Source organism: Polyangiaceae bacterium, assembly GCA_020633205.1.
GTDB lineage: Bacteria > Myxococcota_A > Polyangia > Polyangiales > Polyangiaceae > JAHBVY01.
The window spans coordinates 1-57411 of sequence record JACKEB010000025.1; the positions used below are offsets into that span (position 1 = coordinate 1).

49 protein-coding genes are annotated in these 57411 nt (G+C 64.1%); 22 read left to right on the forward strand and 27 right to left on the reverse strand.

Annotated elements, in window-relative coordinates:
• Positions 1–304 precede the first annotated feature (304 nt).
• Positions 305–625 (forward strand): four helix bundle protein, encoded by a 321-nt coding sequence (locus H6718_35295; protein ID MCB9590727.1) that lies wholly within the window; start codon positions 305–307, stop codon positions 623–625.
• Positions 626–922: 297 nt separating this feature from the next.
• Here the strand turns inward: H6718_35295 and H6718_35300 are convergent, their stop codons facing one another.
• Positions 923–1582 (reverse strand): TetR family transcriptional regulator, encoded by a 660-nt coding sequence (locus tag H6718_35300; protein MCB9590728.1) that lies wholly within the window; start codon positions 1580–1582, stop codon positions 923–925.
• Between the two features lie 95 nt (positions 1583–1677).
• Here H6718_35300 and H6718_35305 point away from each other — a divergent pair, with 95 nt between their 5' ends.
• Both H6718_35305 and H6718_35310 read left to right on the forward strand, forming a co-directional pair.
• Positions 1678–2724: an aldehyde reductase gene (locus H6718_35305; GenBank protein ID MCB9590729.1), complete on the forward strand. Its 1047-nt coding sequence runs from the start codon at positions 1678–1680 to the stop codon at positions 2722–2724.
• Between the two features lie 204 nt (positions 2725–2928).
• A complete protein-coding gene (locus tag H6718_35310) occupies positions 2929–3168 on the forward strand; it encodes a hypothetical protein (protein MCB9590730.1) in 240 nt (79 codons plus the stop codon).
• A 34-nt stretch (positions 3169–3202) separates the two neighbouring features.
• Here the strand turns inward: H6718_35310 and H6718_35315 are convergent, their stop codons facing one another.
• On the reverse strand, positions 3203–4369 hold the full coding sequence (locus tag H6718_35315) for a serine hydrolase (GenBank protein MCB9590731.1): 1167 nt from the start codon (positions 4367–4369) through the stop codon (positions 3203–3205).
• Between the two features lie 106 nt (positions 4370–4475).
• On the opposite strand from H6718_35315, the gene H6718_35320 reads away from it, so the two are divergent.
• Positions 4476–8615 carry a DEAD/DEAH box helicase gene (locus H6718_35320; protein ID MCB9590732.1) on the forward strand — a complete coding sequence of 1380 codons (4140 nt, stop codon included), beginning with the start codon at positions 4476–4478 and terminating at the stop codon, positions 8613–8615.
• Between the two features lie 18 nt (positions 8616–8633).
• On the opposite strand, the gene H6718_35325 is transcribed toward H6718_35320, so the two are convergent.
• Positions 8634–9239 (reverse strand): cysteine hydrolase, encoded by a 606-nt coding sequence (locus tag H6718_35325; protein ID MCB9590733.1) that lies wholly within the window; start codon positions 9237–9239, stop codon positions 8634–8636.
• A 147-nt stretch (positions 9240–9386) separates the two neighbouring features.
• On the opposite strand from H6718_35325, the gene H6718_35330 reads away from it, so the two are divergent.
• Together H6718_35330 and H6718_35335 are read left to right on the forward strand one after the other, a co-directional pair.
• The gene (locus H6718_35330; protein ID MCB9590734.1) at positions 9387–10145 is read left to right on the forward strand and encodes a FadR family transcriptional regulator; all 759 of its coding nucleotides are present in this window, start codon (positions 9387–9389) and stop codon (positions 10143–10145) included.
• Positions 10142–11500 carry an FAD-binding protein gene (locus H6718_35335; protein MCB9590735.1) on the forward strand — a complete coding sequence of 453 codons (1359 nt, stop codon included), beginning with the start codon at positions 10142–10144 and terminating at the stop codon, positions 11498–11500. The genes H6718_35330 and H6718_35335 overlap by 4 nt, the downstream gene beginning before the upstream one ends.
• On the opposite strand, the gene H6718_35340 is transcribed toward H6718_35335, so the two are convergent.
• Both H6718_35340 and H6718_35345 read right to left on the reverse strand, forming a co-directional pair.
• A complete protein-coding gene (locus H6718_35340) occupies positions 11497–11931 on the reverse strand; it encodes a MarR family transcriptional regulator (protein MCB9590736.1) in 435 nt (144 codons plus the stop codon). The genes H6718_35335 and H6718_35340 overlap by 4 nt on opposite strands.
• A gap of 2 nt (positions 11932–11933) precedes the next feature.
• The gene (locus H6718_35345) at positions 11934–12368 is read right to left on the reverse strand and encodes an organic hydroperoxide resistance protein (GenBank protein MCB9590737.1); all 435 of its coding nucleotides are present in this window, start codon (positions 12366–12368) and stop codon (positions 11934–11936) included.
• A 292-nt stretch (positions 12369–12660) separates the two neighbouring features.
• Between H6718_35345 and H6718_35350 the strand changes: the two genes are divergently transcribed.
• Entirely contained in the window at positions 12661–14463 is a 1803-nt protein-coding gene (locus tag H6718_35350) for an IPT/TIG domain-containing protein (GenBank protein MCB9590738.1), read from the forward strand.
• A 12-nt stretch (positions 14464–14475) separates the two neighbouring features.
• Here H6718_35350 and H6718_35355 read toward each other — a convergent pair whose 3' ends face one another.
• The 6 genes from H6718_35355 to H6718_35380 form a co-directional block, all read right to left on the reverse strand.
• Complete coding sequence (locus H6718_35355; GenBank protein MCB9590739.1) at positions 14476–14865, reverse strand: DUF488 family protein; 390 nt, start codon at positions 14863–14865, stop codon at positions 14476–14478.
• Between the two features lie 53 nt (positions 14866–14918).
• Positions 14919–15320 (reverse strand): VOC family protein, encoded by a 402-nt coding sequence (locus H6718_35360; GenBank protein ID MCB9590740.1) that lies wholly within the window; start codon positions 15318–15320, stop codon positions 14919–14921.
• Positions 15321–15438: 118 nt separating this feature from the next.
• Positions 15439–16386 (reverse strand): sigma-70 family RNA polymerase sigma factor, encoded by a 948-nt coding sequence (locus H6718_35365; GenBank protein ID MCB9590741.1) that lies wholly within the window; start codon positions 16384–16386, stop codon positions 15439–15441.
• A gap of 57 nt (positions 16387–16443) precedes the next feature.
• A complete protein-coding gene (locus tag H6718_35370; GenBank protein MCB9590742.1) occupies positions 16444–17898 on the reverse strand; it encodes an IPT/TIG domain-containing protein in 1455 nt (484 codons plus the stop codon).
• The gene (locus tag H6718_35375; GenBank protein MCB9590743.1) at positions 17895–18293 is read right to left on the reverse strand and encodes a hypothetical protein; all 399 of its coding nucleotides are present in this window, start codon (positions 18291–18293) and stop codon (positions 17895–17897) included. The genes H6718_35370 and H6718_35375 overlap by 4 nt, the downstream gene beginning before the upstream one ends.
• Positions 18290–19222 (reverse strand): hypothetical protein, encoded by a 933-nt coding sequence (locus H6718_35380; GenBank protein MCB9590744.1) that lies wholly within the window; start codon positions 19220–19222, stop codon positions 18290–18292. Before H6718_35380 ends, H6718_35375 begins: the two co-directional genes overlap by 4 nt.
• 620 nt (positions 19223–19842) lie before the next feature.
• On the opposite strand from H6718_35380, the gene H6718_35385 reads away from it, so the two are divergent.
• Complete coding sequence (locus H6718_35385; GenBank protein MCB9590745.1) at positions 19843–21360, forward strand: ABC-F family ATP-binding cassette domain-containing protein; 1518 nt, start codon at positions 19843–19845, stop codon at positions 21358–21360.
• 1 nt (position 21361) lies between these two features.
• Here the strand turns inward: H6718_35385 and H6718_35390 are convergent, their stop codons facing one another.
• A complete protein-coding gene (locus H6718_35390) occupies positions 21362–22207 on the reverse strand; it encodes an NmrA family transcriptional regulator (protein ID MCB9590746.1) in 846 nt (281 codons plus the stop codon).
• A gap of 93 nt (positions 22208–22300) precedes the next feature.
• Between H6718_35390 and H6718_35395 the strand changes: the two genes are divergently transcribed.
• From H6718_35395 to H6718_35405, 3 genes are all read left to right on the forward strand, one after another.
• Complete coding sequence (locus H6718_35395; protein ID MCB9590747.1) at positions 22301–23260, forward strand: LysR family transcriptional regulator; 960 nt, start codon at positions 22301–22303, stop codon at positions 23258–23260.
• Between the two features lie 120 nt (positions 23261–23380).
• Positions 23381–24613, forward strand: coding sequence for a Na+/H+ antiporter NhaA (nhaA, locus tag H6718_35400; protein ID MCB9590748.1), 1233 nt, complete (start codon positions 23381–23383; stop codon positions 24611–24613).
• Positions 24614–24779: 166 nt separating this feature from the next.
• Positions 24780–26357, forward strand: coding sequence for a response regulator (locus H6718_35405; protein MCB9590749.1), 1578 nt, complete (start codon positions 24780–24782; stop codon positions 26355–26357).
• Here H6718_35405 and H6718_35410 read toward each other — a convergent pair.
• The 3 genes from H6718_35410 to H6718_35420 are packed head-to-tail and all read right to left on the reverse strand — an operon-like array spanning position 26343 to position 31851.
• Positions 26343–29429, reverse strand: a complete 3087-nt coding sequence (locus H6718_35410) for an efflux RND transporter permease subunit (protein MCB9590750.1) — start codon at positions 29427–29429, stop codon at positions 26343–26345. The genes H6718_35405 and H6718_35410 overlap by 15 nt on opposite strands.
• Before the next feature lie 2 nt (positions 29430–29431).
• Entirely contained in the window at positions 29432–30556 is a 1125-nt protein-coding gene (locus H6718_35415) for an efflux RND transporter periplasmic adaptor subunit (GenBank protein MCB9590751.1), read from the reverse strand.
• Complete coding sequence (locus H6718_35420; protein MCB9590752.1) at positions 30553–31851, reverse strand: TolC family protein; 1299 nt, start codon at positions 31849–31851, stop codon at positions 30553–30555. Before H6718_35420 ends, H6718_35415 begins: the two co-directional genes overlap by 4 nt.
• Positions 31852–32014: 163 nt before the next feature.
• Between H6718_35420 and H6718_35425 the strand changes: the two genes are divergently transcribed.
• Both H6718_35425 and H6718_35430 read left to right on the forward strand, forming a co-directional pair.
• A complete protein-coding gene (locus tag H6718_35425) occupies positions 32015–32980 on the forward strand; it encodes a HAMP domain-containing histidine kinase (GenBank protein ID MCB9590753.1) in 966 nt (321 codons plus the stop codon).
• A complete protein-coding gene (locus tag H6718_35430) occupies positions 32977–33570 on the forward strand; it encodes a response regulator transcription factor (protein MCB9590754.1) in 594 nt (197 codons plus the stop codon). Before H6718_35425 ends, H6718_35430 begins: the two co-directional genes overlap by 4 nt.
• Positions 33571–33596: 26 nt before the next feature.
• On the opposite strand, the gene H6718_35435 is transcribed toward H6718_35430, so the two are convergent.
• The 3 genes from H6718_35435 to H6718_35445 are packed head-to-tail and all read right to left on the reverse strand — an operon-like array spanning position 33597 to position 37967.
• A complete protein-coding gene (locus tag H6718_35435) occupies positions 33597–34619 on the reverse strand; it encodes an endonuclease/exonuclease/phosphatase family protein (protein ID MCB9590755.1) in 1023 nt (340 codons plus the stop codon).
• Positions 34616–35398: an AAC(3) family N-acetyltransferase gene (locus H6718_35440; protein MCB9590756.1), complete on the reverse strand. Its 783-nt coding sequence runs from the start codon at positions 35396–35398 to the stop codon at positions 34616–34618. The genes H6718_35435 and H6718_35440 overlap by 4 nt, the downstream gene beginning before the upstream one ends.
• Before the next feature lie 25 nt (positions 35399–35423).
• Complete coding sequence (locus tag H6718_35445; protein ID MCB9590757.1) at positions 35424–37967, reverse strand: cation:proton antiporter; 2544 nt, start codon at positions 37965–37967, stop codon at positions 35424–35426.
• Positions 37968–38121: 154 nt separating this feature from the next.
• Here H6718_35445 and H6718_35450 point away from each other — a divergent pair, with 154 nt between their 5' ends.
• Positions 38122–38868, forward strand: a complete 747-nt coding sequence (locus H6718_35450) for a DJ-1/PfpI family protein (GenBank protein MCB9590758.1) — start codon at positions 38122–38124, stop codon at positions 38866–38868.
• A gap of 5 nt (positions 38869–38873) precedes the next feature.
• Here the strand turns inward: H6718_35450 and H6718_35455 are convergent, their stop codons facing one another.
• The 4 genes from H6718_35455 to H6718_35470 form a co-directional block, all read right to left on the reverse strand.
• Entirely contained in the window at positions 38874–39776 is a 903-nt protein-coding gene (locus tag H6718_35455) for a hypothetical protein (protein ID MCB9590759.1), read from the reverse strand.
• 86 nt (positions 39777–39862) lie between these two features.
• The gene (locus tag H6718_35460) at positions 39863–40711 is read right to left on the reverse strand and encodes a hypothetical protein (GenBank protein MCB9590760.1); all 849 of its coding nucleotides are present in this window, start codon (positions 40709–40711) and stop codon (positions 39863–39865) included.
• A 136-nt stretch (positions 40712–40847) separates the two neighbouring features.
• Positions 40848–41462: a pyridoxamine 5'-phosphate oxidase family protein gene (locus H6718_35465; GenBank protein MCB9590761.1), complete on the reverse strand. Its 615-nt coding sequence runs from the start codon at positions 41460–41462 to the stop codon at positions 40848–40850.
• Between the two features lie 183 nt (positions 41463–41645).
• Positions 41646–42191 (reverse strand): peroxidase-related enzyme, encoded by a 546-nt coding sequence (locus H6718_35470; protein MCB9590762.1) that lies wholly within the window; start codon positions 42189–42191, stop codon positions 41646–41648.
• Positions 42192–42320: 129 nt separating this feature from the next.
• Between H6718_35470 and H6718_35475 the strand changes: the two genes are divergently transcribed.
• The 3 genes from H6718_35475 (at position 42321) to H6718_35485 (ending at position 44418) form a co-directional block, all read left to right on the forward strand.
• Positions 42321–43268 carry a LysR family transcriptional regulator gene (locus tag H6718_35475; protein MCB9590763.1) on the forward strand — a complete coding sequence of 316 codons (948 nt, stop codon included), beginning with the start codon at positions 42321–42323 and terminating at the stop codon, positions 43266–43268.
• Positions 43269–43305: 37 nt separating this feature from the next.
• A complete protein-coding gene (locus H6718_35480) occupies positions 43306–43491 on the forward strand; it encodes an SPOR domain-containing protein (protein ID MCB9590764.1) in 186 nt (61 codons plus the stop codon).
• Positions 43492–43578: 87 nt separating this feature from the next.
• The gene (locus tag H6718_35485; GenBank protein MCB9590765.1) at positions 43579–44418 is read left to right on the forward strand and encodes an aldo/keto reductase; all 840 of its coding nucleotides are present in this window, start codon (positions 43579–43581) and stop codon (positions 44416–44418) included.
• Positions 44419–44459: 41 nt separating this feature from the next.
• On the opposite strand, the gene H6718_35490 is transcribed toward H6718_35485, so the two are convergent.
• A complete protein-coding gene (locus H6718_35490) occupies positions 44460–45494 on the reverse strand; it encodes a hypothetical protein (GenBank protein MCB9590766.1) in 1035 nt (344 codons plus the stop codon).
• 306 nt (positions 45495–45800) lie between these two features.
• Here H6718_35490 and H6718_35495 point away from each other — a divergent pair, with 306 nt between their 5' ends.
• The gene (locus tag H6718_35495) at positions 45801–47249 is read left to right on the forward strand and encodes an RtcB family protein (protein MCB9590767.1); all 1449 of its coding nucleotides are present in this window, start codon (positions 45801–45803) and stop codon (positions 47247–47249) included.
• Between the two features lie 136 nt (positions 47250–47385).
• Positions 47386–49095, forward strand: a complete 1710-nt coding sequence (locus tag H6718_35500) for an IgGFc-binding protein (protein MCB9590768.1) — start codon at positions 47386–47388, stop codon at positions 49093–49095.
• Positions 49096–49101: 6 nt separating this feature from the next.
• Here the strand turns inward: H6718_35500 and H6718_35505 are convergent, their stop codons facing one another.
• Positions 49102–49725 carry a hypothetical protein gene (locus H6718_35505; GenBank protein MCB9590769.1) on the reverse strand — a complete coding sequence of 208 codons (624 nt, stop codon included), beginning with the start codon at positions 49723–49725 and terminating at the stop codon, positions 49102–49104.
• A gap of 54 nt (positions 49726–49779) precedes the next feature.
• Positions 49780–52080: a membrane dipeptidase gene (locus tag H6718_35510; protein ID MCB9590770.1), complete on the reverse strand. Its 2301-nt coding sequence runs from the start codon at positions 52078–52080 to the stop codon at positions 49780–49782.
• 237 nt (positions 52081–52317) lie between these two features.
• Between H6718_35510 and H6718_35515 the strand changes: the two genes are divergently transcribed.
• The 3 genes from H6718_35515 to H6718_35525 all read left to right on the forward strand — a co-directional run bounded on the left by H6718_35515 (position 52318) and on the right by H6718_35525 (position 54680).
• Complete coding sequence (locus H6718_35515; GenBank protein ID MCB9590771.1) at positions 52318–52968, forward strand: SMI1/KNR4 family protein; 651 nt, start codon at positions 52318–52320, stop codon at positions 52966–52968.
• 159 nt (positions 52969–53127) lie between these two features.
• Entirely contained in the window at positions 53128–53457 is a 330-nt protein-coding gene (locus H6718_35520; GenBank protein ID MCB9590772.1) for a hypothetical protein, read from the forward strand.
• 44 nt (positions 53458–53501) lie between these two features.
• On the forward strand, positions 53502–54680 hold the full coding sequence (locus H6718_35525; protein MCB9590773.1) for a sigma-70 family RNA polymerase sigma factor: 1179 nt from the start codon (positions 53502–53504) through the stop codon (positions 54678–54680).
• Between the two features lie 21 nt (positions 54681–54701).
• Here the strand turns inward: H6718_35525 and H6718_35530 are convergent, their stop codons facing one another.
• On the reverse strand, positions 54702–55856 hold the full coding sequence (locus H6718_35530; GenBank protein MCB9590774.1) for a hypothetical protein: 1155 nt from the start codon (positions 55854–55856) through the stop codon (positions 54702–54704).
• Between the two features lie 83 nt (positions 55857–55939).
• The gene (locus H6718_35535; protein ID MCB9590775.1) at positions 55940–56863 is read right to left on the reverse strand and encodes a DUF4215 domain-containing protein; all 924 of its coding nucleotides are present in this window, start codon (positions 56861–56863) and stop codon (positions 55940–55942) included.
• Between the last annotated feature and the right edge of the window lie 548 nt (positions 56864–57411).

Below are 57411 nucleotides of genomic sequence, written 5' to 3' on the forward strand. Positions count from 1 at the left end.
GTCGGCTTCGCCTGGCCGGCAGTTCGTTAGGCTTGGCCGGGCATTGGCTTCGCCTCGCCCGGCAGTTGCCGTGCGGATTTTTCCAGACTCCAACTCCAACTCCAACTCCAACTCTAACTCCGGCTCGAACCCGAACTTGAACTCGTTCGCTCACTCCCAATCTTGCCGGCGTGCTCGGCGCTGTCCAGGTCGGGGCCGGGCTGCGCCCGGTGCTCGCTGCGCTCGCAACCTGGCTCTTGTTTGGGAGGCGCCCTCGCCTGCGACTCGCCGGCGTGGTGATCGGGTGATCGAAAGGAGTCACCCGATGCTCGAAATCTATCCATTCATTCTCGAAACCATCACCCTGATTCAGCCGCTGTCAGAGCGCATTTGCCGCGAGGATCCAGACCTGGGGCGGCAGCTGAAGCGCGCTCAATCCTCTATCGCGCTCAACGTGGCAGAGGGTTCCTACAGCCGTGGGCGCAATCAAGCGGCGCGCTTTCACAGCGCGATGGGCTCTGCGCGCGAAGCGCTCGCCTGTCTCGAGGTTGCGGCTGCGCTGGGCCACGTTCGCCCCGTGAATGGCCCGCTGCGCAAGCGCTTCAATCGCATCATCGGGACGCTTCACCGGCTAGCCATCAAGTGAACGGAGGGGTGCGCCGACGTGTTGTCGGCTCACCCTCGACTTTCACATCGTTCACCATGGCGATCGATTGGGCTCGCGCCACGCTGAAACGAAGGAAGGAGGCGCCGTGAGCTGCCCCCAAACGAACAGCCGTATGCGCATCCCAAAAAATCTTGGCGTCCTTGGCGTCCTTGGCGGTTCAATCCCGAGCACGCAGCGTCTGCAGTTGATCCAACGAAGCAGCAAGGCGTCTGTGAGCCCGACCTCCCCCCAAAAAATGGAAACTTGGCGGTGAACAGACGAATCGCGCAGTGCCGTCTAGTCGCTCAGGCTGCCCCGGAACAACGCTGTCAGGCTGCCTCGGAGGTCGGCTTCAAAATCCGTGCGGAAGTGTTCGAACTCCTCGGCCGCTAGCACGCACTGCATGGCTTTGGAGGGGTGCGCCATCGGCCACATGCCGGCGATGAGGGCGTGGACGTAGCGCTGGATGGCCATGATGCGCTCAGTGGGGAGTTGCGGGATGGCCGTGAAGAGCGCGTTGGCGATGCGTAGCGCGAGCGCGCGTACCTCTTGCTTGAAGCCGCGTGCCGTCTCTTCGGAGACGTTCTGCTCGAGCACCCCGGCGACGACGCTGGTCAGCAGGCACAGCCGAGGCTCCGCAGCCAATGTACCCGCGATGATTGCTGCCACGCGCTCCACGTCGTTCGTACCGGCTAGAGGAGCCAGCTCGAGCTCGAGTTTCGCAACCCACTCCGCTTCGTCTTCGGTCAGCAGCGTGAGCAGGATCTGCTCGCGGCTCTCGAAGTAGCGGTAGCAGTTGCTCTTGGCGATGCCTGCTTCGCGCGCGATGGCGTTGAGTCCCACTGCCTCGAGCCCGCCTGCGTCCAGCAGGCGCCGCGCCGCGCTGAGTAGCTCCTGACGGCGCTGCTCCCGTTGCGCTGGCGCCCGGGCGCGGGTGAATGCTTCTTTAGTGACCACTGGTACCAGCAAAATCTAGCTAAATTGATGCTAAACGCAAGGTTTCTTCTCGGTGGAGGATTTACAAGAGACCAGTGGTCTCCCATATCCCGGGCATGACATCGGACGCGGCAAACACCCAGGTTCTGGTTACCGGTGCATCGGGCTTCATCGCCATGCACTGCATCCTTCAACTGCTCGAGGCGGGCTATCAGGTGCGCGGCACCGTGCGCAGCATGAAGCGAACGGCGCAGGTCGAAGCCGCGCTGAAGGCCCACGGAGCGGACACCTCGCGGCTCTCCTTCGCCGCTGCCGACCTGACTCAGGACGCTGGCTGGGATGAAGCGATGCAGGGGATCCGTTACGTGCTCCACGTCGCCTCGCCGCTACCGCGCACGCCGCCGAAGCACGCGGATGAGCTGATCGTCCCCGCCCGAGACGGAGCCCTGCGGGTGATCCGTGCGGCACAGGCAGTGGGGGTGAAGCGCTTGGTGATGACGTCTTCCGTTGCTGCGGTGCTGTATGGCCACAAGCGCGATGGCTCAGAGACTTATGACGAGAGCCACTGGTCGATCCTAAGCAAAGACGTCGGCGCCTACGAACAGAGCAAGACCATCGCCGAGCGCGCCGCCTGGGACCTCGTCGAGAGCTTCCCCGCTGAACAACGCCTCGAGTTCTGCACCATCAATCCCGGGCTAGTACTCGGGCCGGTACTCGACAGCGACTACGGCACCTCCGGTGAGGTGGTGCGCAAGCTGATGGCGCGCGAGATGCCGGGCTGCCCGGACATCGGCTGGGCCATGGTCGATGTGCGGGATGTGGCGGCGGCTCACCTGTCAGCCATGCTGAAACAGGACGCCGTAGGGAAACGCTTCGTCGCTTCGGTGCAACACGCGTCGATGCTCGACGTCGCGAAGATCCTCGAGCGTCATTTTGGGGATCGTGGCTACAAGATCCCAACGCGACGTGTGCCTGGTTGGCTCCTGCGGGTGGTGGCGGTCTTCGACAAGACGGCCGCGCTCGCAGTGCAGGAGCTTGGAAAGAGACAGGATCTCGACACCACTCAGATCAAGACCGTGCTTGATTGGCACCCGCGTGGCCTCGAAGAGATGGTGGTGTCCATGGGAGAGTCACTCATCGAACACCGTGTCGTCACAGCGTGATTGTGGGACGCTCAGTTAGGCTTCGATAGCTTCGCCGCCAAGTTGATGCGTGAGGTTTCGCCACTGCGTCAGAACGACGAAATGATCGTGACGCCGCGCGTTTCTTTTTCGGGCGGAAACGAGCCGCTGTTAGATCCTGAGTGAGGCCGCTTGGCGCGTTGTGATGCGCTGCTCCACCGATGCGCGGCCATAAGGAGAACTCTCATGATCAAGCTCAGCATTGCGTTGCTCGCCATCCCGCTCCTCTGTGTCGCCTGCGACGAAACGAAGCCCGAGGCGGGCAAGGACGGCAAGGAAGTCCCCGCCGCCGCCGACAAGCCCGCGGAGAAGGCCGCGGACAAGCCTGCCGAGGAGAAGGCCGAAGGCGACAAGGCCAAAGGCGAAAAGGCCGAGGGCGACAAGCAGGACGAAGAGAAGAAGGAAGAGGAAAAGAAGGCCGAGTAAAAGAAGGCCAAGCAAAAGAAGGCGGAGTGAGCCTTCAATCCTGCGGAAGCGGGAACAGCTCGTCCAGGATGGGCTTCGTCTGAATTCGCAGGTTCACCCCGAGCTCCGCCTTGGCTTCGAGGATCACCATCGCTGCGTAGCCGCGATCGTTGTCGAGCCAAGGCGTTGCGCCGTACGCTCCAGGGTCAGCCACGACCGGTTCCGTACGGCTAACCCACCAGCCGAATCCGTAGCCGGGTAGGGTCGGGTCGAGGGAAGAGCCGCCGTACTCCTCGCCGATGCGGTCGTGTTGCATCCTCGCGACGCCGGCTTCGCTCAGCACTTGGGTCTCTCCGCACCGGCCGCCAGATAGGTGCATCCAGAGGATCTTCCCGTAGTCGGTTGCGGTGGTGTACGCGCCGCCTTCGATGCTGGGGTTCTGTGTTTCCCCGAGGTTAGCCAGGTCGCCCTGGAAGAAGTCTGGGTAGGTGAGGGCGCCGTCCACGCCGCCGCTGGCAAAGCCCTTGCTGTAGTGGTTGTTGTAGCCGGTGGACTCGAGGCCGCAGGGCTTCACGTAGATTTCGTCGATCAGCGTGTCCCAGCTCTTGCCGCTGACCACCTCCGCGACACCGCCCGCGAGCTGCCACTGCCCGCCGCCGTAGTGAAATTCCGTATCCGGAGGGATCAAATCAGCGGTGTCGTCGGCGGTGTAGATCTTCTTCGCGCAGTCGCTGAGTGTCCCGACGTCGAGATACTGGCACAGATAGGGTCCGTAGAGCGGGTCATCGATCAGGCCCACCATGCCCGCGCTGTTGGAGAGCATCTGCGCCACGCTGCGGTTGGTCTTGAACTCTCCCCAGTCCCCCAGGTAGTCCGACACCGGCGCGTCGAGATCGAGCAAGCCCGCGTCCGCCAAATGCACGAGCACGCCCGCGCTCATCACCTTGCTGGAAGACGCGATCAAGGAGATGCGGTCCTCCTGGAACTCGCCCAGCTCTTTGACGTGGACGATGCCTTCGTCACGGCTGACGACCACCACGCTCGCGCCGTTTAGATTATTTTCCTGAAGGAAACTCTGGATGGCAGCGTCGAAGCCGCCGAAGTCGCGCCCAGAGCTGCTAGCGTCGTCGTCGCTGCCGCAGCCGACTAGGGCGAGGCAGCCGAGCAGCAGCAACGGGGTCTTGGCTAGGGCGGTGGGGGAGTGCGAAGCGCGACGAGCCATATGCCTTCATAGCTTGTTTTTCACTGACGTTGCTTGTCAGATCGCGCCGCCACCGCAGTCGTGGTTGATGCGTCGCGCAATCGTCTGAGGCATAGTCCCGAGCGACGTGCTTGGCACCGACGACCCCCGCGCTCAGAGCCGCGCAGCGAACCCCAACAAGGTCCGAGCCTTACGCAGCCAGCTCGGCGCGGGAGGCTTTCGACTGCTCGGGGCGTTGGCCCTCGAGAGTGCGCTCTCGAACGATGTTCTACTCCAGCTCACGGACAAGCCTGCCACGTTCGCTAGCTTCTCCAGGGAAGCGCTCAAGCGCGGCCTGCTGAACACGGACATGAAGTTCTCCCGCCTGGGACGCGGGCAGCACGGCTTGGCGATCGCCGGTGGACTGCGTCAGCTGGTGATCCGCGAGCTCGGCCGCAGCGGGGAGCTCGATCCGTTGGTGCGCGACTGCCATCGCCTGGTCGGAACACGCTCCCAGGCACCCCTCGAGCTGGCGTTGCAGCTCGGGGACTTGAACGCCTTCACCAAGCTCAGCGCCTCTCAACCCACGGGGCTACGTGGATTGGTGCGCAGCCCCGACGCCTGGATCCGAGAATCCGTCTGTGAGGCGTTCGACGCCGAGTGGTTTTCCGGGGTTTGGGGTGAGGGTGCGCTGGACATCGCCGAGCGCATCGTCCGCGAGAGCGTCGGCCGACTCGAGCCGCTAGGAGGACTCGAGCGCTGGTTCGTTGAAGCGGCGACTCAGCAGCGGGACGCTGCCTCGCGGCAACGTACGCTGGCGCTGTGGCTCGAGCAGGCTGCCTTGCGTGGCGACGTCGAGGGACTGAAGCGCCTCTCGCGGGAGCTGTCGCCCACCGCGCGGGTGATCTTCGATGCCTGCGAGAGTTTCATCCGTGGCGACAGCGGGCGTGTCGCGGCGCTCTTGGAGTTGCTCTTCGACAGCAAGAAGAAGCCGAACGCGGTCGAGGCGGGGTGTCTGGTCGTCGTGCCTGCGTTGCTTCGAGTTGGGCTAGGTACGCCTGAGGCATTTGCTGAGGCGCGACGTCTGGTCGGTTCGGGAAAGCGCTCGGACTTGAAAGCCGCGAGCAGGGCTTTCAAGGCGCTGCTCGGCTTTCTCACGGAGCCGGACATCAAGCAGCGCCGCGTTGACGTGTATGCGCTCGCACGCAGCGGGAGCTTTTGGGAGCTGTTGCTTTCCGGTGTCGCCGTGGAGCTCCACACGGAGCAACCGGTGACCCGTGCGGCGTGGGCGGTGCAGTTGGTGCAGGCGGCTCTGATGTGGCGCGCCGCTGGGTACACGTGGATTGCCCGCCAAGGCTTCGGCCTTGCGCGGCGCTTCGACGAAGCACAGGCCAGCGACGAACTGCGGCGTCACGAGCTGTTGTGGGAAGACGTCGAGCGCCCCGGCGAGCTGTTCTTGTGGTCGGGGATCAGCGTCAAGTCCGAGTGGGAGAAGGCGCTGCAGCGCCTCGGTCAGGTCTCGGAGCAGCTGCAAAAGACGACTGAGCGGCAGTATCGAGTCGCTTGGTTCGTGGACATGGCTGACGGTGAGCTCGCGCGCCCCGCACTTCAAGAGTTCCGTGGGGATATGGGGACTTGGACCCAGGGTCGCCGCATGAGCTGGGCGGAGCTCTACGACTATCGCAGCAAGCTGCCCGTTGAGGACCAGCGCGTGGTCGAGTGCTCCCGCGAGTTGCCTGGTGGTCAGCGGGAGCCGACAGCGGAAGCCGCGGAGGCGCTGATTGGTCACCCACGAGTGTTCAACGGCGCGCGAGCCATGCTCCCGGTGAGTGTCCTGCCGGGGCGCGCGCGCATCGAGACCCACGAGCAGAGTGGCTACATCCAGATCACCGCGGAGCCCCAAGGCGCTGAGGTGGGGGTCAACGTCAGCGTCGAAGCGGAAGACCGCTTGCGCGTGTATCGGGTGAACGAGGACATGGGGCGCGTGATGGACGCGCTGCCTCACGGTGTGCGCATCCCCAAGGCGCAAGAAGCGGCGCTACTCGAGGTGCTCAGCAAGCTCTCGATGAGCGTGGACGTCGTGAGTCCGGAGCTAGGCGTCGAGCAAGAGGTCGAGGCCGACTCCACCCCGGTGGTGCGCGCGGCGCTCCACGCGGGCGCCTGGCTCGTGCAGTTCGGTGTGCGGCCGTTCAGCGATGGGGGACGCTTCTTCGTGGCGGGTGAGGGGACACCGCGTATCAAGGCGTTCCATGCTGGACGCCGTTTGAGATCCTTACGGAACCTACGTGACGAGCGAGAGCGCACCGACGCGCTGATCGCTGTGTGTCCGTCGCTGCCGTTGGTCGACGACGAGGTGCGCAGTCCGTTGGATCCGCCGGACAGCTGGGTGCTCGGGGAAGAGGGCCTGCTTTGCTTGCTCAGCGATCTCTCGCGCTGCGGCGTCGCCCATCGCTTTGAGTGGCCGGAGCGCGGCGGCCTTCGCCTGCGTGGCACTGCCTCCTCACTCAGCCTGAAGGGGCAGCTGCGGTGCATCAAGGGCTGGTACCTCGCACAGGGCGAAGTGAAGCTGAGCGACGTCGATCAAGTGGCGCTGGAGGCGCTCACCAGGGCGTCGCCGATTGGCCTTGGGCGCTTTGTGCGCCTCGACACTGGGGACTACGTCGAGGTCGAGGAGAAGGTCAGACGTATCCTCGCGGCACTGAAAAGCGCTTCCCTCACCCCCAAGAAAGCTGGCAAGGACCCCGAAGTCCCCGGAGGCGCTTTCCAGGTGTATCGGGGCGCTTTGAGCACGCTGCGCCATTTGGCAGATCCCGACAGCGGCTTCGAGGTGGACGCAGAGGTGAGGGACTGGCTCGAGCGAGTGCAGATCGCGCTGACTGAAGGGCACGCTGTGCCTGCCGGGCTCAACGCGGAGCTGCGGGAGTATCAGCGCGCGGGCTATGTGTGGCTGAGTCGCTTGGCGGAGCTGGGTCTCGGCGCCTGCCTGGCGGACGACATGGGCTTGGGCAAGACGCTGCAGATCATTGGCCTGTTGCTGCAACGCAGGCGCCCTACGCTGGTCGTCGCCCCCACCTCGGTGTGCGTGAACTGGGTGAACGAACTCAATCGCTTCGCGCCGGAGCTGCGGGTGATGGAGTATCTCAGCAAGGCGCGGCGCCAACAACTCAAGCGCTTTCTCGAGAAGGGGCCAGGCGTTGTCATCGCGAGCTACGGGTTGCTGCAACAGGACGCGGAGCAGCTCGGCGAAGTGGAGTGGGACACGGTGGTGCTCGATGAGGCCCAGTTCATCAAGAACGCGACCTCGCTGCGTGCCAAGGCGGCGTTCGGCTTGAAGGCTGACGTGCGCATCGTCGCGACGGGGACGCCCCTTGAGAACCACTTGGGGGACGTGTGGAGCATCTTCCGCTTCTTGAACCCGGGCCTGCTTGGAGAGTGGAAGAATTTCCGCCGGGAGTTTTTGCGGCCCATCGAGCAGGATCAAGACGAAGAGGCGCGCGTCGAGCTACGTCAACGCCTGGAGCCGTACATCCTGCGGCGTCGCAAGGCAGAGGTGTTGAAGGAGCTCCCGCCCATCACGGACATTTTGCACGAAGTGCGCTTCTCCGAAGCGGAGATGATGCGCTATGGGCTCTTGCGCAAACAGGTTCACGAGAAGCTCTTCACCTTTGCGGGCAAGCGCGACAACAAGCTCGAGATCCTCGCGGAGATAACCCGGCTCAGGCGCTTCTGTTGTCATCCGCGCCTGGTCTTCCCGGATGCACCCTACGAGTGCTCGAAGATCGATGCGTTCCTCGATCTGGCGGAAGAGCTAGCGGAGAACGGGCATCGCGCCCTGGTGTTCAGTCAATTCGTAGACTTCCTCGCGCTGGTGCGGGAACAGCTGGAGGAGCGTCGTCTGAGCTACGAGTACCTCGACGGCTCGGTGCCCAAGGCTTCGCGCCAGCGTCGAGTCGACGCCTTTCAGTCCGGCAGCGCGCCGCTCTTCCTGATCAGCCTCAAGGCAGGTGGCTTCGGCCTGAACCTCACGGCGGCGGACTACGTCATCCACCTGGACCCCTGGTGGAACCCAGCGGTGGAGGCGCAGGCCACGGATCGAGCGCACCGCATCGGGCAGGAGAAGCCGGTCACGGTGTATCGCTTGCTGATGAAGCACAGCATCGAGCAGAGCGTCACGGAGCTTCACGCGCGGAAACGTGAACTCGCGGCGGCCCTGCTCGATGGCAGCGAACGGGTGGCGACGCTGGACGCGGATGAGCTGGTGAAGCTCGTCAGCTTGGGACCGCGCTAGCGCCGCAGTAGCCGCGGGTCAGCCGAGATGAGCCAGGAGCTCGCTTGAAGGCATCGGCTTCGAGAACATCTGAAAGTCGTACTTCAGCGCATTCTCGTACTCCTCTTGCGAGGTGGCTGCGGTGCAGTCCACCAGCGTGATCACCTCGAAGCCGTGTTCATACGCCGTGCGCATGGTCGATTCCACACAGCAATTGGTCAGAAAGCCACCCAGCACCACCGTCTGGATCCCCTTGCTGCGCAGGATGAAGTCGATGTTGGTGCTGGCGAAGGTGTCCAGGCCACGCTTGCCCTCGATCACGATGTCACCTTCTTGAGGCTTGAGGTCGTCCACGATTTCTGCGCCCCAGGTGCCCTTCACGAAGCACTTGCCGTCGACGACGCCCTTGAGGATGCCGTAGGGGTGGCGGGTGAGCTCGCCGTAGCCGGGGGCGAAGGTGATCGGCGCGTGCATGATGGTTGCGCCCTTCTTGCGGGCTTCGTCCACCAGCTTGACCGTGTTGGCGAGCATGTTCGTCTTGTCCATCACTCCGGCGACGGCGCCATGCAGCACACCACCGTCTGACGTGAACTCGTTCTGGTACTCGATCAGCACGATGGCCGTCGTCTTCGGATCCAGCTTCATTCCTTGCTCCTTTTCCGCGTGAAAAGTCACGCTGCGAAGCGAGGCGGACGGCTCCCCGAAGCCGACTCGCAACGTCCCGGAGAACTTATCAGCTTGTCAGACAAGCGGTCAACCTGCTAAAAAGAGCAGGTGGCGAAGACCAGGGATATTGAGGGCGATGCCGAGACGACTGCCACTCCGTTCACCTTCCAGGTCACCGAGCGAGCGCCGCTCTCGGTGCTGGTCGCGCGGCAACTGCGCGAGGCGATCGTGTCTGGTCAAATTGCCGTGGGCACCGAGCTGCCCAGCGAAAAGGAGCTGACGATTCAGCTCGGTGTGAGCCGGTCCACGGTGCGCGAGGCGCTGCGCATCTTGCAAGCGCAGGGCTTGATCTCCGGTGGGGACACCGTCTCCACTCAGCGACCCCGAGTCACGGGGGAGTATGTGATGAGCAGCGCTGCCTTGGCGATGGAGAGCGTCCTGCGCCTCGGCGGCGTGCCCCTCGCGGACTTGGTGGAGCTTCGCGTGGTGATTGAAGGTGCGGCTCTCGAGCAGGCTGCGCTGGTGCGCGAGGAGACGGCGCTCTTGGCGGCGCGCGAAGCAGTCGAAGCGATGGGCGCGCCGGATATCAACGTCGATGCGTTTCGCGCCGCGGACCTGAGCTTCCACAAGAGCTTGGTCGGTGCCTCGGGGAATCAGGCTTATGGTCTCGTCATGGGTGTGCTGCGCGACGCAGTGTCAGCTCATCTTGGGGAGGCGCTACATCAGGTGCCGAAGCCCGAGCGCACGATGCGTGAACTCACCACCGAGCACGCGGAGATCTTGCGAGCGGTCGAGCGGGGCCAGAGCAAGCGCGCAAAGAGCTTGGTGGAAGAGCACATTCGGGCGTTCTACGCTGCACGCAAGCGCACCCAGGAGGCGCGGTGAGCGCGTGGCTGGCGGACCTCGCGAGCCAGCTGCCTGAAGGTGCTGTCGTCAGTGACCGCGACGTGCTGGAGAGCTACGCGCGAGATCACGCGCGCTTGGTACCCGCCGGTGAGGCGGCGGCGCTGGTGCGCGCGCGTAGCGTGGAGCAGGTGATCGCGACCCTGCGCTTCGCCCATGAACGACGTATCCCCGTGGTAACCCGCGGTGCTGGGACGGGGCTCTCGGGTGGGGCGAATGCTCTCGACGGGTGTATCCAGCTCAGCGTCGCGGATATGCGCCGCATCTTGCGGGTGGACCCGGTGGGCCGCAGCGCAACCGTAGAGCCCGGAGTGCTGAACGGCGAGCTGGCTGCGGAGGCGCTGGGCTATGGCCTGTTCTACGCGCCGGATCCCGCTAGCCGGGAAATCTCGAGTATCGGGGGGAATATCGCGACCAACGCGGGTGGTGCCTGTTGCTTGAAGTATGGCGTCACCGGCGACCACGTGCTGGCGCTGAAGGCGGTGCTGGCAGACGGAACCTTGATCCGCGTCGGCTCTCTCGCGCAGAAGAATGTCGCTGGGCTCGATTTGAAGCGGCTCTTGGTGGGTTCCGAGGGCACGCTGGCTGTGATCGTGGAGGCGACGCTGCGCTTGCTGCCGAAGCCGCGCCCGGCTTCGACGTTGGTTGCCTACTTTCAGAGCCTGCAGTCAGCGGGCGCTGCCATCGAGGCGATGCAGTCTCTGGATCTGTCGCTGATCGAGATCATGGACCGCACGACCCTGTCGGCCGTGGAGCGCCACGCGCAACTCGAGCTCGATACGACCGCGGCGGCGATGGTGCTGGTGCAGAGCGACGCGTCCGACGCGCCAGCGGAGGTTTCACGCTGTGCGGCGCTGTGTGAGCAACATCGCGCCTACGACGTGATGCAGAGTTCGGATGCCGAGGAAGGGCGCCTGCTGCTCCGTGCGCGCAGCCTGGCATATCCTGCCCTCGAGCGCCTGGGAGCCACGTTGCTGGACGACGTGGCCGTCCCCCGGCAAAACCTCACGGAAATGCTGGTGCGCTGTGAGGCGATCAGTGAGGCCACTGGTTTGACGATCGGCACCTTCGGACACGCCGGGGACGGCAACCTGCACCCGACGATCGTGTTTGACGGGCAGAGCCCGGAGTCCGAGCGGCGAGCCTACGACGCCTTCAATCAGATCCTGCATGAGGCCATCAAGGTTGGGGGGAGCATCACGGGGGAGCACGGCGTTGGCGCGCTCAAGGTTCTGCAGCTCCCGCGCATGATCGGCAGCAGCGAACGCGCGCTCATGGCGCGCATCAAGCAGGCGTTCGACCCACTCGGGATCCTAAACCCTGGTCGCGGCCTCTAGCCCTCCGTACGCATGCGCTGAGTGAGCGCCTGCAGGCTCGTGCGAAGCTCGCGGGCTTGCTTGAGGTTGAGCCCGGAGTTTTTGAAGACGTTGGTTGGGATTTCTTCCGCCTTCTTCTTGAGGCGCTTGCCATGGGGCGTGAGAAACAGCTCGACCACGCGCTCATCTTGTTGACTGCGCCTGCGCTCGACGACGCCCTGAGCCTCCATGCGCTTGAGCAAGGGGGTCAGCGTCGCCGAGTCGAGATGCAGGCGCTCTCCAAGCTGGGTCACGCGGACTCCTTCGCTCTCCCACAGCACCAGCAGCACGAGGTACTGCGGATACGTAAGGCCCAGCTGCTTGAGGTGCGGGGCGTAGGCGCTCGTGACGGCGCGCGAGGCGGCGTAGAGCGCGAAACACAGCTGGGAGTCGAGGAGGAGTACGTCAGACATGTTCAGACCACGGCGAGCGTGACCTCGATGTTACCCCGCGTCGCGTTGGAGTAGGGGCAGACTTCGTGAGCGGTAGCTACCAGCGCTTCCGCTTGCTCTCGGGGAAGATCGGGCAGGCTCACGTTCAGCGCGACGGCTAGACCAAAGCCCTTGCCGACGGGGCCGATGGTGACCTCCGCCGTGACGCTCACTTGGCCCGGATCCACTTTCTGCAGGCGCGCGACATGGGCTAGCGCGCTCCCAAAGCATGCGGCGTAGCCGGTCGCGAAGAGCTGCTCCGGGTTCGTGCCGCCTTCGCCTTTCCCGCCCAAAGACTTCGGCGGAACCAGCGTCACCTCGAGGACCCCGTCGTCGGTCTTGGCTGTGCCTTCGCGACCTCCAACGGCGGTTGCACGGGCGGTGTAGAGGCGCTTTTCGAGGATGGCAGGCTGAGACATGACAATGCTCCTTCGGATTCTTGTGGGGTAATGGCGCTCGGCGCCGGAAGTGCCGCAGCGCGACTTCGCACACTCTAGGACCGAATACATCGTGCGCAAGTATATCGTGCACGATTTAGTTGGGCGTTGTGGTTCAGTCCGGGCCTGCGTGGGCGCTGGGCGAGTTGGCGCTTTTTGTAGGAACTGCGAACCCTCCGAGGGGTTGGGGTGTGGGGTGAGGTGGTCGTTGAGAGCTCCAGGTCGCTGACGGGGGCCGTTGCTTGGCCGGCTTTCTGTTAGCCTTCGATGTCCCATGCCTAGCTCATTCCGTTCCTTGCTCGTGCCCGGTCGGGCGCGTTGGTTCCTGGCCCTGTGCGTCACCGGGGTGCTCGCCGCGGCGTGCTCTGATGACGACACCACGAAGAAGCGAGGGGGGGATGACGCCGGAACCGGTGATGGCTCCGCGAACGGCGGAGAGGGTGGTTCCGCGGGGAATGCAACCGCGGGTACCGGCGCGAGCGGGGGCAGCGCCGGCACGGGCGCTGCTGGCGGCACGGGTGGCAGTGGTGCTGTGGGCGGCAGTGGTGCTGTGGGCGGCAGTGGTGCTGTGGGCGGCAGTGGTGCTGTGGGCGGCAGTGGTGCTGTCGGCGGCAGTGGTGCTGTCGGCGGCAGTGGCGGAACCACCGGAGGAACGGGCGGTGGCACTGGCGGTACCGCCGGCGCCTCGACTGGAGGCTCTGCTGGAACAGCGGGCACCGGCGGCACCGGGCCGGTGTTGTTCTGCGGCGACGGCGTGGTGGATCTCACCAAAGAGGAGTGCGACGGAAACGCCGAAGGGCGCGCGGGCAACACCGTAACCTGTGACACCAACTGCAAGCTGAAGAGCTGGTGCAACATCACGCCGACGCCGGCTGCTGGTGCACCTGGCATCGGCTGCATCTTCCCGCCTGCGGGGCGCGCTTCTGGTGGAACCTACGCGACAATCTCTGGAGTTGGCTTTGACTCCAGCACGACCGTCACGATCGGTGGCGCAGCGGCGACGATGATCTTCCGCAGCCCTACCGAGATCACCTTCTTCGCGCCAACGGGTACGGTGAACAGCTGGGCCGATGTCGTGGTGCAAAACTCGAGCGGGCTGACGGCGACCCGCACGAGCGCTTTTGCGTTCCACAAGGACGCCAACGTCGCGATGAACGCCAACGACACGGGTGCGGACTCGTTGCGTGCCAAGATCACCGCGGCGGCATCCGGCGACTTCGTGACGTTCGATCGCTTCGTCGCTGGGCAAACGATTCAACTCGGATCGCAGATCGCGATCGCGAAAAATCTCACCCTGGTCGGGATGGGTGCGGGGCGCACGGTGCTAGACGGAGGAGGGACGCATCCCGTCATGTCCCTCGGAACCAACACGATCGAGCTCTTCGGCCTGACCGTGACGAACGGCAGCGGTAGCAACGGTGGCGGGGTGCGCGCCGGAGGGACGCGACTGACGATGACGGAGTGCGCTGTGGTGGGTAACACCTCAAGCGGTGAAGGCGGAGGGATCTACCTCGACTCTGCGGGGTACCTGCACCTCGTGCGGTCAACGGTCTCCGGCAACACCGGCAATGCCGGTGCTGGCATTCGCTTGGTAGCCAACACGGTGCCTCCCACGGGCTTGCTGAGCAACAGCACGGTCTCGGGCAACACCGGCGACGGCATCTTCAGCGACATCCCTCTGACAGTCGAGAACTCCACTATCGTGAGCAACACCGGAGCCGGTATCGTCGCGCGCCTGAGCCCGTGCACCATCTCGGGCAGCATCGTGGCCAAGAACGGCAATGACGTTACCGGCGGAAGCGGCTTCGTGAGCCTCGGCTACAATCTGATTGGTGTCGCTCCCGTTGGCGGTCCGTGGGGCGTTTCCGACAAGACCGGCACGAATGGTGCGCCGCTCGATCCGTTGCTGAGCGGTCTGGCGCTGAACTTCGGTCTTACCCAGACTCATCGTTTGCTCACCGGCAGCCCTGCCATCGACGGCGGCGATCCCATATCGACCCTCACCGAGGATCAAGCCCGCATGCCACGACCCTCGGGTGGCGTGGTGGACATCGGCTCCGTCGAGCTTCAGCAGTAACGCGACTCAGCTTCAGCGTTGAAGGAGCAACTTCAGCGCCACGGCGTTGTTGCGCGCTTCGTCTTTCGCGGCGTAGAGCAACGTGACGGGACCTTGTGTGAGCAACCGCTCGAGCTCCGCAAGTGCCGCTTGCGCCCTCTCAGAGTTTAGCTCATTTCGGTATTCCGTGAGGAAACTATCCCAGTTCTCTTCGGGTGCCGCATGCACCTTGCGCCGGAGAGCGTCGCTCGGCGACGCGTCGCGGAGCCAGACTGTCAGCTCCGCTTTCTCCTTACTGAGCCCCCGGGGCCACAGGCGGTCGACCAGCACGCGCTGGCCGTCCTCTGGACTCGGCGCTTCGTAGATACGCTTCAGACGCAAGGCGTTCCAGTTGGCCTTGGATGCAGCGCGGCTTTTCCCCATGCCGAGGCTATAGAGCACAGAGCCCCGGGGCGTAAGCTCAGGCGACGAAAGCGCTATGCTGCGGCGGCAGGATCCATCCACACTGCTTCCCAGTGGTGGCCGTCCAGATCGGTGAAGCCGCAGCCGTACATGAAGCCGTGATCTTGAGCCGGGTCTGGCTGGGTGCCTCCGGCCTCCAGGGCACGGCGCACCATCTCGTCCACTTCCGCGCGGCTCGCACACATGAGCCCGACTAGCGCCTCGGTGTGGGTGCTGGTGTCGCAGATCGACCGCTTGGTGAAGGTGCTGAAGAAGTCGTGCCGCAGCAGCATCACGAACGCTTGTTCGCTGACGATCATGCTCGCGGCCTTCTCGTCGGTGAACTTCGGGTCGAACTGGAAGCCGAGCTTCGCAAAGAAGTCCATCGAGCGCTTCAGGTCGCGCACGGGCAGGTTGACGAAGATCATTCGGGACATGGTCTTGGGGACTCCTTTTTGGGGGCTGCGGCGCAGATCGCGCAGCACTCAGCACCTTGGACTGGGCGAAGACCGCAGATTCATCGGCCCTCTCCCCCAAAAAAATCCGTCCCGAACACTAGCTCAGGTGATCCGGCAGCCCGAAGCGTGGGAACAAGGTCGCGGTGTCCAGGAACGCGTTGTTCGCGCTGATGCGCTCACCATCGAACTCGAGCACGATCAGCGCCCACGGAGACCAGCCGCCTTTCGGGTCGACGCGGTATTGGCCGAACGCGGGCAGCCCGTTCGCCTGGGTCGCCACCAGGCGTGAGCCCTTGCAGCCAATGCCAGGGCCGAGGAACCAGTCCTTGATGCGCGCCGTGCCTTCAAGCCAGAGCGCGAAGGGCGGCATGGAGAGCGTTGCGTCTTCCCGCATCAAGGCGGTGAGCGCGTCGACGTCGTAGCGCTCGAACGCCGCAACATAGCGCTTCAAGAGCTCTTGCTTGGTCTCCTCGAGGGGCGCGGCGTGGCTGCTGAGGTCCCGACTCGCGAGGGTCGCCCGTGCTCGCTGTAGCGCGCTGTTGGTTGCAGCGACCGACAGCTCGAGGGCCTTCGCCGTTTCGGCCGCGGAGAGCCCAACCACTTCCGTGAGGAGAAGCACCGCGCGCTGCTTGGCGGGCAGCTCTTGAAGCGCCGCGACGAAGGCCAAGCGCACGCTCTCCCGCAGGTTGAAGAGGCGCGACGGATCCGCATCTTCAGGCAGCACCTGGGTGTCGGGCACTGGTTCGAGCCAGTGAGTGCGAGGATGCTCCGTGAGCTCGCTGTGCAAGTCCCCCGATGGACCGAGCTCCATGGGACGGTGGCGGCGGCCCCGCTTGGCTATCGCATCCAGGCACACGTTGGTCGCGATGCGATAGAGCCACGTGCGCTCGGACGCGCGTCCCTCGAATGTTGCCTGGTGACGCCATGCACGCACCAGTGTTTCTTGCACCGCGTCGTCGGCGTCCGCGGAGGAGCCCAACATGCGGTAGCAGTGGCCCATCAAGCCGCGGCGGTGCTGCTCGAAGTCGACGATGGTCGTGTTCATGGCAAGGCGGAGTCTAGATTCGCTCCCCGCCTCGCACCAGCCCCGCGCCCCGAGCGGCTAGGGCATTGTCTGTCGCGTTGGGAAGTACAGCGAGTTTTCGTGGCGCACCAGCAGCGCAAAGTCGCCACTGCTGTCGACCTCCAGCGCGTCGAGCTGGGGACACGGCCAGAGCGCCGTCTCGCCCGGGTTGTTGCCAGGATCCGCTGTCAGCTGCGTGCCCAGCTCGCGGTCACAGATCCCCCCAACGACCAAGCTGTCGGTGAACGCGTAGCGGCTCGAGTCCTTCTCGTCGGGGAGCGAAAGCTTGGGGCTACCGTTTGGAGTGAGCAGCGCTGTGTAGCACAGGTAGTCCGTGCTGCTCAGGCCCCAGGGGTCTACGTCACTGCCGCAATAACGCAGCACCGTGCCACGACCCCGGTCAGAGAAGTCGAGGCTCGTGATGTAGTCATCCATGCTGATTCCGCACGCAAACGAACCGCCGAAGCTCGTGTCGCTTGGCCCAAGCTTCTGACACATCGGGCGTTCCATGTCGTCGAGCAGCGTGCCGCTGTCCACGGAGTGCGCGATCCACAAGGTTCCGTCGCTGGTCGCGCCGGCCGCGTGATCCGGTGCGCTGGGATCCGGATCTGCGATGGGACCCTTGTCGATGCTCCACGCACCAGCGCTCGGCCTCGCTCGGCTCCACTGGTCGTTCTCCGAGAACCACACCACCGCGCCGCTCGCACCGCCCGCCAGTACGAAGCTCTCGCTGACCGTTACCCCGGTCGCGTTCGCGACGAGCCCCCCATTGCCATCGGGATCTAGCTGAAGGATTTCTGGGGGGGAGGTGTCACTGAGCGCGAAGCCGACGACCTCGAGCGTTTCCCCAAGGTAAAGACGCAAGGTCTCTTTCCGGTAGCCGCTCACGGCGATGTTTGCGTCAGAGTGAGCGCTCGCGCTGAAGCGACTCAGCGTGGGCGGTGTGGTGTCGATGACTACCGCGAGTTCTCCGCTGCCGGTCGCGACGCTGCTGACAACGCTCGCTCCGGGCGCGATCGGGTAGGGTGTACCAGGGGACCAAGTGGGCTGAAAGTCCCCCGCCAGCGCCGCGCCTTGAGGCGTTTCGATGGCGACGGCGCCCTCCGCCGGAAACGCGAAGCGGAAGCTCACTTGGTCCTCCGTCCAGCTGTGCACGAAGTCTGAGTCGGTCGGAGTGAGCACGACCTCTCCGCCACCGCCCAACACGAGCTGCACGTCGCTGCGCGCGCTGCTGCCGAGGTTGCTTCCGGTAATGGTCACCACACTGCCGTACTCACCCGAAGTCGGAGACATGCCGCTCGCTGCTGGTGGATCGAAGCCGCTCCCGCCGCTCCCGCCGGCGCCGCTCCCGCCGGCGCCGCTTCCACCGCTGCCACCTCGCGCTCCCTGTCCGAAGTGAACTTGCGTCGTTGGTCCCCGGTCATCGCCAGTGTTCAGGCAAGCCTGAGCGCACAGCGCCGCGGCGAGCAGGGTTAGCAGAGTTGCGCGCTTCATTCGGAGCACCCCGACTTGATCAAGACCTCGAACGTCTGGCCATTCTGTGCGACCACGTCGAGGCTCTCGGCGTAGCCGCCTTCCAGCTCCTCGGCGCTCAGCACGCGACGCAGCGCGCCCGCGTCTTGAACGCCGCGGAAGCTGATCTCCACGTCCGTTGAGCTGGCGAACACCCGCGCCTGGAATTGACCATCGAAGTCGACGTTGTTCAGTTCGTGACTACCGCGCAGGATGGGTAGTGTCGTGCACTTGCCCTGGGTGCTCTCTCCGGCCACGTTCGTCGCGCTGAGCGTTACGCTGGCGTAGCTGAGGCCCGTCGCGTCAATCGTGCACGCTGAAACAAGCGCGCCCAGCGCGAAGAGCGCCGTGCGCCCCAACCAGGTGAGGCGATTCATGGGCGCACCACCATGCGAATGCCGAGGGTGATCCAGGTGTGCCACGCAGGATCATCCACTGGACCCGAGTGCACTTCGTAGCCGTTCACCTCGGTCGTCGTCTTCTGGAAGCGCGTGGCGGCGACCTCTACGACCGGACCAAAGCCAACGCTGGCTCGATAGTCCGCGCCGAAGCTCAGCTTGGCGTAGGTGGTACCGGTGCTGGTGTTCGTCTCCTCACGGTTTTGTGGGCGGTCGTCGATGGTCTGGATGACACTCTCGATGCCCAGGCCGTAGCCGAGCCACGGGTTCCAGCGGGCCGCTGGTTCGAACGAGTACACGCCCTCGACTCCGAGCCGAATCGTCAGCACGGAACAGGAGACGTCGTTCTCGAGGTTGGTGTCCTTGTCGTCACACGCGTCTTCGACCTTCGGGTCGCTCCCTTCGCTGCCAAAACCAAACTGCAGGTAGCCCCCGACGTACCACTCTTCGGCGACTTTGGCGCCGAGCCCGAATAGAAGTGGCAACTGCCAGGCGTAGCGTGCTCCAAGGCTGTCTCCTGGCTCACCGGTTGCATCTCCGTACGGAAAGCTAAGCCCTAGGCCAAAGGACAACTGAAAGCCGGTCGAGGCGGGGGGCGCATCGAAGCTGTGCCGCCGGCGAGGCGGCGGTTCTGGTGGAGGCGGCTCCGCGACGTGCACTTCACTAGTAGGCGGCGGTGGCGGGGGCGCGCCTTGCACCACCGGGGCGGGCGCACCGGGGGTCGCTGTGGGTGCTTGCTGCGGAGCATTGCCGGGCGGAACTTCTACCGCTAGCGCGAGCGCGGGAGTCAGCAGCACGGCAACCCCCGCCGTCCAAGACAACGCTTGCATGGGCCACAGTCTCTCATCTTCGGCCTTGCGACGAAAATGTTCCTTGCCGACGCATGCGTCGAACTCCGACTTACCCATGGTCCCTCCTCTGTGACGATGCCCACGGGCGAGCTTGCAACGAGTGTTCCGAAGAGTTACCTCGCAGAAACGTTGTGCGTCTTGAGCCTACAGAGCTTGTGCAGGAATCCGCGCGTCGCGCACGCAAAGAGCGAATAGGGGCAAGGATCGATGCTAGCCCTCGCTAGCCGCCGCGTCTGAACTGCAGCGCCCGAGCGGGCAAGCCTGTCCCGAAGTGCGTAGGCAGCCGGGCAGCTTGCGAACAGCCGTTTGCTGTGTGCGTCTCGACTCCCCCGTCGCACTTCACAGTGTCGACGCAACGTCACGACGTCTGCCGAGTGTCGGCGAATCCAAGTCTTGGCTTGCAGAGGTCAAGCGCTGTCGCCATACTCTGCTCGTCCAATGAAGTACTGAGCTGCCCGCTGTTTTGGTTCCGGTGCGCTGAACGCCTTGTTTCTAGCTGCGTTTGGGCTCCGCGATGCTGACCAAGCTGCGGATCGTCTGGCTCGAGTTCGTGCTGACCTCTTGAAGGGGTCAGCTTGGTGGCGGCTTCACGACGCTCCAAACGTGCGCTGACAGACCTTTCGCCGCATTGTCGCGTGGAAAGCGCTGCGCTTCCTCCACGCGGGAGGCCTTTGCGTGTGTTACGTCTGAAGAACGTCGGTTTTGGTTTCGCCGAGGGCGAGCTGCTGTTTGGTGGAATTGACGTCGAAATCTCCTCTGGGATCTGGGGAGTGGTTGGGCCGAACGGCGCGGGAAAGTCGACGCTGTTGCGGCTGCTAGGCGGACAGCTAGCTCCAAGCGTTGGCGTGCGTCAGGGGCCAGCGCCTGCTGACGTGGCGTTGTGCGGGCAACGAGTGGACGCTCCCGGAGGGGATGTCGAAGCGTTTGCAGCTGTTTACGATCGGGGTGCCCTGCGCTGGCTACAGCGCCTTGGGCTCGAGCCGGAGCAACTGACTCGCTGGGCTTCGCTTAGCCCAGGGGAGCGCCGTCGCTGGCAGCTCGCAGCGGCTCTGCACCGCGATCCAGCCTTGCTCCTGATCGATGAGCTGAGCAACCACATCGACGCGGAGAGTCGGTGGGCGATCGAGAGCGCGCTGCGCGGCTATCGCGGGACTGTGGTGATGGTTTCCCATGACCGTGAGTTACTCGATGAGCTGTGCTGCGCAGTGCTGTGGCTCGAAGGAGGATCGCTTCGTGAGTATCCTGGAGGATATACGAAGGCTGCGGAGCTGCGCGCGGCTGAGCGCTCAGCTCTTCAGGCGCAAAGGCACGAGCTCAGGTCTGCGCAGCACAAGCTGAAAGGCAGAGTCCAGCGTGAGCGCGAAGTCGCTCAACAGGCCGCGCGGGGGATCAGCGCGCGTACGCGAATGAAGGGGCCGAAGGACAACGACGCCCGGGGAGCCTTGCGCAAGGGACTCGCTGAACGCGCGGCAGCGACTCTATCTTCGCGGGTCTCGTCCAGCGGGACTCAACTCGAGCGCGTCAGCGAGGAGCTCGACAGGCTGCGGGTCGAGAAGGAACGCGGTCGCGCGCTCTTCGTCGACTACGAGGCAAGTCCGAAGGCGCGCCTCGTTTCATTGGTCGTGCCTCACATCGCGAGAGGTGAGCGTGTGATCGCTGAGGACGTCTCCCTGGTCGTGGAACGCGAGAGCCGCGTTTGGCTTTCAGGGCCCAATGGCAGCGGAAAATCGACACTGATCCAGGAGCTGCTCGTTGCTTGCTGCTTGCCTAGGGAGCGGGTCCTGTATGTTGCCCAAGACCTGGACGAGGCCGCGGCGATGGACAGCGCAGAGGCCGTCCGAGCGCTGCCGGCAGCGGAGCGGGGCCGCGTGTTCGAGTTGGTCGCCGCGCTGGGAACCAACCCAGAGCAACTCATCCGCACCGCGCGGCCGTCTCCCGGGGAGGCTCAGAAGCTGCAGATTGCGCTCGGGCTCTCACGCGGAGTGTGGCTGGTGATTCTGGACGAACCGACCAACCACCTCGACCTACCAAGCATCGAGCGTCTCGAGGCTGCACTGGTTGGCTATCCCGGCGCTCTGCTGCTCGCCACCCACGACGCGCGGTTCGCCCGCGCGACGTGCGTCGAGTGCTGGGAGCTCGGCGGTGCGCGCATTGGGCGAAGTACATTGCCGCGTGGCATTGACGAAGGATCGTAAGTTACTCCGCAGCCTCGCCGCGCCAGACTCCGCGCGCAGCAGTCTCTTTCGCGAAAGCGGAAAAGTCACGCGCTTGGCGGCCAAGCAAACGTTGCACGTCGGGGGTGGTCTGCGCGTTGCGTCCATCCAGTACGCGGTTGAACAGGGCGGCTAGCCACTCACCAAGATCCTTAGGGAAATATTCCGCCAGATCGCTCGCGTACTCTGCCACGCTCACCGCCTGGTAGCGGAGGGGCGTGCCCGAGGCGCTGCTGATTTCTCTCGCTGCATCCGCGAAGCCCAGCAGTCGCGGCCCCGTGAGTTCATAGGTGGCGGCGTCATGACCAGGTTGACTCAGTGCAACAATCGCGCAGTCTGCGATGTCACGCGTGTCGATGAAGGGCTCTCGCACTTCGCCGGCGGGCATACGCACCGTCCCTGAGAGCACTGCTGGGAGCAGCGCGCCGTCGCTGAAGTTTTGATTGAACCAGGAGCAGCGCAGAATGGTCCACGCCGCTCCAGACTCCCGGACAGCGCGCTCTGCTGGCTCGCACTCAGGTTCACCCCGCCCCGAGAGCAGCACGATGCGCCGCGTGCCCTGGGCCACGGCGATTCGCACCAGCTCGGCGATCTGTGGCGCGGCTGTGGGCAGCGCTAGGTCCGGCGCGTAGCTGATGTAGAGCTGCTCTGCGTTCCCGACGACTTCTGGCCAGTTGCTGGGTGCGTTCCAGTCGAATGCGGGGTCTCCTTGGCGAGAAGTTACGCCGACGCTTTGCCCTATCGCTCTCAGCCCCTTCACCACCTCGGTTCCGGTCTTCCCGGTGCCACCAACCACCAGCGTCGTTACTTTGCGGAAATGCTGCGTCATGTCGAGTTCCTTTCAACGGGCAGTTCGTGTGTCGCCCAACCCGACTATGGTTGCTGCTTGTGCATGAGCCAAATGGCGTGCTCTCATGTGGTCATGAACGGGATTCATGCCCTGGCGGGAGTTGATCTCAACCTCTTCGTGGCGTTTCGCGCGCTAGCCAAGGAGCGCAGCGTGACTCGCGCGGCGGCGCAGCTTGGGGTCACGCAATCTGCCATGAGTCACACGCTGCGTCGCCTGCGCGACTTGGCCGGGGACCCGCTACTGGTGAAAGGAGCCGCGGGCATGGAGCTCACGCCCCGCGCAGAGACGCTGCTGGTTCCCGTTGAGAGCGCACTCCTGCTCCTCGAGCGTGGGCTCTCGGAACCTCGGTTCGTGCCGGGGAGGACTCGGCGCAGGTTTCGCCTCGCGACTCCTGATCTGTTCGATGCCCTCGCCATCCCTGCGTTGCTCGAGCGGGTTAGGGGGGAGGCCCCGCAGGTTTCGGTTCAAGTGATTCCGGTGCAAACACCGCAGCTCTCGCAGCGCTTGGAGACCGGCGAAGTGGATGTCGCTGTGATGCCGCGGGCAGAGACACTGCTAGCCAGCGACTCGCAGTCCGGGTTGATGCGGCGGACGCTGTTTCGCGACGGTTACGCATGCTTTATCCGTAGGGATCATCCAGTGGTGGCGGGACGTACTCGTCCGAAGCTCACGCTCGACCGCTACCTTTCGGTGTCCCACGCGTTGATCACACCCAGCGGCGAGGGCCCCGGTGTCATGGACCTCGCGCTGGAGGAGCGCGGCCTCGAACGTCACGTGGCCTTGCGCTTGCCCACGTTTCACACCGCCCTCGGCATCGTGGAGCAGACAGACTTGATCCTCACCGCGCCGAGTGCGCTGGCCACGCTCTGCGGGCCGCGGCTATTGGTGTTGCCAACGCCGCTGACATTGCCTGAGCACAGCGTGGACTTGCTCTGGCACTCGCGGTTCTCCGCTGATGCTGCGAGTTCTTGGTTCCGGGAGCGAGTGGGTGAGGTTGCGGCAGGGATCCAGCGGAAGATCACCCGTCGCTAGGCGACGCTTCTGCACGCGCCAAGACATGTCGAGTATAGCGACATGTTGTGTCGAATATATCGTCCTTGCCTACATGTGGGCTGCGCCCTAGGTTTTGATGCGGGGGGCGGAGAGGACGAGATGAAGAAACTCCTAGGTGGCTTGTTGTTGGTGGGCGCGACTCTCGCGGCGCTTGTGTTCGAGAACACGGCGTTGCGCGAGACGTATCAAAGCCTGCTCCAGGCCAAGTTGGGAGTTGGGGCGGGAGCGTGGAGCCTAGAGAAGCCTGCGCTGTTGTGGATCAACGACGGCCTGATGGCGGTCTTCTTCCTGCTCATCGCCCTTGAGATCAAACACGAGGCGAAGGCCGGTCAGCTGAGGCAGCTGTCCCAGGTCCTCTTGCCAGCGCTTGCTGCCGTGGGCGGTATCGCCGTGCCGGCGCTGATCTACCTGGGGGTTACCCGAGGCACGCCGGGCGCCGAGAGCGGATGGGCGATCCCCAGCGCAACGGACATCGCGTTCTCCCTCGCGGTGCTCGGTATGTTCGGCTCTCGAGTGCCGCGCTCACTGACGACATTCTTGATGACCCTTGCGGTGTTCGACGACATCGCCGCGATCCTGATCATCGCGCTCTTTTACTCTGCGAAGCTGAACCTGGGCGCGTTGGCGCTCGCCGGGCTCTTCACGGGCGCGCTCGTCTTGCTCAATCGCGGGGGTGTGCGCCGGCTGTGGCCCTACTTGGCCGTGGGGCTGATGCTGTGGGTTGCCGTCCTGAAGTCAGGGATCCACGCGACCATCGCTGGCGTCATAGTCGGCCTATTGATTCCGTACGGAGCGGTTGGTGACGGCGCCGTCGGCAGCTCGGAGCGTTCCCCGGTGAAGACGCTGGAGCACGCGCTGCACCCATGGGTCATGCTCGGTGTGCTGCCCATCTTTGCCTTCGCGAATGCTGGGGTGTCGTTCCGAGGGGTGTCCCTCGAAGGTCTAGCGACGCCAACGGCATTGGGAGTTGGACTAGGCTTGGCAGTTGGAAAGGTGGTCGGGATCTTTCCGATCTGCTGGCTCGCGTTACGTAGGGGTTGGGTTCCGAAGCTGGAAGGGGCGGGGACGGGCGGCTTGCTTGGCGTGAGCCTGCTCGCTGGCATCGGCTTCACGATGAGCATCTTCATCGGTAGCCTGGCGTTCGGCGCAAACCCTGCGCACCTCGAATCCATGCGTGTGGGTGTCATCGCCGGTTCGCTGCTATCTGCGCTGGTTGGCGCCGGTCTGCTTACATTCGCGCTGCCGCGCGGCAAAGAAGCACGCGATAAAGGCGCGGCGCCGGATGGCTTGGGAAACGGAGGTGGGGATCGCGCCGGCGCAGCGCCTGCCTGAGGTGTCGACAAGCGACGCCCCTGTCGCATCTTGAGACGGCTACCTGCGGTTTGAGACGGCTACACGGCGTTCGCCAAGCTTGGGAGAACCTGCAGCTTTTGTAGCCTAGGAATTGCTTCGGAGGGAATCGCGACCCTCGCGCTGGTGTGGCAGAATCAGAGCTGTCATGGGGGACTCGATGCTGGGCGCTGCTGCGGGGAGCGCCGACTTGATCGCGCTCGAAGTACTGGAGAGCTTGCACGAGGGGTGTCAGGTAATCGGCTTCGACTTCCGCTACCTCTACGTGAACGAGGCGGTGATCGCGCAGGGCAAGACCAGTCGCGAGGAACTCCTCGGGCGCACGATGATGGAGTGCTATCCAGGCATCGAGCAGACGCCGATGTTCGAAGCGCTTCGAGAGACGCTGAGCGATCGGCGCGAGCAGCGCATGGTGAATGAGTTTGAGTATCCGGACGGATCCAACGGCTGGTTCGAACTTCGCTTCGTGCCGGTCCCCAAGGGGGTTTGCATTCTGTCCCTCGACGTCACTGCCCAGAAGGCTCGCGAGCGGGAGCTGGCGGAGCTGGAGGAACAGCTGCGGCAGTCACAAAAGATGGAGGCGATAGGTCGCCTCGCTGGTGGCGTCGCCCACGACTTCAACAATCTACTGTCTGTCGTGCTGAGCTGCGCTGAGCTGCTCTACATGGACCTCCCGGCGGACGACCCGCTGCGTGCAGATGTCGACGAGATACGCCTGGCCGGGCAGCGGGCTACTGAGCTTACGCGACAACTACTCACCTTCAGTCGCCGTCGCGTGCTCGAGCCCAAGGTGCTCAACTTGAACGAAGTCATCGGTGGTTCCGAGCGGATGCTAGCTCGGCTGCTGGGGGCTGATATCGAACTCACATGCCTGCATGAACCGGACGTAGGCCGTGTCGTCGCGGATCCGGGAACCGTGGACCAGGTGTTGATGAACCTGGCTGTCAACGCTCGGGACGCGATGCCGAACGGTGGGCAACTAACAATCGAGACACGTGCCGTCTACCTGGACGATGAGTACGCTCGCATGCACCTCGACGCGCGACCTGGGCACTACGTCATGCTCGCGGTGAGCGACACCGGTCACGGGATGGATCGTGAGACGCAGCTCAGAGTGTTCGAGCCGTTTTTTACGACCAAGGAGCAAGGCAAGGGCACGGGCCTCGGCCTGTCGACGGTCTTCGGTATCGTCAAGCAGAACGCCGGGCACATCTGGCTGTACAGCGAGCCAGGGGTGGGTACGACATTCAAGATTTATTTCCCGGAGGTAACGCAGGTGGCGGACCGCCCGCCGCTCGCGAAGGCCCCCGAATCCAGCCGGGGCAACGAGACCATCTTACTCGTAGAGGACGACGAGCAGGTGCGCCAAGTCGCTCAAACCATCCTCCAGCGCGGCGGCTACCAGGTGCTGGTGGCGTCCAACGCGGGCGAAGCGATGATCCTCTCGGAGCAGCACAAGGGCAAGATCCACTTACTGCTAACTGACCTGGTACTCCCACGCGTCGGAGGAAGAGAGCTCGCGCAGCGACTCCAGGCGGCTCGTCCAGGTCTCCAGGTGCTCTTTATGTCGGGCTACACCGACGACAGCGTGACTGTGCATCAGCTCCTCGAGTTGGATGCAGCCTACTTGCAGAAGCCCCTCACCCCCCGCGCCCTCAAGAACCGGGTGAGGGAAGTGCTAAGCGGCGCTGAACCGGAGTCCGCTCGCACTTCAGGCGCCGCCTGAGCTTGCTGCACCGTCGTCGACGTCTCCACCGAAGCGCGCGAAGAGCGCGGGCAATGCGAGCAGCGTCGCGAGCGTGGCCGTCACCAGGCCGCCGATGACTACCGTCGCCAGGGGGCGCTGGACCTCCGAGCCAGTTCCAGTTGCGAGCGCCATGGGAACGAAGCCCAGGGCCGCGACCAGCGCGGTCGTGACTACTGGGCGCAAGCGTTCACGTGCTGCGTTCAGGCTCGCGGTCGCGCGCGTCTCGCCATTCTGCTGACGTTGCCTCGCGGCAGCAAGCAAGACGACTCCGTTGAGCGTAGCCACGCCAAACAACGCGAGGAAGCCGACTGCGGCGCTGATGGAGAGGTCCAGCCCTCTCAGCGCGAGCGCGAACACGCCACCCGTGGCTGCGGCGGGAACGTTCACGAAGATCAACAGAGCGGGTCGGATGGAACCGAACGCCATGTAGAGCAGAACCAGGATCGCCAGCAGCGTGGCTGGGACAATCAGTGCTAGGCGCTCAGTGGCTCGCGCCAGGTTCTCGTACTCGCCGCCGTATTCGATGTAGTACCCCGGCGGGAGCTTCACTTGCTTGACGCGCTGCTGCAGCTCCCTAACGAAGCTAGCGAGGTCACGTCCTCTGACGTTGGCTTCGATCACGACGCGGCGTCTCGCTTGCTCCCGGCTGACCTGAGCGGGGCCGCTGGTCTCGCGGATGTCTACGACGTCGCCGAGGAGCACAGTGCGTCCGTCATCCAAAGGGATGCGTAGCCGACTGAGCGGAGAGGGGTCCGCGGCTGGGGCTTTGCTCATGCGGACGACGACATCGAACCGTCGCTCACCTTCCAGTAGCTTTCCTACGGGGGTCCCCATGCGCAGCGCTTCGACGAACGTCTCGACTTCTTCGGGGCGTACACCCAGGCGGCTCATTTTGGCGCTGTTGGGGCGCATGGTGATCATACGCAGGCCACTGATCGGTTCGGTTCTCACGTCGGCCGCGCCGGGGGTCGCGGAAATCACCGCGCTGAGTTGTTCAGCGAGCGTACGTAACATCACCAGATCATCGCCGAACAGCTTCACGCCCACGTCAGAGCGCACTCCGCCGATCAGCTCGTCCACCCGCATTTCGATGGGTTGGGTGAAACCGAACGCCGCCCCTGGCAACGCTTTTCGCAGCGCGGGTTCGAACACCGTAGCGAAACCCGCGGCGTTGTCCGCGCTCTGCCACTCCTTGCGCGGCTTGAGCATCACCAGGACGTCGCTTTGCTCGACGCCCATCACGTCCGTCGCGACGTCGGGACTACCCGTGCGCGACACGACTCTTTCAACCTCGGGGAAACGCGCCAAGGTTTGCTCTACGGTTGTGGTGCCGCGAACTGCTTCCTCCAGGGAAACGCTCGGCGGGCGCGTGATCTGGATGGCGAGGTCGCCTTCTTCGAGGCGAGGGACGAACTCCGCTCCACGGGTGCTTCCAACTGCGATACCCGCGACCAGCAGCACGCCGAGCGCGGAGGCGGAGAGGCGCCAGCGCGGGGTCACGAACGCGGCGACGGGTGCGTAGAGGGCACTGAGCTTGCGCGCCAACCAAGGCTCCTTGTCGTGGGCGTGCTTCAAGAGCAGCCCGCCGATTGCCGGCACCCAGGTGAAAGTAAGGATCAACGCCGTCCCAATGGCGAACAGCACCGTCAAAGCCATGGGACGGAACATCTTGCCCTCCACGCCTTCGAGCAGCAGCACGGGCACGTAGACGATCGCGATGATCAACACCGCCATGGTCACTGGTCGTCCGACTTCACTCGCGGTGGCTCCCATGGCTGCTCGACCCGAAAGTTTTCGGGCGGCCATGGTTGCGAGGGCGCCCTCTACGACGACGACTGCACCATCGACGACCAAACCAAAGTCGATCGCGCCCAAGCTGAGCAGGTTGCCGCTGACGCCCGTGGCGTACATCAAGGCGAAGGCGCCGAGCATGCTGAGTGGGATTACGCTAGCCACAAGCAGGCCCGCGCGGAGATCTCCCAGCATCAAGAGCAGCACCAGGGCGACGACTAGACCGCCCTCGAGCAAGCTCTTCTTCACGGTGCCGAGCACGTCGTCCACGAACGCCGCTCGATCGTAAAACGGCTCTAGTTTCACACCGTCTGGCAAAGTGGGTTCGATCTCCGCGAGTCGCTGCTTGACCCGCGCGACTACGTCGTGAGCGTTGCCGCCGGCGACCATTTGCACCATCGCGTAGACGGTCTCGCCCTGACCGTCGGCGGTGGCAGCGCTGAAGCGTGGCGCAGCACCGTCCTTCACGTCGGCGACGTCCGATACGAGGACGGACGGGCCGCCGGCTACCGGCGACTTGACGACCAAGCTGCCGACGTCGGACGCCTGACGAAAGGAGCCATCGAGTCGCACGAATGTGCCCTCCTCGCGGCGCTCGATTGAGCCTGCACTGACGTTGTTCCCACCAGCGAGCACAGCGTCCTGCACTTGCCGCGGCGACACGCCTACCGTGAAGAGATCAGGCTCGCGCAGCTGGACTTCGATCTGCCGTTCATCGCCTCCCCAGGGGTTTACCTCTACGACCCCCGGCACCGATCGCAGGCGGTAGGCGATGTCCCATTCTAGTAGGGTACGGATTTCCGCGGGGGAATGGCCGGGCCAGCTGATTGTGAAATGATAGACTTCGCCCAGGCCGGTCGTCAGTGGTCCGAGCTCCGGTCGACCCGCAGACCGCGGGATCGACTCACGCGCTCCAGCGAGCCGCTGCGCCACGAGCTCGCGTGCTTTTTCGACGTTCATCCCGTCATCGAAGACCAGCGTCACCGCGCTCACACCTGCGCGGGACACCGAGCGCACGCGATCCACCCCGGGAATGCCCGTCATTGCGAGTTCCACGGGCTGCGTGACGAGGCGTTCGACCTCTGTTGGCGATAGGCCTGGAGCCGAAGTCAGCACCTGAACCTGGACGTTGGTGACGTCAGGGACAGCGTCGATCGGAAGGCGACTGTAGCTGCGGATCCCCACAGCGATCAGCACCACGACGCCCAGGATTGCGAGCAGCGGGTTGTCGATGACGAAGCGTGCGGCTTTTCCGATCATGCTCACTCCATGCTCGAACGCATCCACTCGCCCTTGAGTAGAATTGTCCCGCGCACCGCTACGCGGTGTGTCTCGTCGGGGCCTTTGATCAAGAAGGCCGTGGTCTCACTGAATCGATCCACGATCACGGGTTCGACCTCGAACTCGCCGGGTGACTTGCCCTGCACGAACACGACTGGCGTCCCATCGAGATCGACGACGGCGTCGCGAGGAAGCGCGAGCGGCTTCTTGGCGTCTCCGGTTGCTTTGTGAAGCTGCACGTTCAGGCTCTGGCCCGCGAGGTCCAGTTTGCAGTCGCTCGGCGCGAGCCATACCGCAACGGCGTGCCGCCCGGGTTCCACCTGGGTACTTCGGAACAGGACCTTGGCGCTGCAAATCTTGCCGTCGGGAAATAGAAGAGATGCCGTCGTGCCCTTCTCCACGCCGCCTACGTCGCGTTCGAGCACCTCGGCCCTCACCAAGAGCTTCGTCGGATCGACGATGCGGAAGAGGCGCTCCCCGCCTTCTACGCGTGTGCCAAGCTCCGCGTTTCGCTGGGCGATGACTCCAGCTATTGGCGCTCGTACTTGGACCCGTGCGCCGCTCGCTCCGTAGGCCCCGAGAAGCAGGCGCGCGGCGCGTTCCTCTGCCCGCAGTCCTGCGAGATCGGCTTGGGCTTGCTCCAGCTCGACCGCGGTCGTCGCCTGGCGAGCGATCAACTTCTCCTCTCGCGCCAATGCGCGTTCAGCCCGGCTTCGCTGGGAACGCGCTTTGGCTAGCTCCCCGGCGACTCGGGCTGCGTCGGGTGCGTTGAGCTCGGCGAGGAGTTGCCCTTGCTTCACGCGGTCTCCTTCGCGCACCAAGAGCCGCTGCACGGTAGATGAGACCAAAGCTCCGACGTCAGCGGCTCCGTCGAGATCCGGGGTGACGGTGCCCGTGGCGCGGATCTCGTCAACGGCGTTGCGGCGTTCTACCGGCGCCACGCTGATGCGTCCTTGTTCGACCAGGCTGGGATCGACGCGTACGGTGCGCGGGGACGAGGTACTTTCCGCTGCGGCTGGTTCCTCGATCTGGGTTTCTTTCTGGCCACACGCGAGCGCGAGGAGTGCGCTAACGATGCCCATCGAGGCTGCTCGCTGCCAAGTCATCGTGCCCCCTTTCGGGCAGGTTGGAATTCCGCTCCTGGTAGGCGCCCGGTGATCGCCAAGAGTTTGAGTTCGGTCGCGCGCGCGTCAGCTGCGGCAAGCAGCCAGCGTTCCTTCGCGTCCGTCAGGTTCCGCTGCGCGATGTTGACCTCCTGGATGTTTGATTTCCCCAGGGAATATTTGAGGAGCGCCTCCTCTTCGGCGACCTTCGCGGGACCCACCGCGTCTTTCGCGAGCGCGTCGCGGGTACGCCGCGCGTGCGCACGCTCGTGCACCAGCAGGTGTACCTCTCGCCGCAAGCTACGGCGGACTCGAGCGTATTCGGCGCGGGCGAGGGCCGCGCTTTTTTCGTGCTCTGCCGTTTCGACCGCGCGGGGATTCACGAGTGGCAGCGGGATGCTGACGCGCCCGAGTAGCACCCAATCCCCGTTCGCCTCACGGGTAACTGACGGGCCTAACGACAGGCTGGGTGCACCCTCGGCTTGCGACTGCGATGCGGCTGCGCGCGCGGCGTGGGCCTCTGCAGCAAGGCGTCGCAACTCGGGTGACTGAGTGAGGCTGGCGAATGCGGAAGACTCCTTGATATCGGGACCGTCGGCGTCGAGACGACCGACGCTGAGGAGGGACTTTTCTTCGTCGGCGCCCATAGCGTACGCGAGTTCGAGGTCGGCGCTGAAACGCATGCCTTCCGCGTCGAGCACCGATGCCTTGGCCGCGCCGTGGATCGAGCGTGAGAGCGCGCGCTCGCCCAGCGTTGCGGCCCCCTCGGCGAAGCGAGACTCGGTGATCTTGATCAGCCGCTGCGTCGACTTGACGCTTTCCTTGCGGATCTTCAAGAGCTCGGCAGCGGTGCGCGCATCGACCCAGGCGAGGCCCGCGGTGAGTGCTGCTTGAAGCTCAGCGCTACGCAGCATGAATCTTGCTGCGACGGCGCGCGCGTCCGCAGCCCGCTCGCGGGACGCCCCAACTCCGGCCAGCGGGACGTCCTGCCAAAGTCCGACGCTCACGTCGAGGCCCTGGTCTGCGCCCCAGCGCGGGCCAGCAGACAGCTCGAGGCGCGGGTTGGTGGTTAGCGGTTGGCGGCTCGCTCGCCTTGTCCGCTCCGACGCGCGCTGGCCTTCCCGGGCTGGCCCAAGCTCAGGAGATGCCTGGGCCGCTTGACGGGTCGCGTATTCCAGGCTGACCCGCAGCGGACTCGTCGACGCCGCGTGAACCTCTTGAGCCGCGGCTTGCTGAGCGAAGCCGCCACTCAAGGCCAAGCCCGCCAAGACCAGGGCACGTTTGAACTGAACCGCCATGTCGCCGCAACTTGGGCTACGGCGGCGGATTGCACCATCCGACGAATGTCCGCGTCAGCCTGTCACCTTGACTTCGCCTCTGAAGAGGCAGGCGGGGGGATCCGTGGTCTGCGGTTTTGGCGGTGATCGTTGGTGCTGACCTGGGACATTCGTAGGATGGCTCGTGGCCGAATCTGCGAGCAGTACTATCGGGGTGCGCCAGGCGTCCAAGTCGAAGACCAGGTGGAGTTCAGTCGCATTCGGGGTGGGGCTTGGACTCTTGTACGCCGTGGTGTTGCGTTGGATCGACGCCTTGTGGCCGGCAGAGCACCCAAGCCACCTGCTGCTCGACTGGACGATTCCGACGGCGCTCGGGGTCGGTGTGGGCTTCGTGCTCGAGTTCGCCCGAAACCGCTCGGAAAAGTACCGCGCGGAACAACAAGCGCTGGAGAGTCTACGGGAGCGCTTGCGAGGCTCGGAGCGCGAACAAGCCGTCTGGGTACTGGTGTCTTCTCTGCTTCACGAGTTACGGAATCCGCTTCACACGGTCGGCCTGGCGTTGGAGGAGCTGCGAAAGTGCGAAGAGCCCGAGCGCCAGGAACGGCTGGTCGACCGCGCTGCGACCGCGGTGGAGCGCATGAACTCACGCTTCCGTGAGCTGGGGGCAATTGCAGACCAACCGCTGCACGACCTGAGCGCTTACGACCTGGGATCGCTGGTTCGGCAAACCGTCGAGCATTTCGATGCGCTAGCTCGCGGGGGAGGTGCGCGGGTGAGCTGTCGAGGCGAGCCTCATGTCACGCTCCGCGGGGACGAAGCCCTGGTGAGGACCGCGCTCGAGAATTTGGTATCGAACGCGGTGGACGCGGTCAGCGGTGTGCCCAATGGAGAGGTCGACGTGGAGGTGGTACGCTCAGATGATGCCGTACGGATTCGTGTCGCCGACAATGGGCCTGGGATCCCTGACGAGATGAGGTCCGAAATTTTCAAGCCACTTCGTTCTTCGAAGGCTCCCCAAAAAGGGCTCGGGCTTGGACTGCCGATCGCCCGTGGATTGGCGCGGGCAAGCGGTGGCGACGTGCGCCTGGAGCCTGTGCCAGCGGGTGCGTGCTTTCTGCTCGAGCTGCCGCTCGCCGCGGAGGGTGAATGAGACGTGAGCTGTTGTTCGTCGAGGACGAAGAGGCATCACGCTCCCTACTGGAGGATGCGCTGACCGCGCGCGGCCTCTCGGTTGCCGCGGTTGGGGACCGTCCATCGGCGCTCGAGCTGGCTCGCGGCGGCCGCTACTTCGACGCGCTGGTTACCGACGTCGTACTCGGTGACGATGAAGATGGCGGGCTTGAGTTGGTGGCCCAGCTGCGGGAGGCGGGCTTCAGCGCGCCGGTCGTCGTGATCACTGCTTTTGCCGACAAGCGACGCCTGAAACGCGCGCTGGAGCTTCGGGTCAGCTACCTGTTGGAGAAGCCGTTTTCCGCCGATCAACTGATCAGCGTGCTGAACCGGCTTTGGGATGAGACCAGCGATTTGACCCACTACGTGGATCAGGCGCTCAGCCGAGCGCGCCTCACCCCCAAAGAACGTGAAGTCGCGACCATGTTGCTGAAGGGACTATCCAACGAAGAGATCGCGCGCGTTCTGAACAACAGCGACAAGACGGTCCGCCAGCATTTGAGCTCCGTCTATCAGAAGGCGGGTGTCGCGAGTCGAGCGGAGTTCTTTCACTACGTGTTTCCAACCTAGTGCTTCGAGCCTCCGTGCGGCGAAGGTTACCGCCAGCGGAAGCTCGCGACGAGCATGCGGTGATCGCTGCCACCTGAAGAGGGGACGATGCTTGCGGACTCGGCGGCTAGCTGCTCCGTGTGGAAGATGAAGTCGATGCGGATTAGCCACTTCGGTACTGGAACCCCCGCCAGGCTCGGTCGGGAGCCCCCGACTTCAGGACCCGGATCCCCAGGGAACGTGTGCCCGAACCCGAACCCAGCTTCGGCCCAGCTGTCTTCCAGTCCTTGGCGAGCGATGGCGTAGGCGCGGGAGGTATCCGTTGCGTTGAAGTCGCCCGCCGCAATCACCGGTAGGTCCGCGCTCTTCGCGAAGTCTCGCAAGCGCTCGGCCTGGTGTTCACGTGCTTCCACCGCCCCAGTTCCCGATGCCGCGTGGAACTGAACGAAGTAGAGCTGGCGATCTGCGATGCGGACCTTCGCGACCATCGGTTTGCCGATCCAGCCGTATTCCTTGAGCAGCTCTGCGTCCACCGGCTCCATGGGCCAGCGGCTCAGCATTCCACTCCCTCGCACTCCGTCACGCGCGTCCAGTCGCCTATACGGATACACGCTCGCGAGTTCTCGCTCGATGCTCTCCGCCATCTCGAGGTTCAGCTCTTGCAGTGAGACGAAGTCGGCGTCCGCCACTCGCAGCTCGCGGATGGTTGCTTCCGTTGCGCGATTGAAGCCGAGGAGGTTGTAGGTTGCGACTCGCACCGCTGCGGGCTTGGGCGACTGCAGGCGCAGCGGCGAGAACAGCGCACCCCAGTGCCAAAGCCACACCACGCTCAGGATCGCACCACCAATCCACAGCTCCCGTCGTTTGGTCCACAGCGCAAGCCCCAGCAGTAGGGGGAGAGGAGCGAAGAAGTACAGCGCCAGGGAACTCGCGGCAAAGAACAGCGCCGATGCATCCCGGAGGAAAAGCTGGAACGCCAGCGCGAGCGCCATGCACGCGACGTACGCTTGCCCCAGCTCGACCAAGACACCTCTTACGCGTGCTCCGCGTGTAGCCTTCTGATCGCTCATGGCAGCTGTGCGACGCTCGCCCGCGCGGCATCGCACTCCGAGCACTCAGCACCGTGCTGACAGAGAAAGATCAAGGGATCGACCGCCAAGTGGCGGAGCGCCGTCGCGACGACGTCGCGTGCTCGGCTGAGTCGCGCGCTCGCGTACCCGACCTGACCCATGCGCTGAAGCCCCGCGGCGTCGAGCCATGAGTTGAGTTGCTTGAAGCCCTCGCAACAATGATCCGTTTCAGCGATCCATGCTTCGTGGGCGTCGTCGCCGGATCCCACGATGCACGGGTGCTCTACCGAGTAAGGGACTTGGGCGAGTGATTCCGCGAGGTGCAGTGTCGTGCTCTCCGAGTGATCGACACCTAAGAGGAGCACCCACCCATCCAATTCGTGCACGCGCCCGACCGGGCTGTCCTCGCCATGGGGTGGAGAGAGCGGTTGGGGCCGGCAAATGGACTCCGCTTGGGGCCCACGCGCGGCGAAGGAAGCGCCCGGATGGGTACTGCGGATGACGCCTGGACCGCGCCAGAACGTCTCCGCCGTGACGCCCATATCCAAGGTCGGCGTCGACGCCGGATCGAAAGGCGAATCTCCAGCCGTCATGCTCGGCATCACCAGTGTCCCCCGAGGGCCAATGGTCTCGCTGAGCGCTTCGATCAACGCGGCGGGGCCACCGCTTACGGGCCTTACCTTGCGGAACGACGTATGAACGAGCAGCACACAGCCTGGCTCGACGCCCAGCTCTGAGAGCTGAGCCTTGAGTTCCTGGATGCTTGTTGCCTCGGGCATCGACCCGACGCGTTCCAGTGATACGTCACGGGGTCAACTCTCCGTTGGTCCGCGAGTGGCGCCGCAACCAATTCGCCTCCGCACGCGCCTCTGCTGCGGCCAGAATGCGCTCGCGCACCCGTGGGCGCTCGCTCATGAGCTGATCGAAGTCTGCCTTGGAGATGCGTCCCAGAGTCACCGTGGAGGCGGCGCGCGCCGTCGCGGTTCTGGGGTCGCCGGTTACCAGCGCCATCTCTCCGAGCAGATCACCGCCGCCCAGTACGGCTACCGGTTCAGCCTCCGCGCCGTTGGTGTCATCGAGCACGTGAACGATCCCCCGAGCAATCACGTACATCGCGTCGCCCCGGTCTCCGGTGTGGAATAGGTACTCACCGCGGGCGAAAACCTGCTCGACGGTCATGCGCGCCAGCTCGTCGACTACTTCCTCTGGTAGTGCGGCGAACAGAGGCGTCTGGCGACACAGGTCAGCGGTCTCACTGATGCGGATTTCGGCTCGTTCGAAGTGGAGCCGCTTCATGCGTCTTCGCACGTCGCCCAGCGCTTCCTCCGCGGCGTTTTCGTCGAGCTCACCGTGAGAGATGGCCGCCTGGTACGTGCTGCGTTCAATGTTCAGCGAGACGCGGTGAGCCAGTCTGCCTTCGATGGCGCTCGCCACTTCAGGCAAGTTCACGCGCAGATCTTCCAGGCGCTCCTTGGCATCTCGTTCGTAGCGAGTGTAGGTCTCCAGGATGCGCTCGATGACTTGAGGATCGGCCTCCGATAATTTCCCTACGGCAAGTTGAACGGCGGTCGCGCCTCGGGCCGTCGCCCGCCATACATCGTAGAATACGCTCACGCGTTCGAACTCGAGCGTGCCGAACTCCGCTCCAGCCCGGCGCCTCAAGCGTTCCACGAGCGCATGGAGTTTGCCCTTGGGAGCCCTCAAGCGGGGCGGCATCGGGTCTCCGCGATCGAGGGCGTCTTGATGGAGATCTACTTCGTGACGAAGCAAGTCTCGAGCCGTTGCACTGAGCAGACCCTCGTAGAACGCCTCTCGATAGCTTTGTCGCTCTGCGGCGAGCGCGCGTCTCCAGAGGCCCAGCTCGCGCTCCAGCTCTGGGGAGGAGTCGAAGCCTTGGCGCGCGCCCTCCCATGCCTGGTCCGCCTTCGCTTGGCGGTTCTCCAGGTTCTCCAGCACGGCATTCCAGCGTAGTCCGAACAATTCCGGTTCTCGCGTGGCGCGTTCGACCCGCTGACGCACGTCGTCCAGCACGTCGCGGGTAGTCTTCAACGCAGCGAGCCGCTCGGCAGGCGCGACCTGATCAAAGCCGAGCCAGCGAAGCACGAGCCCCGTGGTCATGCCGTTGCACACGATCGTCAGCAAGACGACCCCCGCTGTGACCTGCAGGATCTGATCCCCGAGGAGACGATCTACGCGGTCATCTTGGCTCACCGCCAACGCCAGCGCGAGACTCACTGCGCCCCGCAAACCGCCCCACGCCATGACCGTCGCTTGGGGGGAAGTGACGGGTGGACCGAGGCGGTTGATCAACGGCAAGGAACCGAACACGACTCCGAAGCGCACGACGACGATCGCGGCGAATGCGCCCAGGGTGACGACCAGCGTTTGCCAGCCCATCTCTCCAAGTTGAGTCGAGATGATCGCACCGACCAAGAAGAAGATGAGTGCGTTCGCCAGGTACGCCAGCAGTTCCCAGAACTCATGGAGAAAGCCGCGGACCTCAGGGCTAATGCGGTAGCGCCCTGGGCCGCTCATGAACATCCCTGCGGTAACGACTGCAAGCACACCGGAGACATGGAGCACCCCCTCAGCCACGATCATCGCCGCGTAGGCCAAGATCAGCGTTAGGGAGATCTCCACCATTGGGTCGTCGAATGTGCGTGAGACCCAGGTCGTAGCCGCGAGCCCGAACACCAGACCAACGGCTATCCCGCCTCCCGCGACCTTCGCGAACGCCAACGCGCTCGAGGCGGCTCCGATTTCAGTAGCGCCTCCTTGCAGGGCCGCTAGCAGTACGCTGAACACCACGATGGCGGTGCCGTCATTGAACAGTGACTCGCCCTCGATTAGGACGCCGAGCCGCTTCGGCGCACCGACTTCGCGCAGAATGGCGACCACCGCGACAGGATCCGTCGCGCTGATCAGGGCGCCAAACACCAGCGCGGCGCTAAGGCTCCAGTGCCAACTCGCGCCCGTGATCCAGACCATCGCCAGCGCGGTCAGTAGCGTTGCGACGAGTAGCGCGGGCGCAGCGAGTACGACGATCCCGCTTAGGTTCTTGCGAACCGCGTGAGTGTCGATCGCAAACGCGCTCTCAAACACCAGCGCAGGTAGGAAGACGAAAATGATGAGATGGGGAGATATCCCGGCGCCCCGGCCGAGAACCTCCGCGACGCCGTGGGCGCTGTGACCCCAGTGACCGAGCGTCCAGCCGAGGGCTCCCCCGACGAGCAGCATGGCTACGGTGAACGGAAAGCCCGTCCGCTTCGAGATGCCGCGAACGACTGCGGCTAGCACCAGTGCGACGACGACGACACTTACCGCGATGAGCTCGGTATCTCGATGCATGCCTTACTCGCGCGCGCTGGCTGAAGGGGCTCCACGCGCGTGGAAGCATTGCGAAGGGCGTACCAGCCGCAGGACGTCGGACACGCCGCCAATTGCGCATTGTTGTCGTTCCCGGCGCGGAGCCGCGCAAGCTTGGGTCTGCTATACGCTGCCGATGCCTAAGCGAATTCTGTTTCCGCTTCCGGACCGCGACTTCGACGTGACGGAAGTCTCGGTGCCCTGGAAGCTGCTCACCGAAGCTGGGCACCAGGTCGTCTTCGCAACCGAATCGGGAGCGCTTCCAGCGGCCGACCCACTCCTGCTCACGGGGGTGCTGTTTGGTCAGCTGGGTGCGGAGGCTGAACCGGTGGCATTCTATCGAGAGCTCGAGGGAGCCGCGGCATTCCGCGAACCCCTACGCTGGTCCGAGCTGGCGACGGATGACTACGATGCGCTGTTCCTGGCGGGCGGGCACGCGCCGGGCATGCGGCAGTACTTGGGGAGCCCGGCGCTGCAGCGTTTTTGCGCCGACTACTGGGGCACAGGAAGGCACGTCGCAGCGATCTGTCACGGCGTGCTGGTGCTCGCCCGCAGTCGCCTCCCAGGGGGTGAGTCCGTGCTGAAAGAGCGCAGGACGACCTGCCTTCCAAAGTACATGGAGCGCACGGCCTACTATATTACTGCGTGGAAACTTGGGAAGTACTACCGCACTTATCCGGCCTACGTCGAAGATGAGGTGAAGGAGGCGCTGCGTTCTACCGAACAGTTTCAGCGGGGCTCCTTCAACCTCACTCGACGCGGCACTCGGGACGATGACACCGGCACGTTCGTCGTGCGCGATGGCAACTACCTATCTGCGCGCTGGCCTGGGGACGCATACCGCATCGGCAAGGACTTGGTTGCTCAGTTGGCGAAAGCTTGAAGCCACTACTCGCAGTAGGCTGGGTTCGCCTTCCAGCACGCCACGACGGCGTCGTTCGCAGCAGCCGCCGTGCGCAAGGCGGCTTGATACCCAGCCACACATTTGCTGAGCTCGCCGTTCAAGCGGTTCTTCTCGGCATACAGGGGCTTGAGCGCCTTGGTGATTCCGCCTTGGATCCCTTCCAGGGCGTCATCATTGAGTGAGCCAGACACGGCGGAGTCGAGGGGGGCGGGGAGCGAGTCGGCGATCAGATCGGTGATATACGCTTGAAGCTGATCTTGAGCGATTCCCGTCAAGATCTTGCGTGCGGCCGCGGTCAACGCGGCTCCACCACCAGCGGTCACCAGCGAGCTCGTGGCGCTGACCACATTGGCGATTGCGTCAGCCACGCCCGCGTAGAACTCGAAGTTTGCCTTTGCGGTCTGCACGTGGGTGAGGATCGTGCGAATACCCTCGAATACGGCGATCTGATCGCGAAGCTCTTGAAGGCGGTTCCGCTTGTCTCCGCACGGATCTCCGGGCAAGGCCTTTACCGTGCCGCAATCTTTGCAAGCCTCGTCTGGGGCAGGATCCTGGGGAGGCAGCTTCGGCCCCCAGGGGTCCGGGTTCTTGTCGTTGTAGGAGGCGACCAGGAGAATGAGCGCGTCGGCCATTTCCTGTTTTTGGGTTTTGGTGAGGCTCGCGTGCTGGAGCGCGCGCTTCGCGGCATCCAACGTCTTTTGAGAGTCCGCCGACTTGCCCCTGCCCGGCGTCTTCCCGGGGCTCTTGGTGGTCGCGGCATGTGCTGGACTACTTGCCATGGCCAGCGTTTCTGTTTGTTTGGTCCCGAGCGACGACGACTCCGCCTTGGAGCAACCAATCAGCATCCCAGAACCGACGAGCAACAAACCAATACCAACGAAGCGCATCTTCCCTCCCAGGCGTTGAAAACGAATCGAGCGAAGCTAGCAGTCCTCGCCCGGCCTCAAAGCCATGTCCGAAAATGCAAATCGCTTCACGCGAGCCTATGGCACTCGGCTCGGATGCGACCCGGGCTGGGCAGCCCCAGACCCTCGAATGCGCGGCACAGGGATGCAGCGCCGCTGTAGCCAACGCTGCGGGCCACGTCGGCTACGCGCGCCTTTGGGTTGGTGAGGGCAACCGCTGCCATCATCACGCGGCGGCGGAGTAGAGTGTCCTGCCAACTACCCAAGGTGTTCAACCCGTAGATACGCTGCATTTGCTCAATCAAGCGTCGGGCATGCCGTTCGCTGACGTCGAGTCGTTGGGCGACGTCCGAGAGCCCTGCAGAACGCGCCAGTCCCGATAGCGCGCCATCGAGCGCTCGGCTCACGCCGGTCCAGGGCAAGACCTCACGCGTTGGCGCGGTGGTCGCCCGCGATATCCCGAACAGTTCCGTCGCCTGCCGAATGAGCGTCTCGGCAGACTCGCTCCCAGTCGCCAACTGGGTCGCCAGGCGTCGCCCCTCTGCCAGTTCGACGTGAGAAGCCAATCCGACCCGCGCGCAACCGTCGATGCCCGTCCCCTCCCATTCAACCACGACAGCGGAGTAGCCTGCAGTCCCATCGAGGCGCATCCGGAGACCATGGCGATCAGGCACGCTCAACACGTCCCCTGGCGCTAGCCAGTAGCTGTGAGCGTCCGTAGTTGCGCGCGCCACGCCCTGAAGCACCAGCGTCCGAACATTGCCTCGTCGTGACGCTGCGCGGGGAAAGGCCCGCAATAGCAGTCCGTCCTCAGCGATTCCGCCATGGAAATCGACTACGTGCAGCTTGAGCTGTGGGTGCACGAGAGCGCTGACCTGGTGCAAGAAGCCAGTGTCCGGGAGCGAGTGTCGACGCACCGAGCGCACCACAGGAGCATTCTGCAAGAGCACAGCCCTTTAACCCAACAGCAGCCGAGCGCACGCGTCAAGCGTGAGCGCGCTCAGTAGATCCGCGCTCGATAGATCAGCGTTCTTGGGTTCGGCTGCTCGCTGTTCAGCGGCTGTGCTGCCGTGAAGCGCTGTGCTGCCGTGAAGCGCTGTGCTGCCGTGAAGCGCTGTGCTGCCGTGAAGCGCTGTGCTGTGCTGTGAAGCGCTGTGTGATGTGCTGCGGGCAGTTCCAGTCGAACGCAGCCACAGTCACGACGATGCCGTGTTCGACCTTTGCCTTGTACCCGGGCAGTTCGAGGCGCTGCATGAGTGCTACCTCCTGCGGTAGTACGACGCGCGCGTGACCCAATAGCTTGAGACGCACGCGCTGCGCGTAGTCCATGAAGAACAGGGCCACACGATCGTTACCTTCCAGGTTGCCGAGGCTCACGTACTGACGGTTGCCTCTAAAGTCTGCAAAGCCCAGTGTCTCTTCGTCGAGCAACTTGACGAAGCCAGCGGGGCCGCCCCGATGTTGGAGATACGGCCAGCCCGTCTCCGACACGCTCGCCATATAAAAGCTATCCCGTGCGGAAATAAACTCGCGCTCCAGATCGCCCAGGGTGTAGTTGACCGGCTCTGGGTGCACCTCGAAGCGCGCGTAGCTGCGACGGCTCCCCATTCGTTCTTGCAGCGCCTTTACGCGGTCTGTGAAGGCGATCTCGGCGAATCCATGTGCCATGACATTACCCTCCCGGGTACGGTTGTTGTGGATTGGCAGGGTGTTTTTCAACACCCTGCCTGGACGAGCAAAACTCAGTCTTTGGGTGAATGCCCTCACCCCCGACCCTGTTGCTGGCAGAGTCGCTGCATCAAGATCGGGAGCAGTCGGATTGGGTGAGAGCGTTCGACGGCCCAAGCTTCCTCAAGCCGCGGCGCCAAGCGATACTCTGGGGAAATCGATGTCGATGCGTGTCGCCTTGGCGAGCACGTTGGTGAAGATGTTCAGCGTGATGTGGGTGATGATCTCGACGATCTCTGCGTCGCCGAGTCCCGCGCGGCGTGCAGCTTCGAGTTCGCCATCGCTGACGTCACCGACTTCCTCGACGAGCGACTTTGCGAGTCGCAACGCCGCTTCGGCCTTGGGATCTGCAGACTGACCGAGACGATTCTTCAGCATCTCCGCGCTGTCGAGCCCCGCTTTGCGACCGATCGCCGTGTGTGCGGATACGCAGTACTGACAGGCGTTTTGTTCGGCAACCGCCAGCGCGATGCGCTCGCGAGTTGGTGCCTCCAAGGAACCGCTGCTGGCGATTTGATGCAGCCCCAGGAACGCGCGGAGGGCGCTGGGCGAGTTCGCGAGCACCCGGATGAAGTTCGGGGTTGCCCCCAGCGCTTGCTGGACGCCGTCGAGCAGTTCCTTGGTCTCACCACTCGCAGTCTTGGGGTCGACGATATTGATTCGGGCCATGAAAATTTTCTCCTTTGAAACCGCCGGGCAGCTCGTGTCCGTCGGTGTGACCCACCACGTATGCAGCATCGACATCGCTGAAAGAATCGCCAACTTGAGTAAGATATTATTCCGGCGTAGGGAATAATCATGGATCGACTCCACGAGCTCCAGGTCTTCGTCGCCGTCGCAGAAAGCGCTGGCTTCGCCAAAGCCGGCAAGCGCCTGCGCCTCTCACCGCCCGCCGTGACGCGTGCGGTGGCTTCCCTCGAAGCGCGCCTTGGGACGCGCGTCTTTCAACGCACCACTCGCCGCGTGAGTCTGACGGACGCTGGGGCGCGCTTTCTCGAGAGTTCTAGGAGGATCCTTGAGGAAATAGAACAGGCCGAGCTCGCCGCCGCAGGTGAGGCAGCCGAACCCAGCGGTCGCCTCACCTTGAGCACTTCGATGACGTTTGGTCGCGCGGCGCTCACGCCTATCGTCTGTGATTTCCTGGCGGCGTACCCGCGCGTTACCGCCCGCATACTGCTTCAAGACCGCGTGACGGATTTGGTTGCAGAAGGCATCGATCTCGCGGTGCGCCTCGCGCCGCTGCCAGACTCAACATTCGTTGCGCGACGTTTGGGTGAAGTGCGCCGCGTCCTGATCGCTAGTCCGAACTACTTGAAGCTTCACGGCGCACCTCGCGCGCCACAAGAACTGCGAGCGCACACCATCATCGGGTTCAGCGGCCTGATGCCCCATGCGGAGTATCGCTACGTCGAGGGTGGCAAGGCGAAGAGCCTGGCGTTGTCACCGCGCCTCGAGGTGGACGACTCCTTGGCGGCGATTCAAGCGGTCGAGGCGGGACACGGTATCAGCGTCGCGCTCTCCTACCAGGTCGTCGAGCGACTGCAGAAGAAGTGCATCGTCACGTTGCTTGACAAGTACGAGCCACCGGGCGTGCCTGTGCATCTCGTGTACCCGCAAACACCACTCCTCCCGGCCAAGGTGCGGGCATTCGTCGACTTTGCCGTGCCACGGCTGCAGGCTTTCCTGAGCAGCGTCGAAAAGACCTCACGGAAACGTGGCGCCCGCGACGGTTTGACTCAGCGTTGACCGTCGCGTAGCGACGACCGGGTGTTAGGCTTGCAATATGTCAGGCACAGACCGAGGCGACTGGGTCGTCATGCGGCAGGACGACAACGGAAACCGCTTCGAGCTTGAGCGGTACGCAACGGAAGCGGAGGCGCAGGCAGTCGCTGACAGCTTCGAGCGACGCGGTCACAAGCAGCTCTATTTCGTGACCCAGGCTCCTGCGCTCGCCCCGGACATTGCGTAGTTGCACGGTTTGGAATGAGTCTTTTCGCGGAGACGCTACTGCCGCTCGGGCCGTGGGGTCCCTAGACTCTCGCCCTCAGGAGGCGTGATGCAGGAAGTGATCGGGGGAAGTGTCGAGCTCGCTTCGGGAGCGATGATGCCCAAAGTTGGGCTCGGGGTGTTCCGCGCTGGCGCGGGAGACGCGACTCGGGATGCCGTGCTCGCGGCGCTGCGTGCGGGGTACCGGCACATCGACACCGCAGCCATCTACCGCAACGAAGCCGAGGTCGGTGAAGCGGTTCGGGCTTGGCTTGCGGAGACCGGTGAGTCCCGGGAGGCGCTGTTCATCACGACCAAGCTCTGGAATGACGATCAAGGCTACGAAAGTGCGCTGCGGGCGTTCGACGTGAGTCAGCGCGCCCTCGATCTGGGAGTGCTGGACTTGTACCTCCTGCACTGGCCCGTGCCTGAAGCGCGACTCGACTCGTGGCGCGCGTTGGAGAAGCTGCGCGCCGAGGGCAAGGTGCGGTCGATTGGCGTGAGCAACTTCACGAACAACCACCTGCAGGAGCTACTCAAGATAGCCAAGGAGCAGCCTGACGTGAACCAAGTCGAGCTGCATCCGTTCTTGCAGCAGAGCGAGCTCTGCGCGCTGTGCCGCGAGCAGCGCATCCAAACGGTGGCCTACAGTCCACTAACCAAAGGGCGTTTCCTGACGGATCCAATCGTCAGTTCCGTGGCCGAGCGCGTAGGGGCCACTCCGGCTCAGGTGCTGATCCGTTGGAGCCTGGAGCAGGGACACGTCGTGCTACCCAAGAGCGTGACGCCAGCGCGCATTCAGCAGAACTTGGACGCGGTGAACGTGAAGCTCAGCGCGCAAGACCTCGCAGAGCTCGCGAAGTGCGAGCGCAACACGCGCACCGCGTGGGATCCAACGAACGTGGACTAGTGTCCTGGCGACAGCGGATCACCGATTCGCCTCACTAGCCTTCAGGGCTTGCTGGGCCTGTGCTTCAAGCTTGAAAGCGCCTTCGTCAGGGCCTCAGCGTGGGCCGCGTCCTGTGCTCCAAGGAAGAGGTGAATCTGTTCTTCCCCTTGCTTGACCAGCGTCTCTCGCCCGATGCCGTCGCCGTCCTTGGTCTCGAACCAGGTCACCGCCTGTCCGAGCACCTTGCCGGGCAGCTTCTTTGCCGTTGGTTCCGGGTGGAAAGACGCGAAATGACCGAAATAGACCCCCGCCACGGCGGCGTTGGTGCCGATGGCCGACAACTCCTGCAGGCGGTAGACGGCGAAATCCGGACCTGGTTGCGGGTAGTACACGTATCCAGCGGGTACATGCAGGGAGTACTCGCCGCCCTCGATTTCGACGTCTCGCTCACTCAGGTCGAGCTGGTTCGGACCGAGCTCCAGGCTGGCGAGCACGCGCTTTGCCATGGCCTTGCAGCCACCCACGCCCGCTTTGAACGCGACGTCGTTCACTGCGAAGAGCGTCTCCTGCAGGGTGTTGTCAGCAAGCTTGGTGAGGGCAGTCGCCACGAACACGGTGTCACCCTTCGGGGCGAGCTTGCGATAGGTTCCGGTAAGCTGCTCGAATCCGGGCTTCGACTCGACGGCGCCATACTCGACGAGCGACGCATCCCGGCGCAGCTTGCTCGCTTCCAGCTTTTCAGTCTCCGTCGCCAAGAAGGCGTGGGTCATCACCACGAGGCGCGCGTCCCCGATGTCGATGACGAGCCGCGTCTCGGTACTCGCAGCGTTGGGCGCCGACATGATGTCGGGGGTGCGCGCGCTTTCTTCCGCGCCCGCAGGCACCCGGAGCTTCAGGGCTCCGTTGAGCAGCATGACCGGCTGCCCCAGCTCGAGCGCTTCGAAGCCACCGCACTTGTCGTCTGTGTCCGCGCTCGAAGGTGCCGTGTTCTGCGCTGATTCCGTCGGCGCTGCAGCAGGCGCCGAAGGGGATTCCGGGGTTGGGAGTGAGGCACAGCCGGCCAAGGCGATCAGCGTCAGTACGAGCAGGCGTCTCATGGGTCGCATTAGACGCATCAGGCCACGAACGGTTGTTTCGGCCAAGGCGTCGCGAGGCTCGCTTTCGGTAGATCCGCGCGGCATCCTTGACGGGCGGCCGTTCTTGGGCATACTGCGCGGGTTCGAGGTGGCTGGCTGCTGGCCTCGTTCAAAGCATGGCTCTTGCTTCGCTGCCTTCCAAGAGGGGCGCTCGAAGCGTGAGCTAGGTTGCGTTTTGCGCACCCTGGCGGCCTTTTCGGCTGTTTGAGGTGGTCCGCTGAGCGCGTGCGGGCGTGCGCCCGCGGTTTGGAACGAAAGCAGCAAGTCATGTCCAAGTCAGACTTGGGCGGCGCCACTCCCAGTGCACCGCTCCCGCGAGTGCTGCGCGCGCTCGCCCGTCAGGGTCTTCTCGTGCGGAAAGAAGGTCCGGTGTTTTCCGTTTGTCATCCGCAACACAATGTGGAGCCAGCGAGGGTGCTGTTGCCCGAAGGGTTTGCTCTCGATAGCAAGGCGTTACTCCAGCTCTGTGCGTTCGCGGGGGTGAAGCACCCGCTGGGCGGCGCTGTTTGTGCAGCGTGTGCGACGCCCGACTTCCACGCCGGTTCTCTCGTTCCGGTGGGAGCCGTGATCGCCACCACGCTCGATATGGTGATCCCCCAGGCGATCGGCACCGACATCCAATGTGGCATGCGCTTGCATACGGTTGAGCTCGACGTGGAGACGTTCCTGTCCCGCAAGGCTGCATGGCTCGAGCTGGTCTATGGTGATCTGTTCCTGGGCACCCGAGACCTACCGATGCAGGTCACCGCCGTGCGCGCGATGTTTGAAGCGGGCGCGCTTGGTTGGTTGGAAGCGACGCGCCGCGCACCGCTCGGCTTGATGCAGCGAATCGAGCTCGATCAGCTGGAATCGGAGCTCGAGAGGAGCTTCGAGCTTGGCAGTGCCGAGGGGGACGCGCGCCACGCACCCAGGGATCTGCTACCGGACGATCGTGACGTGATCCGTGACAGCTGCATGGGAACGGTTGGCGGCGGAAACCACTTCATCGAGGTGCAGTTCGTGGAGCAGATCCTGGATAGCCGAACGGCGTTCGGGTGGGGCCTCCGCAAGGGACAGATCTGCCTGATGGTTCACTCCGGCTCGCGCCGTGTTGGAGGCGTGGTCGGCGGAGAGTGGATGGAGCGCGCCCGCGAGCTTTGGCCCCTAGGCGTTGCCCACCCAAAGAGCGGCATCTTCGCGCTCCACGGAGCGGACGCTACGACCTACATCACGGCACTCAACACTGCAGCGAACTACGCGAACGTGAACCGTATTCTCCTTGCGGAAATGATGCGAGACCGTCTGCGACAGGTCTTTGGGCGTGAGCTAGAGGTCCCGCTGGTCTATGATGTGCCGCACAACACCGTCACTCGCGAAGGCGAGCGCTACGTGCACCGCAAGGGAGCCACACCGGCCTTCTTTGGGCAACCCGTGCTGATCCCTGGTTCGATGGGGCAGGCTTCGTACGTGTTGCGCGGGGAAGGGAACAGCGACTACCTGTGTTCGGCATCTCACGGTGCCGGCCGTGCTCGGACCCGTGGTGACATGCGTAAGCGCGCGGCCCGCGGGGAGTCGATTGGACTCGAGGGAGTGGAGTGCATCGGACGCAGCGAGCGCGTGGTTGAAGAAGCGCCTGCCGCGTACAAGGCCATCGAACCGGTGGTTGCGGTGCAGTCCGAGGTGGGCATTGCGACTCCCGTCGCGCGCTTGCAGCCGCTTCTGACCTTTAAAGCTTAAAGTATCTAGCGACGCAGGAACGGCGGACCTCTCCCCCAAGAAATTGTTGTTTGTTCGCGCCTCCCGGGGCGCGAAATAGCCAATTGGAGCGCCAATCGAGTAGACCGGCCCACCGGCCCGCACCTACTCTTAGCCAATGGCTGGGCGAAGCGGCGTGGTGTTGGGGCTGTTAGTTGGAGTGAGCGCGCTAGGCACGCTCGGCGGTTGCTCTGCGAGCGATAGCAGCTCGAAGGTCGGAGCCAACGGGGGCAATGGCAGCGGCGGGCTGAGCAACGGCGGCAGCGGCGGCTTCCTCGACAGTGGTACCGCTGGCACTGGCGGTAGCGACCTGACGGATCCAGAGACGTGCGCTGAAGCGGCGGACCGCAAGACCTACGTCGGCTGTGACTTCTGGCCTACCGTCACCGCGAATGGCGTGTGGTCGGTCTTCGACTTCGCGGTGGTGGCAGCGAATGCGGGCAACGAAACCGCGTCGGTCACGGTGACCATTGGGGACACGGGAGTTGCCACCGCGGAAATTCCACCGAACGAACTGCGCACGATCTTCTTGCCGTGGATCCCGGTGCTCAAGGGCCCCGAGGCCGACCAGTGCAAGCAAGTCACTGCGTCGCCGAGTACCGCGCGCCTCGACCAAGGTGCGTATCACTTGGTGAGCACCCGACCCGTGGCAGTTTATCAGTTCAACCCGCTGCAGTACGCATCCATCGGAGGCGCTCCTGGGAAGGACTGGACGCAGTGCAAACCTACGGCGCCCACTTGCGCGTTCCCCACGAACTGCAACCAGACCTACTACACGTACACCAACGACGCGTCGTTGCTGCTCCCGAGCACCGCGATGACGGGCAACTACCGCGTCGCAGGTCGTCACGGCTACTTCTACCCCACTGCCTCGTTCCCGGAGTTCATGACCATCACCGGGACCCAAGACAACACGGAAGTGACCGTCTATGTGTCCGCCACGGGCACGATAGAGCCGGGCGGCCCCATCCCAGCGGTTCCGGGAGGGGGCAGCACGACCCTGTCGCTGAACGCCGGCGACGTGGTTCAGCTCATGACCTCGACCAAGCTGACAGGCACCGGTGAACTCAGCGGCTCGCTGATCCAGGCGAACAAACCCGTACAGGTCATCGCGGGTACCGCATGCTCCGTCGCGCCCGACGATAAGCCGGCGTGCGATCACACGGAGGAGTCCCTGCTACCCGCGGAGACCTTCGGCAAGCACTACTTCGTGACTCCACCCACGGGTCCAAACGGCGATACGCCGGGGCACATCGTGCGCATCTATGGCAACTTCGACGGCACCAATCTGTCTTATCCGAGCGGAATGCCTGCTGGGGCACCCACCAGCCTGAACGCTGGGCAGTGGGTCGACCTCGGTGTCGTGCAGGGTAGCTTCGAGGTCGAAGCGGACCAGGCCTTCGCGGTGGCCACATTTCAGCTAGGCGGCTCGCTGGTGGACCCAGATCCGTCGGACCCGAATGGGACGAACCCTGAGGGTCGTGGCGACCCATCGATGAGCTACATGACCGCCGTGGAGCAGTATCGAACGAAGTACGTCTTTCTAGCGCCGAGCAACTACGATCTTAGCTATGCGGATATCGTGATGCCGATGGACACCCAACTCGAGCTTGATGGCGCTTCGGTCAACGTCGCCGCCACGGCGATTGGGTCAGGATTTGGCGTCGTGCGGGTTGGGCTTGGACCCGGACAACAGGGAGCGCATATCCTCACGGCAAGTGCTCCGGTTGGCCTTCAGGTGATCGGCTACGGTCGCTACACGAGCTACCAGTATCCGGGAGGCATGAACCTCAAGGCGATCGCGCCGCCGCCCGACCCGCCCCGCTGAGGGAAGCTACTCAACCACGCTGGCTGTTGGGCACACCTGGCGAGGAGCCTCGGCTAGGCATGCCACCAGCGCGCGCTTCCTGAGTGGTGGCGTCCGGCGGCCGAGTGCGCGGTGGCGAACGAAGAGCCCGTAGCGTCGCGAATAGTTCGCAGAGAAGCCCCAATTCGTGGAGTGAGCGACGGCTCGCACCAGGTAAGCCTGCTCCCCATCAGGACACTTGAACTCCGCATCCACTAGTTCCCGGGCGCGTTCTGCTTCGAGTTGGACATACTCGACGTCGCTCAGTTGCTTCACACTCGAGTCCAGTTCGCGGTCGTTCACGGTGCCGAAGGTCACCGGGCTCAGCTCTCCCTCAGGGACGCGTAGGTACTCCGTGTCCCAGGCATCGGCGCCCTTCGCCTTGGGCGGGTGCTGGCAGTGCTCTGCTTCGCTCAGTGGCGGTGGTTCTGGAGGAACAGGAGTCGCAGGTTCTTCCCCTGGAATTGCGGTGGCGTCGCTCGGCTCGCTCGGCGCAAGGGCGGTCACCTGTTCAGCGGGGGCGTGAGATCCATGCGGATCTGCGAGGGGTCGGCGCGCGGGCTCTGAGCACGCCACAGCCAAGCAGAATCCGAGGCAAGCAGTGAGTCGCATGCGCCAATGCTACGTCCAAGCATCGCAGGAGTTCTCGACTGCGCGAAAATGCGACTACTGCATGGCCTTGGCGCGCGCCTCCGCCCGTTCCCACATGCGTACGTAGCCCTCAGCCGAACGAAACATGGGCTCCAGCGTCTCGTCGTCGACACCGGTGTTGCGGGCATCTTGGATGTACTCTGGCAGCAGGCCGATGTGCAGCATGCCCTCGGTGTTGAAGTCGACGTCGCGATTTCCGAGGTGAGGCGGGCTGAAGGTTACGCTTCCGTCGAAAGAAGTGAATGGGTAGCTGACTCGGGTGGCGTCATCTTGTCCGCCTCCACACGGGCTGTTGTCGCCGAAGCGTGGGCGTGGCCCGCCAGCGAAGCCGTTGAGATCGAAAGAGAGCCCTTCCGCGGGGTAACCGCCGTTCATGGTGATTTCCTGGAGTGAGTTGCGCAGGCCGTTCGCCACGTTGCCGGGGTCGTTCGGATCCGCACAGCGCCCGAAATCCGCTCCGCGCATGCCACCGAGCGCGTAGACGTGGCCGTCGTTGCTGCCGCCATGAGTCTTGGTTGCCGGGTAGTCCGCGGCGTCAAGCATCTCATAGACGCGCTCGAGGGAGCGCTGCGGGAGGTGGGCGATGTCCGGGATCATGCCGCGCTTCATCAGTCCGAGGATCAGCTTCTCCCCGAGGGGCGTGAGCCCGAACTTCTGACAGTACTCGCCCTCGAGCGCTGGTTCCTGGATCGCGCCGAGTAGCGGCAACAGCTTGGTCACCACGTTGTCTGCGAAGCCGCTCATGTCCAAGGGCGGTTCTGAGTCGAAGGCATCTCGAGGCTTGTTGAGCCCGCCGAAGGTCACTCCCCCGTGATCGAATGTGACGTCGATGCCGGGGCAGTCTTGGACTTTGCTGGTGTAGTGACCGCTGTTGATCACGTTGCCGAGCTCGATGATGCCATTGCTGCCGTCGCCGGCGGTGAAGCCGTTGTCGTATTTGTGTACGGGAAAGACCACGCGGACACCGAGCTCCTGATAGCGGTCCAGCGCTGCATTCATCGTATCTTCGCTGCAGGTCTCAAAGCCGTCGGGGGGGGTGAGGAAGCAATCGAACACGTTGGAGATCTCGATCCCCAACACCACCGCGAGCTTGCCCGCCTTGATGGCTTCGCGAGCCTCAGCCGGAGAAGTGACGACCTTGAACCAGCCTTTGCCGGGGCCACCGGACTGGGCATCGATGTAGCGCTCGAGGTTCTTCGTCTCCTCGATGGTGCGCTCCACGCTCACCATGTCGTTGCAGGAGTAACGCACCTCCTGGGCTTTGGTGCCGCGAACCAAATCGCACAGCACCGAGTTGCCCGTCGCGAGATTCACCACCAGTCGCAGCCCAGCGAGGTACGCGCGCTCGATCCAACGGTAGTACATCGTTTGGTGAGTCGAGCTATTCCACGAGTTGGGCCAGGCGGTGAAATCCGGGTAGCCCGTCGTCTCGTGATTGAACACGGGGACCTCGCCGCTGGTCAGGATCGGGATCAGCGAGGTGATGTCCCCGAGGCCGGTGTCGTTGTCGTAGAAGTAGCCGACGATGTCGCGCTTGCCGTCTTGGCCGTGCCAGAGCGAACAGTCAGGCAGTGCGTGCTCTACCCCCAAGCGATGAAACGGCGAACCGTGGTAGATCCCACCCCCGCCGAAGCCGAAGTTGGTGAAAATGTGCGAGTGGATCTCCGCGATGCCGTACAGGTCGCCGTCGTCCCACTGCGTCTTGGTCGGCGTGCCCTCCGCGTCCAGCTCGAGCTCTGGGAAGGTGGCACAGTCTTCCTCGGGGAAAAGCGTGATGATCGCGGCCTGCTTTGCGTCGTCGGTTAGACCGCTCAACGTCAGATACAGGCCGCTCTGATAGTGCTTCAGCTGGAAGCGCTCGGCGTCCCGTTCGGAGACTTCGATTTCCCATTCCGCGGGGGAACGGAAGCTGTCGTCCAGCAGCTGCACCGAGTCTTGGAGCTCGCTCGCCCTAACGAACTCGTACTTCGTCGGTTCAGAACCTTCGACGGCTTGCGCGGTGAAGTAGCGCTGCTCCTTGTCGTAGAACAGGTAGGTGCCGAGGTCCGTCGCGCGCATGCGAAAGTGCGCCGCGGAGTCGGCGAGGGCTGCGCTGAACTCATACGCGTCGCCGCCCGCGCTCGCAGCCAAATGCGTGGGTTCGGCCTTCCCGGAGAAGCCCTGCATTGCGTAGCAACCGCTCGCATAGCCGAACACTCCGTCGTTCGCCGGCGGGTCTGGCAACACGATGGGCTGGGCGGTCTCTTCAGTCGACTCGCAGCCCGAGAAGGCTAGCGCGAGGAAGGATAGGGCAAGGTAACGGCGCACACCGGACATCTGGCCAAGATGGCAGCACTGGGGGCGATAGGAAAGCGCCAAGCGGTGCCCAATCGCGTACCGCTGGAACTAGCGTGTCCCCAGCGTCGGGAGCCCGACGGCGTGGCATCGTTGGAACAGCGGAGCGCTCCAGTTCATGCGGTTTGCCGCATTGCGGCGAAGATGCTCCCTCACCCGCAAACCTCGGGGAAACGCGTGTTATCTTGCCTCGATCTGGTCCTAGGCTAGCCTGCGCTCGTGGCAGAGCGTGAGACCAAGCTAGCTTCGAAACTCGAAGAGTTACTCGAGCGCTTCAGCGAGGAGCGCCCGGTGCTCCGCCCACCCGCGGGGGCTGCTGCTTGGCAAGCTCTCGCTGAGCGCTTTCCGAACGGGCACTGTCGGCGCTGGTTCGAGGCCTGCGATGGTCAGGACACGGCCTACTCGTTCTACGACTCCCACGAGCTGGTGACTCTGTCGGAGGCCGCTGACGCGATGCGTATCGCGGATGATATCCGGGCGGAACCAGACGGGTACTGGGTCGAGCCGCAGTGGCTGGCGATCGCCGCGGACAATTCAGGGCAACACATCATGATCGATGACCGCGACGGCCGGGTGCTCGCGGTGGCCCACGACGACGACAACGTACCCGTGCTGGCTGAGTCTCCGGAGGCTTGGTTGCAGAGCCTGCTCGATGGTCTGGATGATGGCAGCATTCAGTGGGATCGCACCTTTGGTCTGATTGAGACCAAGGTGCTGGAAGACGTGGCTGCGTACAAACAGGCTCAAGCGGAGCGCAAGCAACAGGCAGCGCAGATGACCCCGAAGCAGCGCCTGGGGCTGTTCCTGACGCTGGGCATCACCATGGGCCTGATGGGCCTGTTGATCTGGTGGCTCGAGTCGCGGCGCTGATCACTCGATCTTTGCGCGCAGTTCACCGAGCTGTCGGCCGCCGGAGTCGCAAAGTCGCACCCTCACCCCCAGAAAATTTCACGGTGGTGTCCAAAACTCGGGGGCTCGCGCATCCTTGGTAGTCGCTGCAGTGGATAGCGGCGGAAAGGACACCAGAGGATGCCGAAGTTTTTGTGTTTGCAGCGCAGTGTGCCCACCAGCGGGGAGGCGATGTCCCCAGCTGAAATGCAGGGGATGTACGAGAAGTTCAACGCCTGGCGAGAGCAGTTCAAGGACAACCTCGTCGATCTTGGAGGGCGCCTCGGAAGCGGCAAGGTCGTCACGGCGGAGACGCTCGATGGGCCGCTAGTCGAGGTCAAGGAGCTGGTCGGTGGCTACATGATTGTCTCCGCGGAAACGCTCGAGGAGGCCGCGGAGATCGCCAGCGGCTGTCCCGGGTTGGTGCGTCCCGGATCAGGCGTCGAAGTGATCGAGATCCGCACGCCTTGACGCTGGAGCTCTCGCCCCGCTTCTTTCGCCACCAGTATGGGCGCTTGGTTGCCAAGTTGGTGCGTCGCTTCGGCGTGCACCAGCTTGGGCGGATCGAGGACGCCGTGCAACAGGCGCTCGTGGTTGCGCTCGAGAGCTGGGGTCGAACGACCCTGCCTGACGACCCTGCAGCGTGGCTCTACCGCGTCGCCGTGAACGAATTTTTGGGGGAGGCGCGCCAGCGCAGCCGTCGGGGACACATTCTCGAGCGCTACACCTCGGACGACGCAGTGGAAGCCGTCGACGTGAAACTCGAAGGCGAGCTCAGCGACGACGAGCTGCTTCTGCTGTTCGTGTGTTGTGACCCAGATATCCCCGTGGAATCCCAGCTGGTGTTCGCCCTGCGCTCGTTGTGTGGTTTCGGCGTACGCGAGATTGCCCTGCGTTTGTTTACTTCCGAGGCCAACGTATACAAGCGCCTGGGCCGTGCTCGCGAGCGCTTGCGTGGGCTTCCCCGAGATCTCGACCTCGAGCCGCAGAACTACGCTGAGCGGCTCCCCGCTGTGCGCGCTGTGTTGTACTTGCTCTTCACCGAGGGCTACCTGTCGGCTCACCCTGAAGTCGCCATCCGGCGGGAGCTCTGCGAAGAGGCGTTGCGGCTCGCGGAGCAACTCGCAGCGCACCCTGTCGGCGCGGATCCGGAGACCGCGGCGCTGATCGCCTTAATGCACCTCCACTTGGCGAGGCTTGGCGCGAGGCAGGATGCTGCGGGTGGTTTGCTGTTGCTCGAGGAACAAGATCGCCAAGCGTGGGATGCGGCGCGGATCCAGCTGGGCTTCCACTGGCTGGCCCGCTCAGCGGACGGAGACGCCTTTACGAGATACCATGCGGAAGTAGGTATCGCCGCAGAACACTGCCTGGCGTCTTCATTCAAGGAGACGAATTGGCGGCGTATCGTCGAGTGCTACGAGCTGCTCGAAGCGGTGAGCCCTTCTCCGCTGCATCGCCTGAACCGAGCGCTAGCCCTGGCGGAGCTTTCGGGAGCCTCGGCGGCCCTTCGGTGCTTGGAAGCGGAAGCGCCGCCGGGTTGGCTCGCCGGATCGTACCTGTGGCTCGCAGCGCTCGCCGACTTGTGTCGCCGTGCGGGAGACGGCGCGCGCGCCGACCGGTACAAGCGAGAGGCCTTGGAACAAGCTCCCAATGCTGCGATCCGCGTGCTGCTCGAACGCCGCCTGAGCGACTGACTTCGTCGCGCCAACACGCTGCTACTGATGAGCTGCGTGCCAGGCGTTGACCTCGACTATCCCCCGAATCAAGGAGCGCACGGCTTCTGCCTCCACGCCGTAGGGGATCTTCACGGCGCCGCGACCCGCGACCTCGATCACCATGCCGGTGAACGTGTCGTCGAGCTCGCGTCGGATCGCGCTTAACGGGATCGCCTCGCGTGCTTCGAACTCCTTGCACACGAGGTGAGAGGGCGTGACGACCACCGCGTCCTTGGCGGAGCCGAAGGTGGTCAAGTCGACTGCTCCGAACAGCGGCATCTGGCTGAGTTCGCCGGGCAGCACGAACTGGTAGAGATTGGCGTGCTGCGAGCTGGGGATCCCGTCGATCCAAACTCGCTTGCCCAAGTGAGGCGTGAGTGAAGCGCGCACGCAGTGCAGGTAGTCGACCTGTGGTTGAGGCGACGGCGTACCCGCAGCGGAAGCGGCTGGAGCCTCCATCGCGGCTTCAGTGAGGTGGTAGGTTGGGTCGAACACGTCCACGAAGCGCGGCGATTGAATGTAGTGCTGCCGCTCGCACGTGGCTGGATAGAGGCACTCGCTCAGGCTCCTCATCAGCTGCTGCCAAACGGCGAAGCCCACCTGAGGGGTGGTGAAACCGCCGTAGCGCCCCGCCTGCATCACCACCTCGCTGGTGCCGTCCCCGCGGCTCCGGATCTGGACGCCCCAGTCTAGAGTCACCTCTCCAAAGCCGCTTTGCCACTCCCACTTCAGCGCCTTGACTGCTGACTTCAACCCGTAGTGAGCGTTCAGTTGCTGTGCTACCTCGGGGAAATAGCCAGAGTCCCAGCGCGGCGGGCTCAACATGCCGCCCTCACGTAAGATGGCTGGGGCAGCGAGGCAGCCGTTCAGGATCCCGTAGTGCTCCCCGGGCATGCTCGACATGCCTGAAAACGGCTGGACGTAGCAGTGGTGCCAGCCTCCTGAGTCGAAACGCAGCACCTGGAGCGCGTCGATACCTAGCTTGCCCCCGAAGAGGTTCTTCAGGGCGCTGACCGTCGCGCCGCCCACGCCGCGCCCTTCCGGCGAGATGTCGACGGCTTCCACGATCCGCGCGTTGGTCTTGAGCGCTTCGTCGATCAGGCCTCGTTGCTGTCGTTGTCTCCCGGCATGGGCCCGGTCGTCGATGAAGCTCACCGTGAATTGCTACACCGCAACACTTCGAGCGGCCAGCTGGGATTCGGACGTCGACCGATTCCCAGCTGACCTACGGAACGGCACTACATGCTTGCGGTCAGCTCGAAGGCGCCGCCTTCTTGAGCGTTGTGGCCTTGGACCACGATCGTGACCGGCGTGCCTGCAGTGACGTCGACGTCGAGCTGCTCGCTTTGACCGGCCCAGCCGCTGTTCGAGCAGCGCAGTTGATCGGGATCAACGGGGCCGCAGGTGCTCAAGGCAACCAAGTCAAGATTCCCTGCGGAAGTAAGATCCAGGTGGAGCGTTCCGCTCGTTGCCGGGGTGAAGGTGTAGGCGCGTTCGGCACCGCTCTGGTAAGCACAGAAGCCGCTGGTGTCGAAGTAGTGCGTGCCGCTGTCCACGTTGCCGGATACCGGTGTGTTCAGACTCAAGGTAGGGAGCCCGGCACAGAGGGGCGTCCACTCGATGGTGGAGCAATCTGCTGAACAGCCGTCGTTGTCGGTTTGATTTTTGTCGTCGCACACTTCGCGGCCGCTCACCACGCCGTCGCCGCAGTTCTCCTCGACGTAGCTTGCCGAGAGCACGAACAAGCCTTGGGCGCCGGGGTAGGCCCCACGCACCGTCACCAGGAGCGGCTTCGTGGGCGCTGCCTCGAAGTTGATCTCCAAGTAGTCGGTGCCCGGCAGGTTTTGGCACTTGAGCTCGCTGTTGGCGTCGGCACAGTCGGCGAGCACACTGATGCCGAGATCCGCCGCGCTGTCGAGCTCGAGAATCAGCTTGCCAGGGCTGGGTGGCGCGAACGCGTAGAGCTTCGAGGGATTCGCGATGTACGGGTCGCAGAATGAAGCGTAACCGGTTGGCCCTCCTTCATTGCTGTCGAAGTTGATGCCCAGGCTGAGCGGCTCTGCTTGGTCGCAAAGCTTGCCGGGTTCGGCGGAACGGCAGTCCCCGGAGCACCCATCCCCGCTCTCGGTGTTGCCGTCATCGCACTGCTCGCCTCCTATCAGGTCGAGCTGCTTGTCGCCGCAGACCGGCCGCGTGTGGCAAACCCCGATGCTTGGGTTCGAGAACAGTGGCAAGCAGTCTTGATTCGGACCGCACACTGGGTCGTTCATCTTGCACAGGCGCTCGCAGAGCTTGGCCTGTTCCTCGGGGAACCAATTGATGCACAGGCCGCGGAACATATCGCCTTCTGGGCCACAGTCGCGCAGGTCTGGGCTGGACGTCTCGCACTCAGTGCCCACCGGCGCCTGATCACCGACGGCCAGGGGTTCGCACAGGTTGATCTGCGAACAGTACGTCCCACTCGGGCAGTCGCCCTTGTCAGTGAGGTAGTCACATGCCTTCTGGCAGCGCGACGGATCACCCGTGCAGAACGCACCTGCCTCACAGCCTGTGGAAACGTCTGACGGTGTGCAGGCTTCCCCGACTTTAGCGGTTCCCGTGGCGATGCAAACGCCGGTCTCTTGAACGGGTCCGAGGGGGAAGCACACTTCGCCTTCGGCGCAGACGCCTGAGGCGTGCTGCGTGCACTCGGTGTAGCAAGCGCCAGCGG

What these genes read in the sequence shown, in the direction of transcription:
- H6718_35380 (MCB9590744.1), bottom strand. Translation starts at nt 19,222, where the DNA reads ATGGGTAAGTCGGAGTTCGACGCATGCGTCGGCAAGGAACATTTTCGT.
- H6718_35420 (MCB9590752.1), bottom strand. Translation starts at nt 31,851, where the DNA reads ATGGCGGTTCAGTTCAAACGTGCCCTGGTCTTGGCGGGCTTGGCCTTG.
- H6718_35390 (MCB9590746.1), bottom strand. Translation starts at nt 22,207, where the DNA reads ATGACGCAGCATTTCCGCAAAGTAACGACGCTGGTGGTTGGTGGCACC.
- H6718_35355 (MCB9590739.1), bottom strand. Translation starts at nt 14,865, where the DNA reads ATGGGGAAAAGCCGCGCTGCATCCAAGGCCAACTGGAACGCCTTGCGT.
- H6718_35510 (MCB9590770.1), bottom strand. Translation starts at nt 52,080, where the DNA reads ATGTCCGGTGTGCGCCGTTACCTTGCCCTATCCTTCCTCGCGCTAGCC.
- H6718_35375 (MCB9590743.1), bottom strand. Translation starts at nt 18,293, where the DNA reads ATGAATCGCCTCACCTGGTTGGGGCGCACGGCGCTCTTCGCGCTGGGC.
- H6718_35360 (MCB9590740.1), bottom strand. Translation starts at nt 15,320, where the DNA reads ATGTCCCGAATGATCTTCGTCAACCTGCCCGTGCGCGACCTGAAGCGC.
- H6718_35465 (MCB9590761.1), bottom strand. Translation starts at nt 41,462, where the DNA reads ATGGCACATGGATTCGCCGAGATCGCCTTCACAGACCGCGTAAAGGCG.
- H6718_35365 (MCB9590741.1), bottom strand. Translation starts at nt 16,386, where the DNA reads ATGAACACGACCATCGTCGACTTCGAGCAGCACCGCCGCGGCTTGATG.
- H6718_35395 (MCB9590747.1), top strand. Translation starts at nt 22,301, where the DNA reads ATGAACGGGATTCATGCCCTGGCGGGAGTTGATCTCAACCTCTTCGTG.
- H6718_35450 (MCB9590758.1), top strand. Translation starts at nt 38,122, where the DNA reads ATGCCTAAGCGAATTCTGTTTCCGCTTCCGGACCGCGACTTCGACGTG.
- H6718_35475 (MCB9590763.1), top strand. Translation starts at nt 42,321, where the DNA reads ATGGATCGACTCCACGAGCTCCAGGTCTTCGTCGCCGTCGCAGAAAGC.
- H6718_35495 (MCB9590767.1), top strand. Translation starts at nt 45,801, where the DNA reads ATGTCCAAGTCAGACTTGGGCGGCGCCACTCCCAGTGCACCGCTCCCG.
- H6718_35405 (MCB9590749.1), top strand. Translation starts at nt 24,780, where the DNA reads ATGGGGGACTCGATGCTGGGCGCTGCTGCGGGGAGCGCCGACTTGATC.
- H6718_35410 (MCB9590750.1), bottom strand. Translation starts at nt 29,429, where the DNA reads ATGATCGGAAAAGCCGCACGCTTCGTCATCGACAACCCGCTGCTCGCA.
- H6718_35440 (MCB9590756.1), bottom strand. Translation starts at nt 35,398, where the DNA reads ATGCCCGAGGCAACAAGCATCCAGGAACTCAAGGCTCAGCTCTCAGAG.
- H6718_35325 (MCB9590733.1), bottom strand. Translation starts at nt 9,239, where the DNA reads ATGAAGCTGGATCCGAAGACGACGGCCATCGTGCTGATCGAGTACCAG.
- H6718_35520 (MCB9590772.1), top strand. Translation starts at nt 53,128, where the DNA reads ATGCCGAAGTTTTTGTGTTTGCAGCGCAGTGTGCCCACCAGCGGGGAG.
- nhaA (MCB9590748.1), top strand. Translation starts at nt 23,381, where the DNA reads ATGAAGAAACTCCTAGGTGGCTTGTTGTTGGTGGGCGCGACTCTCGCG.
- H6718_35415 (MCB9590751.1), bottom strand. Translation starts at nt 30,556, where the DNA reads ATGACTTGGCAGCGAGCAGCCTCGATGGGCATCGTTAGCGCACTCCTC.
- H6718_35500 (MCB9590768.1), top strand. Translation starts at nt 47,386, where the DNA reads ATGGCTGGGCGAAGCGGCGTGGTGTTGGGGCTGTTAGTTGGAGTGAGC.
- H6718_35470 (MCB9590762.1), bottom strand. Translation starts at nt 42,191, where the DNA reads ATGGCCCGAATCAATATCGTCGACCCCAAGACTGCGAGTGGTGAGACC.
- H6718_35505 (MCB9590769.1), bottom strand. Translation starts at nt 49,725, where the DNA reads ATGCGACTCACTGCTTGCCTCGGATTCTGCTTGGCTGTGGCGTGCTCA.
- H6718_35305 (MCB9590729.1), top strand. Translation starts at nt 1,678, where the DNA reads ATGACATCGGACGCGGCAAACACCCAGGTTCTGGTTACCGGTGCATCG.
- H6718_35310 (MCB9590730.1), top strand. Translation starts at nt 2,929, where the DNA reads ATGATCAAGCTCAGCATTGCGTTGCTCGCCATCCCGCTCCTCTGTGTC.
- H6718_35430 (MCB9590754.1), top strand. Translation starts at nt 32,977, where the DNA reads ATGAGACGTGAGCTGTTGTTCGTCGAGGACGAAGAGGCATCACGCTCC.
- H6718_35480 (MCB9590764.1), top strand. Translation starts at nt 43,306, where the DNA reads ATGTCAGGCACAGACCGAGGCGACTGGGTCGTCATGCGGCAGGACGAC.
- H6718_35490 (MCB9590766.1), bottom strand. Translation starts at nt 45,494, where the DNA reads ATGAGACGCCTGCTCGTACTGACGCTGATCGCCTTGGCCGGCTGTGCC.
- H6718_35445 (MCB9590757.1), bottom strand. Translation starts at nt 37,967, where the DNA reads ATGCATCGAGATACCGAGCTCATCGCGGTAAGTGTCGTCGTCGTCGCA.
- H6718_35350 (MCB9590738.1), top strand. Translation starts at nt 12,661, where the DNA reads ATGCCTAGCTCATTCCGTTCCTTGCTCGTGCCCGGTCGGGCGCGTTGG.
- H6718_35370 (MCB9590742.1), bottom strand. Translation starts at nt 17,898, where the DNA reads ATGAAGCGCGCAACTCTGCTAACCCTGCTCGCCGCGGCGCTGTGCGCT.
- H6718_35485 (MCB9590765.1), top strand. Translation starts at nt 43,579, where the DNA reads ATGCAGGAAGTGATCGGGGGAAGTGTCGAGCTCGCTTCGGGAGCGATG.
- H6718_35455 (MCB9590759.1), bottom strand. Translation starts at nt 39,776, where the DNA reads ATGCGCTTCGTTGGTATTGGTTTGTTGCTCGTCGGTTCTGGGATGCTG.
- H6718_35340 (MCB9590736.1), bottom strand. Translation starts at nt 11,931, where the DNA reads ATGTCTGACGTACTCCTCCTCGACTCCCAGCTGTGTTTCGCGCTCTAC.
- H6718_35435 (MCB9590755.1), bottom strand. Translation starts at nt 34,619, where the DNA reads ATGAGCGATCAGAAGGCTACACGCGGAGCACGCGTAAGAGGTGTCTTG.
- H6718_35345 (MCB9590737.1), bottom strand. Translation starts at nt 12,368, where the DNA reads ATGTCTCAGCCTGCCATCCTCGAAAAGCGCCTCTACACCGCCCGTGCA.
- H6718_35295 (MCB9590727.1), top strand. Translation starts at nt 305, where the DNA reads ATGCTCGAAATCTATCCATTCATTCTCGAAACCATCACCCTGATTCAG.
- H6718_35315 (MCB9590731.1), bottom strand. Translation starts at nt 4,369, where the DNA reads ATGGCTCGTCGCGCTTCGCACTCCCCCACCGCCCTAGCCAAGACCCCG.